At 64.4% G+C, this 57,671-nt stretch carries 45 protein-coding genes and 3 pseudogenes (2 of these 48 cut by a window edge); 13 read left to right on the plus strand and 35 right to left on the minus strand.

The genetic code is table 11. The features are described 5' to 3' along the window. From HDG33_RS18005 to HDG33_RS18015, 3 genes are all read left to right on the plus strand, one after another. Positions 1-2,082, plus strand: the 3' portion of a protein-coding gene (locus HDG33_RS18005) for a CoA-binding protein (protein WP_184031653.1). It extends 618 nt beyond the left edge of the window; 2,082 of the gene's 2,700 nt are visible here — the last part of the coding sequence; its start codon lies off the left edge, out of view; the stop codon is at positions 2,080-2,082. A 199-nt stretch (positions 2,083-2,281) separates the two neighbouring features. Next, positions 2,282-3,580, plus strand: coding sequence for an MFS transporter (locus tag HDG33_RS18010; RefSeq protein ID WP_184031875.1), 1,299 nt, complete (start codon positions 2,282-2,284; stop codon positions 3,578-3,580). Between the two features lie 53 nt (positions 3,581-3,633). After that, positions 3,634-4,416, plus strand: a complete 783-nt coding sequence (locus HDG33_RS18015; RefSeq protein WP_184031659.1) for a substrate-binding domain-containing protein — start codon at positions 3,634-3,636, stop codon at positions 4,414-4,416. Between the two features lie 40 nt (positions 4,417-4,456). On the opposite strand, the gene dctA is transcribed toward HDG33_RS18015, so the two are convergent. After that, entirely contained in the window at positions 4,457-5,764 is a 1,308-nt protein-coding gene (dctA, locus tag HDG33_RS18020; protein ID WP_184031664.1) for a C4-dicarboxylate transporter DctA, read from the minus strand. Then, positions 5,761-6,729 (minus strand): LysR family transcriptional regulator, encoded by a 969-nt coding sequence (locus HDG33_RS18025; protein ID WP_184031877.1) that lies wholly within the window; start codon positions 6,727-6,729, stop codon positions 5,761-5,763. The genes dctA and HDG33_RS18025 overlap by 4 nt, the downstream gene beginning before the upstream one ends. A 1,043-nt stretch (positions 6,730-7,772) precedes the next feature. Between HDG33_RS18025 and HDG33_RS38065 the strand changes: the two genes are divergently transcribed. Continuing rightward, positions 7,773-9,920, plus strand: coding sequence for a molybdopterin-dependent oxidoreductase (locus HDG33_RS38065; protein WP_184031673.1), 2,148 nt, complete (start codon positions 7,773-7,775; stop codon positions 9,918-9,920). Between the two features lie 166 nt (positions 9,921-10,086). Here the strand turns inward: HDG33_RS38065 and HDG33_RS18035 are convergent, their stop codons facing one another. The 3 genes and pseudogenes from HDG33_RS18035 to HDG33_RS38260 all read right to left on the minus strand — a co-directional run. Next, positions 10,087-10,980: a methyltransferase gene (locus HDG33_RS18035; protein WP_221311448.1), complete on the minus strand. Its 894-nt coding sequence runs from the start codon at positions 10,978-10,980 to the stop codon at positions 10,087-10,089. Between the two features lie 273 nt (positions 10,981-11,253). Further along, the gene (locus tag HDG33_RS18040; RefSeq protein ID WP_184031677.1) at positions 11,254-11,925 is read right to left on the minus strand and encodes a SagB/ThcOx family dehydrogenase; all 672 of its coding nucleotides are present in this window, start codon (positions 11,923-11,925) and stop codon (positions 11,254-11,256) included. 248 nt (positions 11,926-12,173) lie between these two features. Then, positions 12,174-12,316: pseudogene (locus tag HDG33_RS38260) on the minus strand (nitrate reductase); the annotation flags it as partial. Between the two features lie 181 nt (positions 12,317-12,497). Here HDG33_RS38260 and HDG33_RS18050 point away from each other — a divergent pair. From HDG33_RS18050 to HDG33_RS18065, 4 genes and pseudogenes are all read left to right on the plus strand, one after another. Next, entirely contained in the window at positions 12,498-13,331 is an 834-nt protein-coding gene (locus HDG33_RS18050; protein WP_184031684.1) for a class II glutamine amidotransferase, read from the plus strand. 9 nt (positions 13,332-13,340) lie between these two features. Continuing rightward, positions 13,341-13,913 (plus strand): annotated as a pseudogene (locus HDG33_RS18055) (divalent metal cation transporter); the annotation flags it as partial. Between the two features lie 211 nt (positions 13,914-14,124). Beyond that, entirely contained in the window at positions 14,125-15,486 is a 1,362-nt protein-coding gene (locus tag HDG33_RS18060; protein WP_184031698.1) for a metallophosphoesterase, read from the plus strand. Positions 15,487-15,836: 350 nt separating this feature from the next. Further along, entirely contained in the window at positions 15,837-18,032 is a 2,196-nt protein-coding gene (locus HDG33_RS18065) for an EAL domain-containing protein (RefSeq protein WP_311548337.1), read from the plus strand. Here HDG33_RS18065 and HDG33_RS18070 read toward each other — a convergent pair. The 7 genes from HDG33_RS18070 to HDG33_RS18100 all read right to left on the minus strand — a co-directional run bounded on the left by HDG33_RS18070 (position 18,013) and on the right by HDG33_RS18100 (position 23,332). Beyond that, positions 18,013-18,924 carry a LysR family transcriptional regulator gene (locus tag HDG33_RS18070; protein WP_184031701.1) on the minus strand — a complete coding sequence of 304 codons (912 nt, stop codon included), beginning with the start codon at positions 18,922-18,924 and terminating at the stop codon, positions 18,013-18,015. The genes HDG33_RS18065 and HDG33_RS18070 overlap by 20 nt on opposite strands. Positions 18,925-18,987: 63 nt before the next feature. Continuing rightward, positions 18,988-19,425: a type II 3-dehydroquinate dehydratase gene (gene aroQ / locus HDG33_RS18075; protein ID WP_184031703.1), complete on the minus strand. Its 438-nt coding sequence runs from the start codon at positions 19,423-19,425 to the stop codon at positions 18,988-18,990. Positions 19,426-19,474: 49 nt separating this feature from the next. Next, positions 19,475-20,308 carry a shikimate dehydrogenase gene (aroE, locus tag HDG33_RS18080; protein WP_184031705.1) on the minus strand — a complete coding sequence of 278 codons (834 nt, stop codon included), beginning with the start codon at positions 20,306-20,308 and terminating at the stop codon, positions 19,475-19,477. Beyond that, positions 20,308-21,528: a CaiB/BaiF CoA-transferase family protein gene (locus HDG33_RS18085; RefSeq protein WP_184031707.1), complete on the minus strand. Its 1,221-nt coding sequence runs from the start codon at positions 21,526-21,528 to the stop codon at positions 20,308-20,310. Before HDG33_RS18085 ends, aroE begins: the two co-directional genes overlap by 1 nt. Further along, positions 21,528-21,989 carry a MaoC family dehydratase gene (locus HDG33_RS18090; RefSeq protein WP_184031709.1) on the minus strand — a complete coding sequence of 154 codons (462 nt, stop codon included), beginning with the start codon at positions 21,987-21,989 and terminating at the stop codon, positions 21,528-21,530. The genes HDG33_RS18085 and HDG33_RS18090 overlap by 1 nt, the downstream gene beginning before the upstream one ends. A 3-nt stretch (positions 21,990-21,992) precedes the next feature. After that, on the minus strand, positions 21,993-22,385 hold the full coding sequence (locus tag HDG33_RS18095; protein ID WP_184031711.1) for a VOC family protein: 393 nt from the start codon (positions 22,383-22,385) through the stop codon (positions 21,993-21,995). Continuing rightward, positions 22,382-23,332, minus strand: a complete 951-nt coding sequence (locus HDG33_RS18100; RefSeq protein ID WP_184031713.1) for a ketopantoate reductase family protein — start codon at positions 23,330-23,332, stop codon at positions 22,382-22,384. Before HDG33_RS18100 ends, HDG33_RS18095 begins: the two co-directional genes overlap by 4 nt. Positions 23,333-23,811: 479 nt before the next feature. On the opposite strand from HDG33_RS18100, the gene HDG33_RS18105 reads away from it, so the two are divergent. Together HDG33_RS18105 and HDG33_RS37420 are read left to right on the plus strand one after the other, a co-directional pair. Next, positions 23,812-24,045 carry a hypothetical protein gene (locus HDG33_RS18105; RefSeq protein ID WP_184031715.1) on the plus strand — a complete coding sequence of 78 codons (234 nt, stop codon included), beginning with the start codon at positions 23,812-23,814 and terminating at the stop codon, positions 24,043-24,045. 143 nt (positions 24,046-24,188) lie between these two features. Then, positions 24,189-25,866 (plus strand): annotated as a pseudogene (locus HDG33_RS37420) (tannase/feruloyl esterase family alpha/beta hydrolase). Positions 25,867-25,912: 46 nt separating this feature from the next. Here the strand turns inward: HDG33_RS37420 and HDG33_RS18125 are convergent. The 22 genes from HDG33_RS18125 to tssA form a co-directional block, all read right to left on the minus strand. After that, on the minus strand, positions 25,913-27,370 hold the full coding sequence (locus HDG33_RS18125) for a serine/threonine-protein kinase (protein ID WP_184031723.1): 1,458 nt from the start codon (positions 27,368-27,370) through the stop codon (positions 25,913-25,915). A 39-nt stretch (positions 27,371-27,409) separates the two neighbouring features. Continuing rightward, positions 27,410-28,288, minus strand: coding sequence for a DUF3365 domain-containing protein (locus HDG33_RS18130; protein ID WP_184031725.1), 879 nt, complete (start codon positions 28,286-28,288; stop codon positions 27,410-27,412). A gap of 56 nt (positions 28,289-28,344) precedes the next feature. Next, the gene (locus HDG33_RS18135) at positions 28,345-29,367 is read right to left on the minus strand and encodes a hypothetical protein (RefSeq protein WP_184031727.1); all 1,023 of its coding nucleotides are present in this window, start codon (positions 29,365-29,367) and stop codon (positions 28,345-28,347) included. Positions 29,368-29,532: 165 nt separating this feature from the next. Further along, on the minus strand, positions 29,533-30,084 hold the full coding sequence (locus HDG33_RS18140) for a hypothetical protein (RefSeq protein WP_184031729.1): 552 nt from the start codon (positions 30,082-30,084) through the stop codon (positions 29,533-29,535). Positions 30,085-30,137: 53 nt separating this feature from the next. Continuing rightward, positions 30,138-31,064, minus strand: a complete 927-nt coding sequence (locus tag HDG33_RS18145) for a hypothetical protein (RefSeq protein ID WP_184031731.1) — start codon at positions 31,062-31,064, stop codon at positions 30,138-30,140. A gap of 21 nt (positions 31,065-31,085) precedes the next feature. After that, complete coding sequence (locus HDG33_RS18150; protein ID WP_184031733.1) at positions 31,086-31,691, minus strand: OmpA family protein; 606 nt, start codon at positions 31,689-31,691, stop codon at positions 31,086-31,088. A gap of 161 nt (positions 31,692-31,852) precedes the next feature. Continuing rightward, positions 31,853-32,569: a type VI secretion system-associated protein TagF gene (gene tagF / locus HDG33_RS18155; protein ID WP_184031735.1), complete on the minus strand. Its 717-nt coding sequence runs from the start codon at positions 32,567-32,569 to the stop codon at positions 31,853-31,855. Continuing rightward, positions 32,566-36,111 (minus strand): type VI secretion system membrane subunit TssM, encoded by a 3,546-nt coding sequence (tssM, locus tag HDG33_RS18160; RefSeq protein WP_184031737.1) that lies wholly within the window; start codon positions 36,109-36,111, stop codon positions 32,566-32,568. The genes tagF and tssM overlap by 4 nt, the downstream gene beginning before the upstream one ends. Positions 36,112-36,157: 46 nt before the next feature. Next, complete coding sequence (gene tssL / locus HDG33_RS18165) at positions 36,158-37,447, minus strand: type VI secretion system protein TssL, long form (protein WP_184031739.1); 1,290 nt, start codon at positions 37,445-37,447, stop codon at positions 36,158-36,160. A gap of 23 nt (positions 37,448-37,470) precedes the next feature. Then, positions 37,471-38,805, minus strand: coding sequence for a type VI secretion system baseplate subunit TssK (gene tssK, locus HDG33_RS18170; RefSeq protein ID WP_184031741.1), 1,335 nt, complete (start codon positions 38,803-38,805; stop codon positions 37,471-37,473). Positions 38,806-38,825: 20 nt separating this feature from the next. Continuing rightward, positions 38,826-40,571: a type VI secretion system-associated FHA domain protein TagH gene (tagH, locus tag HDG33_RS18175; protein WP_184031743.1), complete on the minus strand. Its 1,746-nt coding sequence runs from the start codon at positions 40,569-40,571 to the stop codon at positions 38,826-38,828. 31 nt (positions 40,572-40,602) lie between these two features. Continuing rightward, on the minus strand, positions 40,603-42,594 hold the full coding sequence (locus tag HDG33_RS18180; protein ID WP_184031745.1) for a type VI secretion system Vgr family protein: 1,992 nt from the start codon (positions 42,592-42,594) through the stop codon (positions 40,603-40,605). A 1-nt stretch (position 42,595) separates the two neighbouring features. Further along, positions 42,596-42,985 carry a DUF4280 domain-containing protein gene (locus HDG33_RS18185; RefSeq protein WP_184031747.1) on the minus strand — a complete coding sequence of 130 codons (390 nt, stop codon included), beginning with the start codon at positions 42,983-42,985 and terminating at the stop codon, positions 42,596-42,598. Positions 42,986-43,008: 23 nt separating this feature from the next. After that, on the minus strand, positions 43,009-45,786 hold the full coding sequence (tssH, locus tag HDG33_RS18190) for a type VI secretion system ATPase TssH (RefSeq protein WP_184031752.1): 2,778 nt from the start codon (positions 45,784-45,786) through the stop codon (positions 43,009-43,011). A 4-nt stretch (positions 45,787-45,790) separates the two neighbouring features. Then, positions 45,791-46,870: a type VI secretion system baseplate subunit TssG gene (gene tssG, locus HDG33_RS18195; RefSeq protein ID WP_184031766.1), complete on the minus strand. Its 1,080-nt coding sequence runs from the start codon at positions 46,868-46,870 to the stop codon at positions 45,791-45,793. Further along, entirely contained in the window at positions 46,855-48,750 is a 1,896-nt protein-coding gene (tssF, locus tag HDG33_RS18200) for a type VI secretion system baseplate subunit TssF (RefSeq protein ID WP_184031785.1), read from the minus strand. The genes tssG and tssF overlap by 16 nt, the downstream gene beginning before the upstream one ends. A gap of 4 nt (positions 48,751-48,754) precedes the next feature. Further along, positions 48,755-49,267 carry a type VI secretion system baseplate subunit TssE gene (gene tssE / locus HDG33_RS18205; RefSeq protein WP_018422993.1) on the minus strand — a complete coding sequence of 171 codons (513 nt, stop codon included), beginning with the start codon at positions 49,265-49,267 and terminating at the stop codon, positions 48,755-48,757. Next, positions 49,260-50,096, minus strand: coding sequence for a type VI secretion system accessory protein TagJ (locus tag HDG33_RS18210; protein WP_184031793.1), 837 nt, complete (start codon positions 50,094-50,096; stop codon positions 49,260-49,262). The genes tssE and HDG33_RS18210 overlap by 8 nt, the downstream gene beginning before the upstream one ends. Positions 50,097-50,191: 95 nt before the next feature. Beyond that, on the minus strand, positions 50,192-50,680 hold the full coding sequence (locus tag HDG33_RS18215; RefSeq protein WP_184031795.1) for a type VI secretion system tube protein Hcp: 489 nt from the start codon (positions 50,678-50,680) through the stop codon (positions 50,192-50,194). Between the two features lie 45 nt (positions 50,681-50,725). After that, complete coding sequence (gene tssC, locus HDG33_RS18220; protein ID WP_184031803.1) at positions 50,726-52,222, minus strand: type VI secretion system contractile sheath large subunit; 1,497 nt, start codon at positions 52,220-52,222, stop codon at positions 50,726-50,728. Positions 52,223-52,247: 25 nt separating this feature from the next. Continuing rightward, entirely contained in the window at positions 52,248-52,748 is a 501-nt protein-coding gene (tssB, locus tag HDG33_RS18225; RefSeq protein ID WP_184031811.1) for a type VI secretion system contractile sheath small subunit, read from the minus strand. A gap of 93 nt (positions 52,749-52,841) precedes the next feature. Continuing rightward, on the minus strand, positions 52,842-53,873 hold the full coding sequence (tssA, locus tag HDG33_RS18230; protein WP_184031820.1) for a type VI secretion system protein TssA: 1,032 nt from the start codon (positions 53,871-53,873) through the stop codon (positions 52,842-52,844). Positions 53,874-54,656: 783 nt separating this feature from the next. Between tssA and HDG33_RS18235 the strand changes: the two genes are divergently transcribed. The 3 genes from HDG33_RS18235 to HDG33_RS18245 are packed head-to-tail and all read left to right on the plus strand — an operon-like array spanning position 54,657 to position 57,100. After that, positions 54,657-55,433 carry a hypothetical protein gene (locus HDG33_RS18235; RefSeq protein ID WP_184031831.1) on the plus strand — a complete coding sequence of 259 codons (777 nt, stop codon included), beginning with the start codon at positions 54,657-54,659 and terminating at the stop codon, positions 55,431-55,433. Positions 55,434-55,467: 34 nt separating this feature from the next. Next, positions 55,468-56,265, plus strand: coding sequence for a protein phosphatase 2C domain-containing protein (locus HDG33_RS18240; RefSeq protein WP_184031832.1), 798 nt, complete (start codon positions 55,468-55,470; stop codon positions 56,263-56,265). Between the two features lie 34 nt (positions 56,266-56,299). After that, on the plus strand, positions 56,300-57,100 hold the full coding sequence (locus tag HDG33_RS18245; RefSeq protein WP_221311451.1) for a glycosyltransferase family A protein: 801 nt from the start codon (positions 56,300-56,302) through the stop codon (positions 57,098-57,100). On the opposite strand, the gene HDG33_RS18250 is transcribed toward HDG33_RS18245, so the two are convergent. After that, positions 57,097-57,671, minus strand: the end of a protein-coding gene (locus HDG33_RS18250; protein ID WP_184031834.1) for an S-layer family protein. The gene runs 3,985 nt beyond the window's last position; 575 of the gene's 4,560 nt are visible here — the last part of the coding sequence; its start codon lies beyond the right edge, outside the window; the stop codon is at positions 57,097-57,099. The two genes, HDG33_RS18245 and HDG33_RS18250, sit on opposite strands and share 4 nt — an antisense overlap.

Consider the following 57,671-nt stretch of genomic DNA (forward strand, 5'->3'; position numbering starts at 1 on the left):
GTATCGAGCGGCAAGGACGTCTACATCCACTATGCGGCGCCGGAGTTCGCCTTTGCCCTCGCCAACGACGCGCGCAGCAAGGCTGCCGTACTGTACTGCGAGCCGGGCGGCTACTACGAGGCCGACGCCACATTTACGAAACCCGTCATTGCCTGCGTGGTAGGCCGCTGGAAGAGTCGTCTGACGCGCGCGGTGGGGCATGCGGGCGCAATGGCGGGCGGCGCCGACGATGCTCTTGCAAAGGAGCGTTGGTTCATGGAGAAGTTCGGCGTCGAGCGTCTTTTTACGCCGGACGATCCATGCTGCTCGGTGAAGGGCGCCGTTGTGACAAACATCGCGCACATTCCCGCCGCGCTCACCGCAGTGATGCGCGCGAACGCGACGATGCCCGACTTTGAGCCGGAAGGCAGCCTCTCGCTCAAACCGTGGTTTGGCTCGGATCAGGGGATCGAACTGCCAGACGACCTCGCCCTGCCGGTCGTGGAAGCAGTCGCGCCGTACAACGAACAGATTACGCGGGCGAACAGCCAGATCGGCGCAATCCCGCCGCGCCAACCCTTGAAGGACGCTTCGGGCGCCTCACAGATGGACGCAAAAACGCAGGTGAGCAGCCTGCACGGGGTATCCATGCTCGAAGCAGCGACGCACTCGCTTGAGGAGAACATCTGCCTCGCGCTGTTGCGGGAGTTCGGCGGGGCAAACGACACAAAGCTCATCGACGTGGCTGTTGGCGCTGCAGTGAATCTGCACGGGACACCAGAACTGGCGGCCGCGCAGGCTTCGCGCGAGGCGGGCAATGCGCCCAACGCCGTGCTCGCGGCCGCGGCGGCGATCGTCGGGCCGAATCGCCAGCGTGCTGCGCGCGAGGCGGCAGCACTGATGATCGACCGCTTCGCGACAGCCAGGCTCACGGACGCGTTCGACGAGACCTTTGATGTCAATGCCGTCCACACCGCGGACACTGCAGCGCTGTTCTGCGATGAACCCGATCCAGAGGCGCAAGCCATGCTGGGCGGGCTCGCCTCGCGCAACGTAAGTTCCGCAATCATCCGATGGCTGTCGTGTGGCCCGGGACATCCGCGCCCGGAAGCAGTACTCGCGGCGATCACGACGACACTCGCCTGGGGCCCGCTCATGCGCAAGCGGATCTCCCGCCTGACCGCAGAAAGCTTACCGTGGTGGACAAAGCTCTTCGGCACCATGATCGGCGCCTCAGCGGACGCCTCGCAGCACGGCCCGGACGGATTTTGCGGCTACGCCACCGAAGAATTACTCGGCGAACGCACTCTGACGGAAATCGCCTTCGCAGCGCTGCTAAACCTGAAACCGACTGTCGACGACCTTTTCGCGTTCAAGACCCTTGTCGGTTTGCTGCTCACGAACGGACCCGGCGCCATTTCGGCGCAAGGCGCAAAGGGCGCAGTATCTGCCGATGGCCCAGAAAGTCCCGAACGGGTGCAGCTAAACAAGGCTCTGGCGGGGTTCCTCACGCACACTGGATATACGCATGGCGGCAACGGCTACGAAGGCATTGCGTTCCTCAACGAGGCGTTCCGCAGCAGCGGCCTTGAAGATCCGACCGATGCTCGTCATACCGTGGACCTCGAAGCGCTCGCCCGGCGCTCCGTCGAGCGATACGCGCAGTACAAGACGCGCCAGAAGCAGTTGGGGAGCCTCGATATTGCGAAACTTCCGGGTGTCAATCATCCGGTCTTCAAAGACAAGCCGGTGAACCACGACCCGCGGGAAATCTTCATCGCCAACCTTTATGAAGCCCGCGGCGAGTACAACGCGTTTCATGCGTTTTACCGTGTGCTGGTGCAGGCTTTGTTCGACGCAGGCGTCTCGCGCAATGTCTATTGCGTCAATGTCGATGCCGTGATTGCCGCGTTGCTGTTGAAGATGCTGTGGCAGCCGCTCAAGCGCGGGGAGTTCAGCGAGGCGGACCTTGAAACGGCCGCGTTCACGATCTTCCTCTATCCGCGCATGCTGGGCTGCGCTGCGGAAATTGACGATCATTTGAACCGCGGACGCAATATGGACACGCGTACGGCCGCTTCCCAGTGTCGTTTCGTGGCCTGACCGCTGGCCTCTGATGGTCGCCGCCACGCGCTGGCGCACAGCTAACGCGCGGCGGCGAAAAAGGGGCCGCCGATTGATAACCATTCGACTTCAATCGTTCAGAAGATTGCACTTATCGTTTTATTGGCCACGGGCCAAAATTCCCGAACAGACAAAGAGCGGGACCACCGCATATCTCGGGATTTCAGGAGACACATTGATGCACCCCTCACCCTCTACCCTTTCGCCGGGACATTCAAAGGCCGCGGCGGTTTTCCGCGTGACGGCCGGAAATTTTCTGGAGCAGTTCGACTTCTTTCTGTTTGGCTTCTATGCGACGCAGATCGCCAACGTCTTCTTTCCGGCCGGGAGCGAATTTGCCTCGTTGATGATGACGTTCGCGGTCTTCGGTGCCGGTTTTCTGATGCGCCCGCTCGGCGCGGTCGTGCTCGGCGCGTACATCGACGACGTCGGCCGCCGCAAGGGGCTCATCGTCACGCTCTCCATCATGGCGAGCGGCACCATCCTCATTGCGTTCGTGCCGGGCTACGCGACCATTGGTCTTGTGGCGCCCGCGCTTGTGCTGCTCGGGCGGCTGTTGCAGGGCTTCTCCGCGGGTGCGGAGCTGGGCGGCGTGTCGGTGTATCTCGCCGAGATGGCCACGCCCGGCCGCAAGGGCTTCTTCACGAGCTGGCAGTCCGCGAGCCAGCAGGTGGCGATCGTCGTGGCCGCGGGCCTCGGCTTCGCGCTCAACCAATCGCTGGACGCCGCTACCATCGCGGCGTGGGGATGGCGCGTGCCGTTCTTCGTCGGCTGCATGATCGTGCCGTTCGTCTTCATCCTGCGTCGTAATCTGCAGGAAACCGAGGAGTTCAAGGCTCGCCAGCATCGCCCGAGCATGAAGGAGGTATTCACGACGCTGGTCCAGAACTGGACCGTCGTGATTGCAGGCATGATGCTGGTGGCGATGACCACCGCGAGCTTCTATCTCATCACGGTCTACGCGCCGACTTTCGGCAAGACGGTCCTGCACCTCAGCACCGCCGATAGTTTGCTTGTGACGCTGTGTGTGGCCGTGTCGAACTTCGTGTGGCTGCCGATCGGCGGAGCCCTCTCCGACAGGATCGGCCGCCGGCCGCTCCTCATCGCCATGACGGTGCTCGCCATCGCGACCGCGCACCCGGCCCTGTCGCTGCTCGCTCACGCGCCCAGCTTCCTCAACATGCTGCTCGCCCTCCTTTGGCTCTCGTTCATGTACGGCATCTATAACGGCGCGATGATCGTCGCACTGACGGAAGTGATGCCGGCGCAGGTACGCGTCGCGGGCTTCTCGCTCGCCTATAGCCTCGCGACCGCCGTATTCGGCGGTTTCACACCGGCGATCTCCACGGCGCTCATTCACATGACTGGCGACAAGGCCGCACCCGGCTACTGGATGAGCTTCGCGGCAGCGTGCGCCCTGATGGCGACGTTTGCACTCTATCGCCGCCGCGCAGCGACACTGACTCCGGCGCACTGATTCGCGTCTCGCTCCGCATGCGGCTAAACACACAATCTGACACGACTCCGATCATGAGAAATCTGTTTCTGAAACTATGCGCCGCAGCACTGGTCGCAACCTCGGCTGTTGCGGCGAACGTGCAAGCCGCCGACCTGCACGTCATGAGTTCGGGTGGCTTTACCGCAGCGTACAAGGTGCTCGGCCCGAAGTTCGCATCCGGGACGGGCAACACGCTCGACACCGCGCTTGGTCCGTCGATGGGCAAATCGCCCGAAGCGATCCCCAACCGGCTCGAGCGTGGCGAGCCCGCCGACGCCGTTATCATGGTCGGATATGCGCTTGACGAACTGATCCAGAAAGGCAAGGTCATCCCCGGATCGCGGGTCGAGCTGGCCGATTCGCGCATCGGCATGGTCGTGCGCGAAGGAGCGGTGAAACCCGATATCAGTTCGGCAGAAGGCCTCCGGCAGACCCTGCTGCATGCGAAGTCGATCGCGTACTCGGACAGCGCAAGCGGTGTCTACATTGAGCGGGAGTTGTTCAGGAAGCTCGGCATCGAGGATCAGGTCAAGCCGAAGGCGAAGATGATCCCGCGGATTCCAGTAGCCTCGGTGGTGGCGAACGGCGACTACGAAATCGGCTTCCAGCAGGTGAGCGAATTGCTGCCCGTCAAGGGGGCGACCTTCGTCGGAAAGATTCCTGAGTCCCTGCAGTCGGTCACGCGTTTCGCCGCCGGCATTCCCGTCAGCGCACAGCATCCGAAGGAAGCGAAAGCCCTGCTCGATTACCTCGCTTCACCTGGCGTCCAGGCAGACGTCAAATCGACAGGGCTAGACACCGTCTCCGCTCATTGACGCAAACCTGAATGAAGGCTTGCCTCAGGCGGCCTTCCTGTCACATCCCCGAGGTATCTCTCGCGGGATCCGCACCGTCCGCGCCGCCTGGCGCTGCCGCCCCCAGCATTCGCGCAAGACGCGTACGATCGCAAGCACCCTCCCACATCGAAACGAAGATCACCGCGCAGGCGTTGCTGATCACGCTCGTCAGGGCGCGCGCCTCGGACATGAAGCGGTCGATGCCGACCAGTAGCGCCACCCCGGCGACGGGCAGATCGGGAATCACCGTCAGCGTCGCGACGAGCGCCACTAATCCGCTGCCCGACACACCCGCCGCCCCCTTGGACGTGAGCAACATAACGGCGAGCATCATCGCGATCTGCGGCGCGGAAAGCGGCACGTCGCACGCCTGCGCGATGAACATCGAGGCGAGCGTCAGATAGATCGCGGTGCCGTCGAGATTGAACGAGTAGCCTGCGGGCAGCACAAGCCCCACAACGCCCTTGTCGCAGCCGAGCGCCTCAAGCTTCGCGATCAGGCGCGGCAGTACCGGCTCCGTCGACGATGTCGCGAGAACGATGAGCAACTCCTCGCGCATGTAGCGCAAGAGCCGCCAAAGTGCGAAGCCGTGCAGCCGCGCGAGCGGAGCGAGCACCAGTGCAATGAACAGCAGGCATGCCACGTAGAAGGACACCATCAACATCCCGAGCGATCCGACCGAGCGGATGCCGTAGCGGCCCACCGTGAAAGCCATCGCGCCGAATGCCCCGAGCGGAGCGAGTCGCATGATCATCGCGAGGATGCGGAACAGGGCCTGGGCAATGCCGTCGATGAGCGCGAGCACCGGCCTGCCCGCCTCCGGACAGGAATTTAGCGAAAAGCCGAAGAGCAGCGAGAGCAGCAGCACTGGCAGCACCTCGCCCTTGTCGAAGGCGCCAAGCATCGTCTCGGGGATGACGCTCAGCGCAAATGCGACAAGGCCGCCCGGCTGCGCGTGCTTCGCATATTGCGCGAGGATGCTCGCGTCCAGATGGTTAGCGTCGATGTGCATGCCCGCGCCGGGTCGCAGCACGAAGGCCGTGACGAGTCCGAGCGCAAGCGCCACGGCTGTCAAAAAATAGAAGAGTCCCAGCGCCTGAAAAATTGTGCGCCCGATGGCCTTCCCGCTCGCAAGCGACGTGATCCCCGAGACGATCGTGCAGAAAACGATCGGCGCAATCATCATCCTCACGAGGCCGATGAACCCGTCGCTCAAGGGCTTGAGCAGCGGGCTCGCTTGCGGCAAGAAGTGACCGAGCGCCATGCCGAGCATCATGCCCAGCAAAACCTGCAGATAGAGCGACCGAAGCGGTCTTGCCAACCTCACGATGCGGTTTTCCTGCCTGGCGGCTCTTTTGGAGACGTGTTATTGCCCACGGCATCGCTGCATGCGACGCCGCCGCGCTTCATCTCGACAATCGTTCTGTGAAACTCCTGCGCAGCCGGTGTAAGTGGACGTCCGCGGCGTCTCACGATTCCCACGCGCCGCTTCACCACCGGTTCGACGAGCGGCACGCTCGTGAGGATGGGGTGATCGCGCCCGGGCATGGCCATCGACGGCACTGCGGCGACACCGAGCCCCGCTTCGATTAAACCGAGCATGGTCGTTACGTGACGCGTCTCGCAGACGCTCGGCGCACGCGGCGCCACGGCCGACAGCGCCTGATCGAGCAGCAGTCGGTTGCCGGAAGTTTTGTCCACCGAGACGTACTCGTGCTCGTAAAGCTCGTTCCAGGTCACGCGTTTTTTGCGCGCGAGCGGGTGATCACGGCGGCAGGCGGCCACGAAGCGCTCCTGCAGCAGAACCTTGAACTCGACCTCGGACTCCTGGCTGCCCAGAAAGCTCACGCCGAAATCCGCCTCTCCGCTGATAACAGCGCCCAGCACCTCATTCGCGCTCATATCCAGCATCTTGACCCTGATGCGCGGGAAGCGGCGATGATAGCTCGCGACGGCGCTCGGCAGGAAGTAGTAGGCCACCGAAGGCACGCAGGCGATGGTGACACGTCCCAGTCGGCTCGAAGAAACATCGCGGATGCCGAGCAACGCGACGTCGAGATCATCAAGCAGCTGCTCGGCGCTCGGCGCGAATACCCGGCCGACGGTGGTGAGCGTGACGCTGCGCGTGGTGCGCTCGAATAGACGCACGCCGAGTGCTTCCTCGAGCTTGTCGATCCGGCGGCTCAAGGCCGGCTGCGAAATGCTCACCGCCTCGGCGGCCTTGCGGAAGCTTCCCAGTTCCACTACTGCTCGAAACGCCTGCAAGTCGTTCAAGTCGAAGTTGATACCCACGGAGTCATCCTCCCCATCCTGGATGTGGCTATTTTGCATGAAGCAGCTCAAAGCGCCCATTGCGAACTACGCCCGTTCGCTCGGCCCTCCGGCGGTACTGCAGACGTGAGGCGCGACGGGCCGGTTTCACGGACTCAGCCGTCATTCATATGAGAGACGCGGGCATCGCCCTCTGGCCGACAGCGGGCGAAAGCACGGCGCGCCAAAGTCGTGTGAGACAGCAGCAGGGCGCTAGAAAAGCGAGGCCTCTCGATGACAGTGTCGGTCGATACGCATCAACGCGACGGAGCGCTAAGCACCAGCGCCACCGCGCAGGCAGGTGCGAACGCGGCACCAGCGCCTGACGATGACATGACGCGCGCGGAGGCCATCGCGAGAAAGTTGATCGGGAAGAGCGATAGCTTGGGCTCTCATGACGCCGGTGAGGATTGAGTTCGACAACGCAGAGGCGCGGCCAATTGTTCAATGCCCGGCTGCACTGGCTGCTGCGGCATTCACCTTGGCCGTTGTCTTCACCCGGGTCAACGGAATGATCACCCGATCCCGAGATCAGTAAGCTGGTGCGGCATGACGAGCGTCGGTCGACTGGCCGGTCAAGCTGATATGAAAGCAAATATTGTCGATCATTCTTGACGTTCAAGCATAGCGAGCCGCTTTGGAGCGCTTCCGGGCGTCTTCTGTCAATGAGTACAGCCGGCCATGAAGCGCCGCTCGCCCTTTATCGACAGGGAGCGCTGATAGAGACGCGTCGGGTCCATACACACACACGAAATAGCCCAATATAGATCTGACCGAATGGAGCAGCCGCCGGGGGATCGCAGCTCGCTTGCGGGCAGCGGCGCTCGCAACAGGTCGTCGGGCTATTTGCCAAAATATGAACGTCGTTTATAATAGCGAATGGACGGCCGCAATCTGGCGGCGATCTAACGCTAGTCGTATGCGGGTGCTCTGTCATCGCGCAGGTATCCGGCTCGGCTTTAACCTTTACGCCGAAAGTTGTGGGTGGTTACGAGGTGTGGGCCACACTACACGAGGAGCTCGCCGTGCCACGCGAAGCCGTCACCGCCTGCCGCATCTGCGCCGGCAACTGTTCACTGCGCTTGACCCTGGACGACGCCGGACGCGTCGTTGCTGCGCGCGGCGACCGCGACAATCCGCTCACGCGCGGCTACGCCTGCATCAAGGGCGCGTATCTGCATGAGGCGCATAACAGCGCGGAGCGGCTCCTGCACCCGCTGAAACGGCAGCGCGATGGCAGTTTCGTGCAGATGCCGCTTGACGTGATGCTGGCCGAGATCGCGGCGCAACTCCAGGCACTGATCGAGCGCCACGGCGCCGATGCGGTCGCAGCCTTTCGCGGCACCATGAACTACTCTAACCTCGCCGCCAATCATATGTTGCCCGCCTTCCTCGCGGCGCTGGGTTCGAATTCGTTTTTCTCTACAATGACCATCGACCAGTCGGCCAAATGGGTGGCATTTGAGCGACTGGGCGGCTGGGCTGCCGGCAAAGATCCGTATGCGCTCGCCGACGCGCTATTGTTCGTCGGCACCAATCCGCTGGTGTCGCTATCCACGTTCAACTTTGCATTGCAGAATCCGGTCAAGCAGCTCCACGAAGCGAAGGAGCGCGGCCTTAAGCTGGTGGTGATTGATCCACGAGAGACCGAGACCGCCCGCCATGCCGATGTCTTCCTGCAGGTGCTGCCGGGCGAGGACCCGACCGTCCTGGCTGGCCTGCTGCGCATCATTCTGTGTCGCGGCTGGCACGATGCTGAATTCTGCGCGCGCTACGTCAAGGACCTGCGACGACTGGCGCGCGCGGTCGAGCCGTTCACGCCCGAATACGTCGCCCAGCGCGCCGGCGTAAGCGTCGAAGGGCTCGAAGCCGCCGCTGCGGCCTTCGCGGAACCGGTCCGGGAGGCCGGTGGCCTGCGCCGCAAGCGTGGCTCGGCCGCGTCGGGAACCGGGCCCAACATGGCGCCGCACTCCAATCTGGCCGAGCATCTGGTCGAATGCCTCAACGTCGTGTGTGGCCGCTTCGCTCGCCCCGGCGACCCTGTACCGAACCCCGGCGTAGTCGCCCCACGCTACCAGCGCCGGGCCGAAGTGATTGCGCCACGCCGTTCCTGGGAATCCGGCTGGAAGAGCCGTGTCGGCGGCTATGGCATGCTGTTCGGCCAGAAGATGAGCGGCACGCTGGCCCAGGAAATCACTACGCCCGGCGCCGGCCAGATCCGCGCGCTGTTGGTCGACGGCGGCAATCCAGTCGATGCCGTGCCCGACCAGCGCCGCATCGCCGATGCGCTGCGCCAACTGCAACTGCTGGTATGCATCGAGCCTTTCATGACTAACACTGCGCGGCTCGCGCACTATGTGATTCCACCGAAGCTGATGTTCGAGCGCGCCGACCTGCATTCGCGCGACTATGAGTCCTACATCATGTTTCAGCCTTACGCACAATACTCGGCCGCCGTGGCGACGCCGCCGGAGGGATCCGAAGTCGTGGACGACTGGTTCGTATTCTGGGATCTGGCGCGGCGCCTGGGCAAGACCATCATATTCGACGACGTTCCGCTCGATATGCGCGCAGCTCCGACCACCGAAGAGCTGCTGGCGATCCTGGTTCGCCACGGCTCGATCTCATTTGACGAACTGAAGCTGTACCCACAAGGGAAGGTCTACGAGATCGAACCGATGATCGTGCAGCCCGGCGAGCCAGGGAACGCCGCGCGCTTCGACGTGATGCCGGACGACGTCGAGTGCGAACTGGCGGGCGTACTGAACGAAGCGGGGGCGCCGGCGGGGTTCACGCATCGCCTGGCGGTGCGGCGCGTGCGCGACGTGCAGAACACCATGTACCACCACCTGCCCGCGGTCCGCCGACGCATGCCGTTCAATCCGGCCTTTGTGCATCCCGATGACCTGGCTGCTCAAGGACTGACCGAAGGCCAGTGCGTGGCCATTGTTTCGCCGCACGGCCGCATTCGAGCCATCGTCAAAGGGGACGCCGCGCTGCGCCGAGGCGTCGTGTCCATCCCGCACGGCTGGGGACCGATGCCCGACGAGGAGCCCGAGACCTACGCCGGCGCCAATCCAAACCAGTTGCTCAGCACTACAGTTGGTCTTGATCCGATCAACGCCATGCCGGTAATGAGCGCGATGCCGGTACGCATCGAAGCTGTAGTCTGAATCGCAAGAGAGAACCCCGTTCGAATCGAACGATTTGTTTCCGAGCGCGACGATGCCGCTACCCGGCCGTCCTGCCGTCGATACGCTACTGCGGGTCGTGCAACAAACTGAGCGCAGCCCAACGCGTTGGCCGATTACCGCCCGCGGCTGGCGCCCGTAGAACACGCTAAGGCTTGACGAATCTTAGCGTCATGCGATCCGATTCACCGATTGCGGCGTAGCGCGAGCGGTCGACGTCACCGCCCGCGTAGCCCGGCGGCAGCGACCATACGCCATGCGGATAATCTTTCGTATCTCGCGCGTTCGCGTTGATTTCGCTGCGTTGCGCAAGCACGAAGCCGGCCGCCTGTGCCCGGTCAATCACGAAAGCTTCAGTCACATATCCGGTTTCGATCATCTGCTGTACCGTCGAGCCGGGCCGGGCGCGATGTTCTTCCACGCCAAGTTCGCCCCCGTGCTTCAGCGCGTCATGGAACGCACGCAGATTGGCATCGAGCTGCCCATCCTTGATCCAGTTGTGAATGTTGCGAAAAGTAAGCACGCGATCGAACCGCTCGTGTGCATCGAAGCCGAAAAACTGGCCCGCGTGCAATGTGCCGACCACGACGTTCCCGTAGATTGCGGGGGCGCCCGCGAGCTTACGCAAATACTCTGCATCGATTGACCGGTCTTCCGAGGCCAGGTCCTCGGACGTGCTCAGATATTGCGCTTCGTACAGGTGACCCGCGTCGTGCAGATAGGGCGCCAGAATGTCCGTGTACCACCCGCCGCCCGGCGCGATCTCCAGCACGGTTTGCGTCGGACTCAGATCGAAGAAGCGCAACGTCTGCGCAGGGTGACGATAGACGTCGCGCGCCCGGGCGGTCTGACTGCGTTGCGGATTGGCGACCGCCAGGTCGAGCGCCTTCGCCTCGGAAGCTTGCGAAGGCGTGACATGACCGCTCAGCTGTGAGGAGGAAACGCATCCGGCCATGATCGTCGCGATCACCGTCATCGCGAAACGGACAGCACGACGCTTCGAATATTCCACCAGGGTCGAGCGCACGAGAATCGGCTTCATAGGCACCACGCGGAGTTGAGATGGCACACACGATACCCGCTCCTTCGAAGTTCGTGTTTGCCGCACTGCTGGCCGGTGCATCGATGTCCGCGCATGCCGTCGCGCCGGGAAGGACCCCAGTCCTCGAACCCGCGTGTCAGGGAGCGGGCGATGCCTTGTAGGTGTCTTCTATTGCCGTCAGCGTATCGAACGCGAGGTCCAGGTTCTGTTTGAAACTATCGAGCACCTTTCGTTCGCGGGTGGGGCGCGTTCATTTCATTCTCACGCAATGACTTAGACCGGAAAACCTACCGGGACCAAATAGACGACGGTCTGGGCGTGAGGCAGGCCGAGCTTGCGCGCCGCCGGAGCTCCGTCGACGGCGCCCACGGTCACCGCGACGAGCCCAAGCGAGACGACCTGGAGCAGCATGTTCTGGGTCGCGTGCCCGACCTCGAGATCGGCATACAGATTCGCTCTCCCGCCATACCTCGCGGTCAGCCGACTGGGGTCGGCGGCCACCACGAGCAAGGCCGGGGCCGCCTCGACGGACGCCTGGTTGACCGCCAGTGCTCTCAGCTCGGGGCGCAGGTCGTGGGTCGCCCGCGTCTCGGCCCGGTGGCCATCAGGCAGATAGTGCATCACCTCCGTGGGGGTCACCACGTAAAGCTCGAGCGCGTACAAAGCGCCGGCCGCCGGAGCCGCGCGCTTGCCGTCCGAGCTGGTGATGCCCTGCCCGGCCCACAGCAGTTGGCCAATGGCCTCGACCGGCAGCGGCTTTGGCGCGAATCTGCGCACGGACCTGCGCTTCTCGATGGCTTCTTCGAGGGACATCGTGCCTTTGAGGTTGGGCTTGGGCAGATCGATCTGACCGGTGAATTTCGCCTGGCTTGCCTGCGCCAGGCCGGTAGAACCCTCCGCGAGCGCGCCTGCGGCCAGCGCAACCAACAGTTCACGGCGTTTCATCGGCACCTCCATCAGCAAAAAAGCAGGCTGGCTGGCAGAGCCTGCAGCCTGCGCGAATCTCAGTGCTGCACATTTGCCGCCTCGTCTGTTGCGGGGCGGTCCGTCGAGCGGCAATGGCGCAGTCGACCACTCGCGCGGAGCAAACACGAACACGGCTAAGCGACGGAACCCACGACCGGTGTGCGCCGCACTTCCGACAGGTAGATCAGGATCAGCGAAACCCAGACGATCCCGGTGACGACGCCCATGGAGCGAACTATCTTGTCGTGCTGCCAGCGCTGGCGGTAAGCATCCTCCCATTGCCGGTCTTCATCTGTGACAGCACCATGACCGTCCGAGAACTGGGGACGGGGGCCGTAAAGTAACGTAGCCTGTCCAGAAAGTGGCTCATGCGCGTCCTGCCTCTATCAGATCAGGCCGGTGCAAGCTCAAAGCGATGCCCGGCACGCAAGCACCTAAACGCCATCTGGCATAGTGACAGGTACGGTGTCTGCCTCAATCGGACTTTGGTCCTACAATCGCCGCCCGCGGGTGGTGTAGGGTTGTCACGCGCAACCGACAGGAGAGCAATCATGTGCCGCTGGCTCGCTTATACCGGCAATCCGCTTCAGCTCGAAACCGTGCTGTTCAACGCCCGGCATTCGCTGATCGATCAGAGCATGCATTCCCGGCTCGGCGCCACCACCACCAATGGCGACGGTTTCGGGATCGGCTGGTATGGACATCCCACTGACATTCCGTTTCGCTACCGCTGCATCCAGCCCGCGTGGAGCGACCGCAATCTACGCGAGGCCGCGCGGGCAATCCACTCGCCGCTGTTCGTCGCGCACGTGCGCGCGGCGACCGATACGCCGTCGCAGGAAACCAACTGTCATCCGTTCCGCCACGGCCGCTGGCTGTTCGCGCACAACGGCCTGGTGCGCAACTATCCGGCGGTGCGCCGCGACCTGATGGTGAAGATCGACGCCGATCTGTTCGCGTCCATCGAAGGCTCGACCGATTCCGAGGTGCTGTTTTTTCTCGCGCTGACCTTCGGGCTGGAGCTCGCGCCCGTCACCGCGCTCGAACGGATGGTCGGATTCGTCGAAGCCACCGGCCGCCGGCATGGCGTGGATGAACCGCTGAACATGACCGTGTGCGCGACCGACGGCGAGCAGATCATCGCGGTCCGCTATTCGAGCGAAGGACAGTCGCGCTCGCTGTTTCACAGCACGTCGTTCCGTCATCTGCGCGAGTTGTATCCCGACGACGAGCGCATCAAGACGGCCGGCGAGAATGCGTTCCTCGTGTTGTCCGAGCCGCTCGCGGACTTGCCGGGCTTTTGGGAGGAAATTCCCGAGAGCACGGCGGTGGTCGCGCGCGGCGGCGAGATTGGGCAGTATGCGTTCAAGCCGCGACTGGACTGAGCCGCGCTGGCGCCCGCGCAGTTGCGAAGGATCCGTTTCGATACGTGGGTTGGCATGGGGGTGTCCAACTTCGTCGCATTCTTCATCATGTTGACGGCGGCGGCTACGCTGCATCTGCATCACATCGACGTGAAGACCTCGGCCGATGCCGCGCGCGCGCTCGAGCCGTTTGCCGGGCGCTTCGCTTACGTCCTGTTTGCGCTCGGCATCATCGGAACCGGCCTGCTTGCGCTGCCGGTCCTCGCCGGCTCGGCCGCCTACGCCGCCGCGGGCAGCTTTCGCTGGCGCAGCAGTCTCGCGTTGCACCTGACACTCGCGCGTGAATTCTATGCGGTGATCGCACTGGCCATCCTGGGCGGTGTGGCCATCACCTTCATGCACTTCGACCCGATCCGCGCGCTGTGCTGGAGCGCGGTGATCAATGGCGTGACCGCGGTGCCGATCATGGTCATCATGATGCTGATGGCGCGAAGCCGGCGGGTCATGGGACAGTTCGCCGTCAAGGGCGTGTTGGCCTGGGGAGGATGGCTCGCAACGCTCGCGATGGCGCTGGCGGCTGTGGGCGTGTTCGTACCGTCGTAACAGACGCGTGCCACCGCGAACCCGGCTTTCGCACGGAACAGCGGTGCACCGCAATTCGGGCCGCACGGGTCGCGTAACGGCAGGCGAATCTGAACTTCCCCGTTTCAGGTTCGTCTGAACGGTGCATCCGCCCGCGCCAGCGCCGTCACATGCTGACGGTTTGCCGACAACAGCGTGGCCGCTCCCGTTCGACGATCAAGGAGGATTGCAAATGCCGAAAAAGCGTTCAGATGAATCGCCAGCCGCACGCGGCAACCGCAGCGACAGGATTCTCGCCGCGCCCGTTTTCTCGCAGCCACAACCCACGCCGGACCCGCAAACTTTCGTGGTCAGGCACGCATCCGATGCCGCAGCCTACAAGGTCATCGACGAACTGAACCGCGAGCACAAGCTGAAGGCGCTGCCGTTTCCGCCACCGCGCGGCGGCACCGAGCCCCGGCTGACGTTTGCGGAGGTGGTGGACAACAACCAGAAGCTCCTCGATACGATCAGCGCGAACGGACAGATCGTCTTTCACGCCACCGGCGATTGCGGCAGTACGAAAGGTCCGGCCACCCAGAATGAAGTTTCGGACAAGATGGTCAGCGACTTCGACGAAGCCGATCCCGCCGAGGTGCCGCAATTCAACTTCCTGCTGGGCGACATCGTCTACAGCTTTGGCGAAGCGCAGTACTACTACGATCAGTTCTATGATCCGTACCGCAACTATCATGCGCCGATTCTCGCCGCTGCCGGCAATCACGACGGAATGGTTTCGCCGTTGCAGCACGAGAAGAGCCTGCAGGCGTTTCTGAGGAACTTCTGCTCCGAGCGCTTCCAGGTCTCTCCCGATGCGGGCAATCTTTCACGGACGGCGCAAATTCAGCCAGGCGTTTTCTTCACGTTCGAGGCGCCGTTCGTGCGCATCATTGCGTTGTACAGCAATACGCTCGAGGACCCAGGCGTGATCGCGGACCGTCACATCGGCAACAGCCAGCTGAAGTTCCTGAAGGCGGCGCTATTGCGGGTGAAGAAAGAGAACTATCGAGGCGCCCTGCTTTTCGCGCATCACCATCCGCCCTATGTGGCGCGCGGCCGTCATGGCTGGAGCGTCGACATGCAACAGCAGATCGATACGGTTTGCAATGAGGTCGGTATCTGGCCGCATGCCGACCTCGCGGGACACGCGCACAACTATCAGCGCTTTACGCGAACCCGTTCCGATGGCACCCACATCCCTTACATCGTTTGCGGGAACGGCGGTCACGCCGTGCAGCGACTCACCACCAACGGACAGCCGCCCCTTCGCGCGCCGCAGCTGATCCAGGCTGCGTCGAAAGACACGGATGCCGTGGTCCTCGAAAGCTACGACGACCGCAACTTCGGCTATTTACGGCTCGTCGCCAACGCGAGGCAACTGCGTATCGAATACCATCCCGCCGTTGACGGACCCAACACGAAGACCCCCGACGATCAGGTGACCATCGATCTGGCCACCCGGCAGGTCGCTCACTACGTGGCTCGCGACTCGGGAATACCCGCTCTTGCGGAGCGCATTCGTCAGTTCGCGCAGGTCAAGCCCCAGCAAGGCTGATGGGTGCGCAATCCGCCCCCGATCTCACGCGAACCGCGGTTCCCGCGCGTTTCCCCGCATTAAAGATTTGTGACTTCCTACCGTAATAATGAAAGTGAGGCGGCTCGCAGCGTTCGAGCCGTCGCTCAACCCGGTAGTCGGAGAACAGCGTGAGATTCAAAGCGGCTTCGTGCCCTAAAGAAACCAGCCCGATTGAGTCCCGGGTCGATAGCGACGCGCATGCCAATGGCTGGTCAGCCCGCAACCAGCAGTTTCTTTCCTATTTCCTGTCGCGGTACGGTCAACGCAGGACCATCCCGTTGTCGAGTCTCTGCATTGCCGTCGTTGCCGGCGTTGGCATCGGTGCTCTTGTGCATCAAGCAGTCAGCGAAGCGGCGGCTACGCTGCGTGTCGCATTGTCGATGGTATCGGGCGTCGCCGGTCTCGCGATCGTTCGTCGCAAACTCGGCCTGGATTACGCGCGGCAAAGCGCCGCCACCGCACTGGCGAGCGGGCTTCTGCACGCGAATCGCGACTGCCTGAAGGTGCTCGCCACCGACGGAAAAATTCTCCGGGTGTCGGAGCATGGCGCGATGTTGATGGAAGCGGAGTCACCGGAGCAACTGTCCGGCGCGGACTGGCTCGCATTCTGGACCGGCGAGGACCGCGCGGCCGCCGAGAAGGCTTTGGCGGGCGGCGTTTCCGGCAAGAGCACATCGTTCACTGGAAGCTGCGCGACGACGAGGGGGCGTACCAGGTGGTGGAACTCCACGCTCACGCCAGTGACGGGCGACGACGGTGCGGTGAGCGCGCTGCTTTGTGCTTCCGAGGACGTCACCCAGCAATCCGAGCTGTTGAAGACACTGCGCGAACGCGATGAATTGATGCATGAGATGGAGTTGCATGTCCGCCTCGTGTTCTATTCGTACAGCTCGCATTTTGAACACTGTCATCATGTCAGCGCAGGTGTCGAAAGCGTGTTCGGCATTACGCCTCAAGAGCTTGGCAACAGGCCTTCCGCGTGGCTCGATCTCGTGGTGCCGGAGGATCTGGAGCCATTGCTCGCCGAGATGAACCGCGTCGCGTCCGAAGTGGCGGAAGGTCGCGTCGAATACCGCATCCGCCGTCCGGATGGTTGCCTGCGCTGGATCAGAAGCACGGCCTATCCCGTGTGCGACGGCTCCGCGAACGTGGTGCGCATCGTCGGTGTCAGCGAAGACATCACGCTGGAACAGGAACGCCTCGCGGCGCTCGACCATCTGGCCTACACCGATGGGCTGACGGGTTTGGCTAATCGGGGCGCGCTGATCCGCCAGATGAAGACGCTTTGCAGGCAGAACGTCGCCTTCAGTCTGATGTTCGTCGATCTCGACCGATTCAAGGTCCTGAACGATACGCTGGGCCATACGGCCGCTGACCGTCTGTTGCAGGACATCGCCAAAGTCATTCAGGGAGCGCTTGCGCCGGATGCCTGTGTAGCGCGCCTCGGCGGAGACGAGTTCGCGGTGATCGTCAGGGGCGAGAGCGACAAGGCCACGTTGGCGAGCCTGGCGCAGTCTCTTCTCAACCTGTTTTCAAGCGACGTTCGAAAAGACCACGCCGCGCCATTCGTCACGGCGTCGATCGGCATATCGATCTTTCCCGAGCACGGCCGCGATCACGAGGCGCTGCTGACGAGCGCGGATATCGCGATGTATGCGGCGAAAAAAGGCGGTCGCAACGGCTTCCGGTTCGCCGACGAAGCATCCAGCGATGTGCTCGGCGATTTCGAACTGGAGTGCAATCTGCCCACGGCGCTGGCGTCGAACCAATTCGTGCTGCATTTCCAGGGTATTCATGAGCCAGCCTCTCTGGCGGTGAAAGGCGTCGAAGCACTGGTTCGATGGAATCATCCAGCACGAGGCCTGGTGGGTCCAGGCAGCTTCATTCCGATCCTCGAAGAAAGCGGGTTCATCGTCGAAGTCGGGGCATGGGTCGTGGACGCGGCCCTCGCTCAACTGGCCGTCTGGCAGGCCGCTGGAAGGAAAGAGCTGTCCATGTCGGTGAACGTGTCCGCGCGTCAGCTCAGGGATGACTCGCTTGTCGCCATAGTCGACCAGGCGCTGCGAAAACACCGGGTGCCGCCGCGCTGCCTCCAGATCGAACTGACCGAAAGCGCGTTGATGGAAAACCCCTCGCTCGCGCAGGCAACGCTGATGGCGCTCAAGCGGCTTGGCGTGCGCATCGCCATCGACGACTTCGGCACGGGATACTCGAGCCTGCGTTATCTGGCCGATTTTTCGCCGGACATCGTCAAGATCGACCGCTCGTTTACGGCCCGGCTGGGCCGCGACGCGGCGGCCGCGTCGATCGTTCGGGGCATCATTCAGATGTCGCACGAACTCGGCATCAAGGTGACGGCCGAAGGTGTCGAAACGCATCAACAGCTGCATGCGCTGCGCGACGCAGGCTGCGACTACGTGCAAGGGTTCTTTTTGACGAAGCCGATGAATGCGGAGAATCTGGTTCAGTGCGAAAGCGCTGTGTCCTCGTCCGCAGCGGGAACGACTAGCTGCTGCTCCCGCTGAGAAACAGGTCCGCGACGACCGAGCGCAGCCAGCAATTGCCGGCTTCGTGATGGTACTTCGCGTGCCAATGCTGGCGCACCGCGAACTTGTCCACCGGGAAAGGACACGAATGTACGACGACGTCGTTCATTTGCGCCAGCGTTTCGCCAATGTGTCGGGGCAACGTAGCAATCAGATCGGTCGACTTGACGATCGATCCGAGTCCGAGGAATCCGGGCAATTCAAGCACGACGTCGCGTTCGATGTGCTCACGCAGCAACGCCTGTTCGAGCAGTTGCCCGCCCGTGCCAGCCGCAATGACGACGTGCCCCTCGCTACCGTATTGCTTCAGGCTCAGCCGCGCACGCACGCGAGGATGATTCCGGTTGGCAAGGCACACCCAGTCCTGCATATAAAGCTTTTGCTGGTACATACCGCCGCCCAGCCATGGCACGTGCCCGATCGCAAGATCCGCCTCGCCGGATTCGAGCGCCCTCTCCGTATTGCCGTCGATCCTTGCCGCTTCCAGCCGAACGCCTGGCGCCTGCGCCCGCAAGTGCGCCAACATTCTCGGCAGGAGCGTAATGTGGCTCGCGTCCGTCATGCAAATACGAAACCGTCGTTTGGCAGTGGCGGGATCGAAAGAAATCTCCCACGCAGCGAACCGACGCAGCGACTCGAGAATTTCCCTGCACGGTCCGATCAACGCGTCCGCCTGCGGAGTGGGCGTCATGCCGCCCGGCGTGCGAACGAACAGTGGATCCTGCAAATGCTCGCGCAAGCGACCCAACCAGATGCTGACCGTCGGCTGACTTTGGCCGAGTTGCTCAGCGGCGCGCGTGACACTTCTCACGTCGTAAAGCAGGTCGAAAAGCTGAAGCAGCTTGAGGTCTGGGAGGTCAGTGGTACTCATGGCCGTATTGTCGTTCGCAATATCGCCATTGTATCCATTGCGTCGGGCGCATGTCCCCGGCTCTCAGCCCGCGGCAGATACGGCCGCCCGCAGTCCGAGCACATAGCTTTCGATCCCGAACCCGCAAATCTGTCCTTTCACGATCTCCGCGAAAACCGATTTGTGCCGGAACGCTTCGCGAGCGTGGATGTTCGACATGTGAATTTCGATCACCGGCACGGTCAATATCGCCAGTGCATCGCGAATGCCGTAACTGTCGTGCGTCCATGCACCCGCGTTGATCAGCACGCCGTCGACGTCGTCAGTGAAAGCCTGGTGAATCCGCAGACACATGTCGCCTTCGCTGTTGGTCTGGTAGCTCTGCACCTCGACTCCCAGGTCTTGGGCGAGGGCCTGCAGTCGAGCGTCGATGTCTTCGAGGGTGACCGTCCCGTACTGAACGGGATCGCGTTTGCCGAACATGTTGTGGTTGATGCCGTGCAGCATCAGAAACTGTTTCATCGTGTTGATCCAGACTCATTGAAAACCGGTGGGCGCGCGCCCGCATGCGTCAGTCGAGCGGAACGGTCAACCGGTCGATGATCGTGTGCGTCTGCGGACGAACGCCGCGCCACCACTCGAACGCTTCGGCGGCCTGCTCGACGAGCATGCCGACGCCGTCGGCGATGCCCTGTACGCCAGCATTTCGAGCGAGCCGCAAGAACGGCGTGAGTCCCTTTCCATACGCGAGTTCGTATGCGGTTCCGGTTGGGCTGAACACGCCCGGCGGAACGGCAGGCAACTGACCGGTCAGGCTCGCCGAAGTCGCGTTCACGACGAGGTCGAATGGCCCCATCCCGTCGAGTTCCCGGTAGCCGCATGCGATCAATGGGCTGCTGCTCGCGACTTGCGCGACCAGCGCCTCGGCCTTCCGCACATCCCGATTCACGACGACCAGTTGCGCCGGACGCGCCGCGATGAACGGCAGCAACGCGCCACGCGCCGCTCCGCCCGCGCCCAGCACGAGCACACGCTTGCCCGCCATCGGCTGATCGAGGTTCACTTCGATATCGCGCACGAGGCCGACACCGTCGAAATTCTCGGCAATGATCCGGCCGTTTTCGAACTTCATCGCGTTCACGGCGCCGGCGAGCGCGGCCCGTTCGCTGCGCTCGTCGGCAATCGCGAACGCATGCAGCTTGAACGGCGCGGTGACGTTCATGCCTCTGCCGCCTGCCGCGATAAACGTCCTGACGGTCTCGGCGAACGCGTCGGCGGGCTCGATCGGACCTTCGATCGCCGAGTAGCTGATGTCCCGTCCGGTCTCCCGCGCAAACAGACCGTGGATCAGCGGAGATTTCGTGTGTCCGATCGGATTGCCGATCACCGCGTATCGGTCGGTCATCACGCACTCCTCTTCGAAAACAGCACGCCCTGGGTCTGCATTGCGTCGATCTGCGCGGCGTCGAATCCCAACGACTGCGCGACTTCCGCGTTGTGCTGACCGAGGTCCGGGCCGACTTCGCGGATCGACGTGTCACAGTCGGAGAAGCGGAACGGCAGGTTAGGCAGGCGCAGTTTTCCGAAGCGCGGATGGTCCTGCTCGATCACCATGCCACGCGCGACGATCTGCGGATCGGCGACCACTTCATCGATACGCTGCACTTTTGCGCAAGGCACGTCGGCACCGTCGAGCAGCGCCAACACTTCAGCGACCGGCCGGGCTTCGACCCACGACTTTACGACCGCGAGAATTGCCTCGCGATGGGTGTTGCGTCCGTTCAGCGTATGGAACCTCGCATCGGCGCCGAAGCCGGCCGGACCGCCGTGCTGTTCGACGAGGGAAGCAAACCGCTTCCACGAATCATCGACCTGCGCGGCGATCACGAGGTCGCCATCGGCCGCGCGGAACACGCCATAGAGCGTCGACGTCGGCATGTCGTGCCCCGTCTGCTCGGGTAGCACGCCTTGCATCGTGTAGCACTGCACCGCGTATTCGTGCATCGACACCAGCGTGTCGTACAACGCCATGTCGATGTGCTGGCCGCGACCGCTCTTCACGCGGCCGAGCAACGCGGCGTTGATCGCGGCGACCGCATGAATGCCCGTGTACATATCGCCGAGCGAGATGCGCATCAGCGGCGGCGGTTCGCCGGGATTGCCGATCATCTGCATGATGCCGCTCTTCGCCTCGGCGATCAGGCCGAAGCCCGCGCGATGCGCGTCGGGCCCGGTATGGCCGTACGCCGAAATCGAGCAGTACACGAGACCCGGATTGCGCTCGGACAACGCGGCGTAGCCGAGGCCCAGCTTGTCCAGCGCACCCGGTCGATAGTTTTCGATGAACACATCGGCCGAATCGCACAGGCGCCGCATGAACTCCTTGCCGCGCGGGTCTTTCATGTCGACGCTGACGCCGCGCTTGCCCATGTTGAGTTGCAGGAAGTAGGCGCTTTGCTGGTCGTCGAGGATGGTCGCGTGCTGCCGGCCGGCATCGCCGCTGCCGGGACGCTCGACCTTGATCACTTCGGCGCCGAGCGCCGCGAGGCAGCGGCCCACATAGGGACCGGCGAGAAAGTGGCTGTAGTCGACGACGCGAATACCTTCGAGGGGACGGGCTTGCATCAGTTCGCTCCCGGACGGCGCGGCACCATCAGGCGATGTTCGCCGCGCTGGACGACCTGGCCGTCCTGATTGATCAGCTCGGACGGCAGCACGACGATGCCCCAATCCGGACGGCTGTTGCTCGCGCGCATATTGCCCACGCGGAACCTGACGTGAAGCACATCGTCGACCTTGATCGGCAGCAGGAAATCCCACGTCCAGCCGAGCGACATGCCGGGCAGGAAGCGATAGTCGCTCTGCGTCTTCAGGCCGTCCGCGATCGACAAGCCAAACAGCCCGTGCGCGACGATCGAACCGAAGTGGCTCGCGTTCGCATATTCCTCGTCCACATGCACGGGCGTGTGATCGCCGGTCAGATCGGCGTAAGCGAGAATGCGTTCTTTCGTGACGATATATGTCGGGCTCACGCACTCGTCGCCTTCGTTCGCGTCGTCCCAGTACTTTTCGATGACCGTGCTCATGCTTTACGCCTCCGCGCGTGGATTGATCGCCAGCGCCTGCGCAACGCACGTGGCAGGTTTGGCCTGAATGAATTCGAGCGCAAGTCCATCCGGCAGACGCAGCCAGTTGCGCCCTTGCGGCATTTCACTGACGCCGAACCCTTGCGCCGCGGCAAGCGAGGCCTCGAGGTCCTCGCACATCACGCCGAGATGCGCAAGCCGGCCCTCGAGACCTTCGTAGCGCGGATCACTGATGAACTGCAGTCCGCCGAGCGTCCAGTACTGACGGGGCTCGTCGCGCGAGCCGTCCACCTCGCGCATGGTCATGCCGAGGACTTGTTCGAAGAAGCGGATGTGCCAGTGGATATCCTTTACCCAGATGGCGACGTGCTCCAGATAGGCTCTCGCGCCGCTCATGCCGTCGCTCCTTCTTTCTGACGGTCCGTCATCGCGCGCTCGATGCCCTTGATGCACGCGACCAGCGTCGAATTGACAGGCGTCGGCACGCCGAGGCGCTCGCCCCAACGCACGACCGCTCCGTTGATGAAGTCGATTTCCGTGGCCGAGCCTTTCTCGAGGCTCTGCAGCATCGAGGTCTTGAACGCGGACGAGAGTCCTTCGGCCGCCAGCGTCCATGCTTGCTCCGCCTTCGTCATCGAAAGATGGATGCCGGCGGCCTTCGCGGCTGCCATCGCTTCTTCGATCGCCGCCAACGCGGTGGCTTTCAGAACGGGCTCTTCGTACAGTTGCCCATACGTCAGACCGGTGATGCCTGTGATCGCGCCGGTCGCGACATTGATCAGCAACTTGTCCCACATGGTGCCGAGGATGTTGTCGCTGACCGTGGTCGTCAGACCCGAACTGTTGAACGCGTCGGCGATGGCCCGGACCCGGTCCGTCACCCGACCATCGAGTTCGCCGACGATCGTCAGCTTTCCGTGCACGCCCGACTGGATCTGTCCGGGCGCCTTCAGCACGCCGCCGACATAGGTCTTGCCCGCCAGCACGCGCTCCCGCCCGACGATTTCGCTGAGCACGTCCTCGTGGCCGAGACCGTTTTGCAGCGACAACACGAGCGTGTCGGGTCCGACGAGGTCGAGCGCCCCGCGCATCGCCGAATCGGTGTGGAAAGACTTGACCAGCACGATGGCGAGGTCCACCGGCCCGACTTCGGCGGGGTTCGTCGTCGCGCGGACTTTCACGCGGCGTGACCCGGTGGCATCGTCGACTAGCAGGCCGTCGGAGCGCATGGCCTCGACGTGCGCCGCGAAGCGGTCGACCAGCCACGTCTGATGGCCACCTTCAGTCAGCGCGGAGCCGATCGCGCAACCCAACGCGCCGGCCCCCAGGAATGCGATCTTCATAGGTGTCTCCGTGATATGGAGACGAAGATACGATTAAGACTTCATGCTGGCAATGCAATGAACGCAATATGAGCATTGCATATTGCAATGACGCAGTGCGCCACCGCAGGTGGATCAACGTTCCAGGCGCGCTGCGCCAGAGCCGCAGTGCTAGAACGAGACCACGTCCGGCAAGCTCGAGCGACCAGATTCCGAGTGCGTGATTGAGCAGATGGAGAAAGAGATAGACCAGCAACACCACGCCGGAGCCGAGTTGCATCCGGCGCAACGCGGCTTGTATCCGCAATGTCATGCGAAGGTCCCGCTGGTCTCGTGCGTCACGACCTGTTCCGATGCGCGGGCCATATCGACGATGTTCATTTGATCACCCATTTGCCGTCAGTCTTACCTGCAAGACCGCGGGGATGCGGTGGTTATTCCCGATTCGATTTACGTGGCTTCGCAGTGTCGAGCGAGTACGACACTCTGGTGTGCGCGCGATGACGATTCGGCGCGCGTTGCGTGAGTTAGCGACTATGATTGATTGGTTGATTTTGGCCGACCGGAACCACATCGACAGGCCGATGAAAGACTTCTACCAAATCGAATGCAAGTGCGGATATGCGGTGTCGGGCGGTATTGCGCGCAAGACGCGACGTGGCGTTGCGCACGCGGAGGCCGCGCCGTTGACAAAAACAACAAAGGTCAAAGGTCATGGGTACGTCATGGCATAGGGGGCTGATGCCGCGACGTCCGGTGCCGTCTCCAGGCCTCATTGGAAGGAGACACGGCGATGAACTTGAGCAGAGAGTCGTGGCGCGCGCGTGGGCGCGTGCCGTCGTGGGTGGGGGCGTGCTGTGTGCTGGCGCTGTGCGCGATGTGGAGCCACGGCGCGTACGCGGGTTCGACAGCAGGACAATGCCAGGGCGAGGCATGCAAAAGGCACGAGCCACCACCCCGATCGAAACTCAGCTGTCCGAATCTGAATGGATTGACCCTCCGCGCCCGTGAGATCGGTCTGCCGACGACAGGCGCCGTCGTCACCTCGACGACCCAGGTGGCGGCGAACGGCAGCGGCGCGACGGCTACCGGGTCGTACTGCCTCGTGGCCGGCGCGATTCATCCGGTCGATCCATCCGCGCCAGACATCCTGTTCCACGTCGCGTTGCCGGACCAGTGGAACGGCAAGATCCTGATGCTCGGCGGCGGGGGTTCGACGGCTCGATTCCCGCCATCACAGGTAACGTGCCGAGCGCGCCGGCGGCTCTGCCGGGGCCGTTGTCGCGCGGCTACGCGGTGTTCGCGAGCGATTCCGGGCACGAGGCGAGCAACGGTTCGGTGAACGGCGCGTTCTCCGTCAACGCCGAGGCCTACGACAACTTCATGGGCGAAGCGCTGAAGAAAACGCATGACGCCTCGCTCGTGATCATCGACGCGCATTACGGCACGCATCCGTCCAGGGCGTATTTCGCGGGCGGCTCAACTGGCGGGCGCGAGGCGCTGACCGTCGCGCAGCGCTGGCCGCGCGACTGGGACGGCATCATCGCGTTCTATCCCGCGTACGACTTTACGACGCTGAGCCTTCAGCAATTGCGCGTGACCGAAGGCTTCGCGGCGCCCGGCGCATATCTCGACACAGCGCAGCGCGCGCTGCTGCTCAACGCGGTCATGGAGGCTTGCGACGGACTCGACGGCGTGGTCGACGGTCTCATCAGCAACGTGCAGGCGTGCAATGCGACGTTCAACCCCGCGACGGCCAGCGTCGACGGCAAGCCTTTGCGTTGCGCCGGCGGTATCGCGCGCGGCGACACCTGCCTGTCGGACCGGCAGATCGCGGCGCTGAACACGATGAACACGCCGCTCGTGTTTGCGTACCCGCTCGAAAGCGGCGAAACGCAGTATCCCGGCTATAACGTGTATGGCGCCGATCTCGGGGTGGGCAGCAGTTCACCGCTCGAAGGCACCGTCACGACGCTCGCGCTCGGCACGACGCAGCCGTCGTATCCGCTGCAAAGCACCGCGATGTTCGACGGCCAGATCGCCGACGACTTCGTCCGCTACACGGTGATGGACAACCCGGACGCAGACTCGCTGAAGTACAACCCCGCGATTGCCGGTCGATGATCCGGCCGCGTCAGCATGCTGTCGGGGCTTGACGCGACCGATGCGAACCTGACGCCCTTGATGCGGCACGGCGGCAAGTTGCTGATGGCGCACGGCACCGTCGATCAGACCGTCAGCACGCGGGCAACCGAGATCTACTATCAGCGCATGCTGGTGACGATGGGCTTTGGCGCGGTCGGCTCGTTCGCGCGCTTCTATGAGATTCCGGGGCTGCAGCATGCGGTCGGCACCGAGTTCAATGCGTCGTGGGACTCGCTGACGACGCTGGAGAACTGGGTCGAGCACGGCACACCGCCGGCGCATCAGGTGGTCACCGATACGGAGGGGGTGTGCGGGGACGCACGCGGCCGCTCTGCCAGTATCCGGCGTGGCCCAGCTATAACGGCGCGGGCGACGTCAACAGCGCGAGCTCGTTCACCTGCGTGCAGTGAAGCCGGTCATGGAGAGGCTTGCCGGCCTCCCCATCGGCGCTGTGGGCTAACTGGATGAATCGACATCGTGCCGGAATCGACCGCGTTGCGCGGGGTCGGTGATGCAGTCCTCGAGCCGCTGGACGAACTCGTCGAAATTCGCGGCATGCCGCGCCTCGCGACTGGCGATCATCTTCGCGATCGGGCCCAGATAGACGGCCAGTTTAACGGCGACGGCATCGATGCTGGCCTGATCGACCGCACTGTCTGGTGACGTGCCCGCGGCGCTCGCGGGCGATACAGCCGATACCTTTGCGGCAGCCGTCGCGACGCGCGAGCCCGGCGATGACGAGGTCATCATCGACATATCGGGCAAGCCAGCCGTCAGCCGCGCGAAGGCCTGCTCGAATTCAAGCCGCGCCGTGTCCGGCAACGCCGCCGCCAGCTGCGCGCCGAGCGTCGGCAGGTCGTTCGCCTGGGTGGCCGCACGTCGCACCAGAAGGCTCGCGAGCGGGCCCATCTGGGTCGCGAGTTGGCGTTCGATGCGCGCGAGCATCTCAGGCGGCCAACTCGGCGGCGCCGAAGGCACGGGCATAGGTGCGGGGTCGACGCCCGTCGCATGCGCTGGCAAGGAAGCGGACGCGGACCAATGCGCGGACGGCGTCACGATAGTCCGGTCATCGTCGGCCGCCGCCAGTGAGACGGCCAACGACCTCAAGCTCGCGAGCCATTCCGCGGCCGAACCGAAGCGGTCGTCCGGCCGCCTCGCGAGTGCTCTCGCGACCATCGCGTCGAGCGGCGGCGGCAACGCGGAGACGATTTCCGATGGCCGGGCCGGCGCATCTTTGATGATCTTCTGCCTGATCGTGGCCGGCGAGCCGACGAACGGCTGGCGGCCGGTCAGCATGCGGTACAGCACGACGCCGGCCGAGAACAGGTCCGCGCGGGCATCGACCGATTCGCCCTCGAACTGCTCGGGCGACATGTAGCTCGGCGTGCCGATCATCCACCCGGACGAGGTTGCGGATGAGCCGATGCGCGCGACGCCAAAATCGGCGACCTTCAGAAGCCCTGCCGCCGTGACGAGCAGATTCGCGGGCTTGATATCGCGGTGCACGACGCCGGCCTCATGCGCATACGCGAGCGCGGCGAGCAGTTGCGTGAGCCAGTGGAAAGCGTCCGACAGCGGCAACGCGTGGCCCGGCACCAGCAATGTATCGAGGCCATGCCCGGCGACGTACTCCATCACGATATAAGCCGTATCGCCGTCTTCGCCGAAATCGTGGACCGTGACGATGTTCGGATGCGCGAGCCGACCGGCCGCGCGTGCCTCGTTGCGAAAACGCAGCAGCATGTCGCCACTCCTGTCCTCGCCGGCGAGCAGTTCGCGACGCACGGTTTTCAGCGCCACCGGTCTTTCGAGGTGCGGGTCGAACGCGAGATAGACGACGCCCATGGCGCCCGTCCCCAGCACGCGGTCGATGCGGTACTTGCCAATGCGCGTAGGCGTTGCTTCGTGGCTCATTCGGGTTCCGGTCGAGGGGCGCTGGCCGATCACGCCAGCTTACGCCCCCAGCATCCGCAGCGCTTCGACGAGACTCGTTTTCATGCGGTTGAACGAGACCGCGAGCGAGGCGATTTCGTCGCCGCCGCGCGTCGAAAACGATGCGGTGTCGAGCTTGCCGAGACTGACTTCGTCGGCCGCGCGCGACAAAGCCTTGAGCCGCTTCGTCACGAGGAAATGCACCATCAGGTTCAGCGCGATCAGCACGCATCCGAACACCGCGGCGAACGACAGCATGAACGTGCGCCAGACGCTGTGCGCCTGTCCTAGCGGCAGCGACATCGGCACGGACACGACCTGCGCGCCGATCGTTTCATGCAGGGGCCAGTTGAAGCCGTTCGCCGGCCCGTATTTGTCGATCATCGTGCGCGGCGCCGCGCTGGGCGTGCTGTGGCATTCGAGGCACGCGGCCGAGTCGATGCGGGTGGGCCGCGCGATGTACAGGCTGGGGCCCGACGGCGTCGCGCGTTCGCCAATCAGTTCGGGCAATTCGGGGTGGTCATGCAGGCGCCGGATCACATCGGTCTCCCAGTCCGTGGCGCGGTCGCGCGGGTTGGTCGGATCGAGCATCGCGCTCTTGTACGAGAAGCCCGGAAACTTCTTCTGGATCGCGAGCAGGCTCTCGACGGCGGAATACGCGGGAATCGACTGCGGGACGAACGCGTATTTGATCTGCGTGGAAAGCAGCGGCGTCACCTGATCGGACGTGTAGTTCTGCGCTGCGGTAGCGGCTTCGATCATCAGGCTCGCGTCGCGCACGGTTGTCTGCACCGCGTTTTCCTGCAACACCCGGTCGGCCACGAAACCCGTCGCGGCGAATCCCGCGGCGAACACGACGAGGAAGGCGAGATTGAATTTCAGAGTCAACGACAGGTTCATGGCTGCTCCACGCGAATGGTGTGCAAGGGCGTCAACGCCTGGTGGTGCATGGTACGTCAATGCGCGTCGTCGGCGTCGTCCGGCGTGGGTTTGTCCCGGTACAACCATGTGGCGCCGGATTCCGGACGCGCTAGCGGCGGCGCTTGCGCGGGCCTTTTGTGTGGCTCGCTCGCCGGGCGTGGTGGCGGCGGATGCAAAATCGGCCGCCATTCCGGCAAAACGTCCAGATGGGCGTCGACCTGCGCGCGAAAGGCCGCTGTTTTCAGGCGCGGCACGAAGCGTTTGACGAAGGTGCCGCGCTCGCTGACGCTGCTCGTGAGCCAGTCGGAGACGTCGGCGTAATCGACGGCGCGCAGTGGCGCGGCGAGTTCGTGCCTGCTCGCGAGCCGTCCCGCCACCCCGACCAGCGCGTCCCGAAAGCCTGGCGGCATCGTGCCGATGAACTCCGCGGATGGCCGGGCTTGCGCGCGCAGGGGCCCGTCGGCATGTCGCTCGAGGTACTGGCCCGCGTGCAGGATCTGCCTGGGCGCCTGGGCAGGGGCGCGAACGACGACGATCGCGTCATCCCCGGACTCCGCGAAGATTGCAGCGCGCTCGCCGGTGGTCATCGCGACGACCGACCACGGACCATTGCCTGAAGGTTTGATGTCGAGGCCGTGAAGCTCGATCGACAGCGGCGGTTGCGCGCCTGCGCTCACCTTGCAGCCAACCTTGAGCCAGCCGCTCAGCATCGTGATTCGCAGCGGTCCCGCCGCGGCCTTTTGCGACGTCGACGGCGTTTTGAGCAGTATTTGCGTTTGCGGCCCGAGCGCGATCAGCGTCCCCGCACCGTCTTCGAGCTGCGCGGATTTGCCGGCGTCGGTTTCGATGATGTCGTCGTCGCGCAGCCTGGCGCCCTCGCCCGTCCGATACAGCGAGGCGCCGCGAATCACCGACACGGGACTCTCGGCGAACGAGACGACGACGTCCGCGTGGACGAGCGGCACCGCCGACGCAAACAGCGCCAGCGCGCCGCCCGCGCGTGCGCGCAGGAAGGCTGACGCCAGCATGACGAGGAAACGGCGAGCGGATGGCATCATCGGGGTCCGTTACGTCGGTGTCTGCGGTACTGTTTATCGTAGACGGTCCGATTCGTCGAGGGGTTCACCGACGAAGGCCGACACACGGCGTATTTCCCCAATCGCGGCGCGGAGCTTTCAAAAAGACGCGCATAGCGTCGTTTATTGCGGACCGCCGCGCTTGCCTCAATTCCCAAACGTCGCCAGCTTGAACGTGCACGCAGTCGCCCCCGGCATCAGAAGCCCCTGCTCCACGCCAACGGGCACCTGACTATTGCCCGGCCCGTACAGCCAGTAGGTGAAGTAAAGCGCTCCCGCATGGCTGACCGCCAGTCGTTCCAACGCCTGGAACGGCCCCGAATTGATCTTGCCCAACTGCGGCACGAGGTTGATATCGGTCGAGCCGCCGAGCGTGTGCGGAATGGCGTGCCCCCGGTGATAGGTCCCGCCGTTGGCGAGCGGATGTCCGCGCATCCGCGTCGCGATTTCCTTGCGCGGCACCGTACTCTTTCCCTGACTGATTCCCCACGCTGCAATGAGGCGCTCGGTCGTCATATCGAACAGATATGAAAACTGGCCCATGGAAGTTTCGAGCAATTCGCACGATGCCACGCGCGGAACATAATCATCAGCCCACAGGGCGACCAGCAGCGGGGCCACCTCGTCGCTAAACGCAGCGGTCGCATGCGCGTGCGACAGGCGCGGCAAAATGCGGTTGAGTTCTGCGTAATCCGTCATGCCTCACCTCGACAGCGTGTGTCGCGCGATTCGCGCGGCTCGCTTCGTCCTTGCTATCCGCCCGCTCTCGCGACCGCCTCCTGCAAGCGCCGCCGCACCTTGCCGACATCGACGCCGCCAGGTCCCGGCGTGTCGATGATCGGCATATAGCGCGCAGGCGTATGCAGCAAATAGGCCTGCATCTCATCGATCGCGATCCGGTCGCTCGGGTCGTAGCCGAGATTCTCCAGTTGCCGGGTCAACTCCGCGCGTTCCTCGAAGCTCAATACCTGCCACCAGAACGCGCGGCACGCATGTGCGTATGCGCCGTCCGAAAAGTACCGCCAATGGCCCAATTCGTGACTGAGGATCGCGGCCCTGACCGTGGCGTCGATCGTCTCGCCGCCTGGCGCGCGACCCAACCCGGGAATGGTGATCAGAAAATCGTGTGCGTTCGTCGCTTTCCAGGTCCCCTGCTCCTCGCGAATCAAACGCCATCGCACGAGAATCGTCTGCAACGTGCGCTCGCCCTGGTTCAGCACCACGCCCTGCTCGCGCGCGAGTTCGAAAAAATGCGTCAACTCCTCCGTGCTGAAGTTGTTGCCCGCCGTCAGCCCGGCGGGGTCGGTGCCAAAGCGCCGCGCGTGAGCCGCGATGGCCGCCGCCGACACCACGCGGTCGCGCGGCATATCGCGGCGTTCGAGCAATGCCACCACGCGCGTGAACATCGCGCCCTGTTGCTCGAGGCTGGCCGCCTGCATCACATGGAGGCCGGGTTGGTCCGTCACGGTGAACAGTTGCAGGCGCGCGTCAGGGGCCAACGCGGCGGCGAGCCGGGCAAGCGGCAAGCGCACCGCTCCGGTGTCGTCGCCGACGGCCGCGGGTCTGTCGGCGGCGTTGTTCGAGTCCTGCGGACCGGCGGCGAGCGCGATCGTGGTGACGCACGCGAACAGCAGCGCCGCGCCCGTCGCCACGTTGCAATACACGCGATAACGTGTCATCGGCGGCAGCCTCGACAGCGCCTAATCCGTGACCGTGACGATCGTCACCCGACGGTTCTCGGGCGCCGTCGGATTGCGCTTGTTCAACGGATCGGAGGAACCCTTGCCGAGCGACGATAGCCGCTCCGCCGAGATACCGTCTTTCTGCGTCAGATATGCGACCACCGCGGCCGCACGGTCTTCGGAGAGCTTCATGTTGGCATCGGGCGACCCGCGAGGATCGGCGTGCCCTTCGACGCGAAACCGGTACGCCGCGAGTTTCTCCGACTGCAATGCACCGGCGACCTTGTCGAGCGCGGCCTTCGCGCTGTCGGTGAGCGTGGCCGAATTGGTGGCGAACGTGATCAGGATTTGCGCGGCGGGTTTTCTCGCGGGCGCGGGGCGCGGTGCGGCGGACGGCGGCTTGTTCGACAGCACGAAGCCGCGCGTCACGACGTTCTCGCCCGACTCGCTCGACTGGTCGGGTTCGAGCGCGCGCGTCACCGACTGCTCGTTGATGTCCTGCTCGTTCAGGACCGGTTCGGCTGCGCGCGAGGCCGTGCACAGCAATACGAGCAAGCACAGCGTGGCGGACAGAACGCCGCCCGGAATGCGTCGTGCGGAAGACGGATGGGTCAGGCGTGACATACGGCGATCTCCGCAGAATGGAGTTGCGGTGAGGCCGCCAGCGCCCCTTTACGGACCGTCGGCGAACACCGGCGGGAACCGGCGTATGACAGCCTCATCCTTTAAAGACGAATGATGGGAAGTCAATTTGAAACGCTTACCGCTTACCCGCGGCGGCGACGTCAGTGATGCCGTTGCTGTGCGCCCGGGTTCGAAATCACGTCGATCACCGAATCCCACTCTTGCGTGCCGACGTCGAGCAGACTCGCGAACTGCAAGCCGGTCGTCGCGCCCGCGGAAACTCTCGCCGAAGCCGGCACGGCCGGCGATCCGTCGCTCCACCAGAGCGCGTGTCCCATGGCGACGGTCTGTTCGAGCAAGGCGGCGAATCCGCCGTCGGCTGCATCAGGGCTGGCGAGCCGCCACGGCATCGATGCGCGATCCCCGTTGAACAGGCTCTCGGCTCGCAACGCCGCGTCGAAAGCATCGAGGGCGAATTCCTGCGTCAGTGTCGACAATGCGAGCGCCACCAGGCGGTCATACCATCCTTGCGCATCGGCCAGTCGCCGTGCGAGTTCGGCGCCGTCGATCGCCTCAGCGATCGTGAACGGAAAATAGCGCCCCACACGGTCCACGCCCGGCGTGAGAACGCCCGCCCACGCGCTCGGGCCATACAGACCTGCGCCCAGCGCGAAACACCACACCGGGGCATTCAGATACAGTTCCAGCCACTGCGCGCCAAAGCGCTGCCGCGCGAGCAACATGCCTTCCTGCAAGCGCTCATCCCAACGCGTGACGAACTCGACTGGCAAGCGCCGTCCCACGAAGTCGCCATGCGTGCGCACCTTGCCGAAGAAGCCGGGCCCGGATGTCGGCTCCTGCGCAAGCTCGCCGCTCATAGCCGATCCGGACAGCGAAACTGCTCGAGCATGGCACGGCGAAACGGATTCACGATGCTGCTGGCTGCCAGTTCGAACTCCGCGCGCCGGCCATCCGAGTCGAAGCTCAGGCGAAAGCGGTCGGGTTGCGCGGTGGGTTGCAGACGCGCATCGTCCATCAGATGCAGCAGTGCCCACGGTCCGTCGGCGCGCGCCGCCGGTGTGCTGCCCGCCGGCGTGAACTCGACGTGCGCCTGGCCGGTGCCCTTGCCGCTCGGCCACTGGAACACCATCGATTGCGGCGTGTCGGGTTTGACGACCATTTGCTGCCCATCGATGTCGAGCGTGAACTGGGTAATCGATGGATCGATGGTGAGCGGCTTCACCGTGAAGCGCACCGACACGTCTCGGCCGCCGGCCCGGAAGAACGCGTCGCGGATCTGCGCGGCGCGCTGGAACTGGCCGAGCACGTCGACCGGGATGCCGAGCGTATCGACGCCGCTGCGCCATTTCCACTGCGGTCCCGACATGTCGACCATCCTTGCCAGATTCTTCTGGAAGAAATCGTCGATCAGGCCGCCTGGGCTCAGCAGCCTGCCGAAATCGTCGGGCGCGACGTCGCGCGTCGAGCCGCGCACGAGAGGATAGCGACCGTCGAGCGCCTGCCGGCACAGCTGCGCCACGTTCGCCTGCCACAACGCATTCAGGCGCGCCCGCTCGCCGCCCACCATCAGCGACCCCGCCCCGCTCGCGACGCTGGTGGCCACCGTCGCAAGCGGCGGCGGCGACCCCTGGGCCACCAGCTTGAGCTTGTTCAACGCATCGCCGGGCGGCGGCGGCAAGCCCTGACGGCGCGCCGAGTCGGCGGCCTCCAGATAGGTCGCGGCGTCCTTCAGCGCGGCGAGTTGCGCGTCCAGCGGAGCCGGGCCCGGTGCGCCGAGTTTGCCGGCCAGTTCGTGCAGCGCCTGGAAATGCGCGTCGACCGGATTGAGTTCGGCCGGCGCGGGCGGTGCCGCGTCTTCCGGCTGGTTGCCGAGCGCGCTCTCGAGGCGTTTTTTGGCCGCATCGAGCTTGTTGGTCAACGCGGCAACGCCCTGCTCCGTCAGCGAACCGCCCGTTCTGGTGCTGCCCAGCGTGGTTTCCTGCGCCGCGGCCAGCATCAGCGAGCGCAGCGGCGAGTCGGGCGCCGCGAGCACATTCGCCACGCGTGCCCCCTGCTGCACGCCGTCGAACGGCACCACGTCGATATCGTTGAGCAACGCGTCCCACTGGCGGATGTACTCGTCGTAGTAAAGCCGGGTGATGCCCGCCTTCAGATCCTCGATACCGTTCGGCGTCGATACCGATTCCTGACGGCCGAGCACCCAATCGTCCTTTGCGATATCGATCACCGCCGCGTCGCGCAACTGGCCGAACTTCTGATAGCCGGCCCGCGTGTACGCGCCTGAAACACCGCGCGTCAACGGCGCGCCGCTCTTGCGCACGAGCACCAGCGCGGCATTGCGCCCGGCCGCGTTGGCGACGCTGAACTCCGGCAGTCTGCTCTGTTCGAGATCGCGTTTGACGCGGTTGAACAGACGCTGCGTCAGCGGCATTTTGGCGAGCGTCGCGCGCGCCTGCGCGATCAGATCCTTGTCGAGCGGCAGCGACGCATCGAAGCGCGCCGGCTGGAACAGCGCGGCGAGATGGCCGTCGAGATCGTTGCGCTGATCGTCGCTGGCATCGCGCAACGGCCCGCGGCGCCAATCGACATTGGCCCACAAGCGCACCGAGTCGGCGTCGAAGTGCAGCGAATCGCCCAGCATCAGATACGCGCGCAAGACTTCGTACTGGAAGTCGGGATTGTTCGCGTCACCGCGGCGCAATTCTTCTTCCATGCGGCTCACGACCAGAGGCAACAGGGTCTGCCGCAACAGCCGCCGATAACTGGTCTGCGCTTCGAGGCCGAGCTTGTCGCCCTGATAAAGGCCGAGGCGCGACAGCCACGGCACGCTCCTGTCGCGGTCCGCGTAACCGCCGGGAAGGTCGCGCGCGGCATTGAGCAGCGGCAGCAGCGCAAGCGGGTTGTCGCCCGGCTGGGTGGTCTGCGCGAGCTTCTGCAATCCGGCAACGTGCTGTCGAACATCGGCGACGTAAGCGCGATTGCGTTGATAGCTGACGAAGAACAGAACCAGCGCCAGCACCGTGACGATGCCGATCGCCGCCAGCGCGGCGCGCTGAAACCAGGCGCGGCGCCGCTCCAGCTTCTGGTTCACGCCCGCGAGTCCGGCTTCCTCGAAGATCACGCCGCGCAGCAGCCGCGTGATGAAGTAAGCGCGCCCGCTCGCCGGGTCGGGCAACACGACCTGTTGCTGGAAGCCGAGCGCCGAGGCGACCGCGCTCATCACGCGATCGATGGGCCGGCCTTCCTGGGTGCCGCTCGTGAAATACACGCCGCGCAGCAACGCGGACTCCTCGAAGCGCGAGGTACTGAAGGTTTCGTCGAGAAAGCTTTTCAGTACGGCTTGCAGACCCGCGAACTGCTGCGGAAATCCATAGACGAGCGCACGCCGGCGCACATCGGTCTCGCGCTGCATACGGTTCAGCACGCGGGCTTGCAGCTGCTTTTCCAGCGCGTCGAATTCGGCGGGAAATGCGGCCAGTGCGTCGTCCGGTGAGCCTCGCTCGGTGAACGGGAACGTCATGCCCCAGACCTGTTCGCGCTCGTCGCGGCCGAGGTCGTCGAAGAATTCCGCGAAACCCGCGAGCAGATCGCATTTGGTCACGATCACGTAGACCGGAAAACGCATGCCGAGCTTGCCGTACAGTTCCCTGAGACGCTCGCGCACGGCTTGCGCCTGCTGCGCGCGTTGCGTGTCGGACAGTTGCAGCAGGTCGCGCGTCGACAAGGCCACGATCACGCCATTCAGGGGCCGGCGTGGCCGATACTTGCGCAGCAGTTGCAGGAAGCCGGCCCACGCGGCCTGATCGGCTTCGGCGAAACTATCCTGGGTGGTGAAGCGGCCCGCGGTATCGAGCAGCACCGCATCGTCGGTGAACCACCAGTCGCAATTGCGCGTGCCGCCCACGCCGCCGATCGACTGCTTGCCGAGCCGCTCGGCGAGCGGAAACTTGAGTCCGGAGTTCAACAGCGCGGTGGTCTTGCCCGTGCCGGGCGCGCCGACGAACATGTACCACGGCAACTGGTACACGTACTGACTACCGAAGCGCCCCTTGACCCGCGCCTTGCGCAAGGTCGCCATGGCGGCTTCGAAACGCTGCTTCAACGCCGCGATGTCGGCCTCGGATTCTTTCTTGCCGGGCGCGGGCTCGGCAGGTCCCTCTGCCACCACGCGAGTGAACTGGATGTTGGCGAGACGCACCGCGATCCAGCGCACGCTCCAGTACACCGCCCACACCAGCAGCAACACGATGATCACGGCCCAGCGGCTGCTGTTGCTTTCGAGCGGCTCATGACCCGCGTACGCGACGAGCGGCCCCTCGACCCACACGATCAGCGACAGCGCGAGCACGCCGAGCAACGACAGCACGATGGCTCGTCTGAGCCAGCCAAAGATTTTCATACCCGGCTCCCCTGTGCCACCCGCGACGGACTCATCCCGAAGGCCTTCACGACGCCGCTCCCGGCGCCAGCACCGTGATATCGACGCGGCGGTTGCGCGCGCGATTCGCGGCGGTGTCGTTCGGTGCGATCGGCTCGGCGTCGCCGCGTCCTTCGGCGCTGAAGCGGGCGGGGTTGCCGGCCCGCGACGCGAGCATGTCGCGCACCGCTTCGGCGCGCGCCTGCGACAGATGCCAGTTCGACGGGAAGCGCGCGGACAAGACTCGCTGGCTGTCCGTGTGACCCGCGACCACCACGTTGCCCGGCACTTCCTTCAACGCATCGCCGATACGCTGGATGAGCGGGACGAAGCCCGCGGCCAGATCGGCGCTGCCCGAGCCGAACAGGCCGTCGCCATTTATCGTGACGACGGTCCGGTCGGGCAACTCCGAGACACGCACGAGGCCCTGGACAATTTCAGGCGCGAGGAACTGCGATAGCTTCGGCGCAAGTTTTGGCGCCGCCGCCAGCTTCGACGCGAGCACGGGAGCCGGCGCGACCCGGATCGCGTGCAGCGCTTCGAACACGCGGTCGGACACGTCGTTGAGCCTGAAGCTCAACGCCAGATTGACGATCACCAGCACGAGGCAGGCGATTGCCGCCGCCACCCACAACGGCACGAGTTGCAGCAACGGCTTGCGTTCGACCTTGACCGGCAGCCAGTGCGGCGACAGATCGCGTTCGGCCGCGCCGCGCTGGCCGCGAATCATCTGTTCGAGGCGTTCGCGGATCGTGTCGAGCTGCGTGCGGCCACCGTCGATCAGACGGTAACGTCCTTCGAAACCGAGGCCGAGAATCACGTAGATCAATTCGAGCACGTCGATATTGCCCGCGGGGTTCTGCGCGAGACGCTGCAGGATCAGGAAAAAGCGCTCGCCACCCGAGGCCTCGTTGTGGAATGTCACCAGCAAACTGCGGCTGCCCCACAAGCCCGCCCCCCACGGCGTGCTGGCGATCGCTTCGTCGAGGAACGTGCACAGGCAATAGCGCGAGGCGCCGAGCTTCTCGTCGTCGATGCCGTTGGCGCGGCCTTGCGTCTCGAAGTTGCGCACCATCTGCATCAGCTGGTTGCGCAAGTCTTCCACATTCGGATGGGTCGGCAACTGCCGCAACGGCAGCGCCAGTTCGATCAGCGGGTTGGCCGCGCGCAACAGCGGATTCAGACCGCCGCCGGCGGGCAGCATCGGCGCGGGCGTTGCCGCGGCCGCCATGAACGCCGCCCGCGCGCCGCCCGGTGTCGGAATCAGAATCGTCGCGCCGGGATCGTCGGCGGGGCCACGCGGTTCGTCTGGACTCACGATGAACTTCCTCAATCAATGCATCAGCGGCGAATTGCCCAGAACTCCATCGTCAGTCCGGGAAAGTCGCCGGCGACGTGCAACGCCATGCCCGCGGAATTCGCGAACTGTTTCCACAGTTCGTTGCCGCGATCGAGTTCGAAGTAGGTAAAGCCCGCATGGAACGGCAGTTGCCGGGGCGCCACGGGCAACGCGCGCAGGCCGACGCCCGGCAATTGCAGATTGACGAGATCGCGAATGCGTTCGATCGGGCCGATCTTCACCTGTGGCGCGAAGCCGGTCAGGATGTGCTCGGCCGGCATTTGCGCGCGCACCGCGAGCACGAAGGTGGCGCCGGCAAACAGCGTCTTGTCCGGCACGATCGCCACGCGCAAGCCGAACTTGCGCTCTTCGAGCGGGATCGCCACCGCGTGCGGGTCCATCACCATGCTCAGCGACGCGCGAATGTCGTCGATCACCGGTGCGAAGGTTTCGCGCAACCACTCATGGCGATACACCGGATACGCCGGCGGCCGCTTCGACGCCTGGCTGAAGGTCGCCAGCTCGCCGGCCAACTGCACCGCCGCCTGGTACAGCGCCTCGGGATGCAGACCGGTCATCGTCGAGAGATGCGCGGCCAGCGGCTCGTGGCGATTGATCAACTGCAGCAACAGGAAATCGGCCACTTCCGCGACACCCGTCACGCCGGGCTGTGCAAGCCGTCCGGCCAGCGCTTCACCGCGCTGATGCAGAAGGCCCACGAGGTCGTCGACGAACGCCGCGAGACGGCGCGCGACCCGATAGTCGAGACACGGCGCGCTGTAGTCGTTTTCGAGCACGACGCGGTTGTCGGGCAGACGCTCGAGCACGCGCGCGACGCCGAGCGTCGTGTAGGCATTCGCCACTTCGGTGGCGAGCGCGAGACGCACGCGCAGTTTGCCGATCTGCAGCAACGCCGCGCCGGCATTCGGATCGTTGCTGTCGCTGACGTCGAATTCGGTGACACGGTGTCGCGCGAAGTTCTCCTCGCTGGCTTCGTTGCCGGTTTCGGCGACACCCGGCCTGCGCACCGGCAATGCCAGTTGGACCAGCATGTTGCGGGTGCCTTCGGGAATCTCCAGCGGCTCGGGCAAGTCATCGTCGGCGGGCAGATCGAACGGTGTGCCATCCGGCATCACGCCGGAGCACGACAGCAGCGCGAGCTTGCCGAGCTTGAGCAGCGACTCGTCGATCTCCAGCGCGGTAAAGCCCCAACTGTACGGACGCAGGCCGGCCGCGCGCGTCTCCAGTTGCCGCTGCAGATAGCGGTCGTGCTGCTGCAAATGCTGGGGCTGCAGAAACATCCCCTCCGACCAGATGACTTTGCTGTTCCAGGACATGTTGTCTCGTTCAAACGTTTCTAGGTGGGATCGGCGGGATGCTTCGGCTGACGCTCGCGGGCCGCGCGCAGTTCGTCGATCTGGGCCTCGTATGCGTCATTGAACGCCTGACCGAAGAGCTTCTGGAAATCGTCGTCGGCTTCGCGCGCGACGGCGCCCTGCAAGGCGACGAACAGATCCCACAGTTTCGCCTTGCGGTTGGACAGCACTTTTTCGAGCGCGCCGGGGTCTTTCAGCTGCGCTTCGATCGAAGCGGGATCGAAGCGTCCGAGCACGTGCGCGAGCGCCGCGCGCATGCCGGCGAGCACCGCGAGCTCGTGCGCCTCGATATCGTCGAACGCGCGTCTGAGCGCCTCGTCGGGCGGCAGATAACCGGCCGAGCGGCCAGTCAGCATCTGCGCCAGCGCGCTGTCGACGTCCGGGAAAAACTTGAGCGGATTGTTGTCGCGCGCGACGATGATCGTCGTGTCGAGACGGGCTTCGCGTTTGGTCATCGAGCGCGCGCGCAGCACGCCCATCGTGCCGCGCAGCGCGTCGCGCAGCATCGTGCCGATCAGACGCGCGAACTCCGGTTCGGGCAGGTTCGGCGCGCGCGACGGATCGAGGCCGAGGCCTTCGAGCAGCGCCTGCAGGGTGGCCGGGTTCTGGCTCGCGGAAGTGGCGGCGGCCGCGTGGCGAACCGGGGCCGGCTGGGCGGTCGGCGCTGGCGCGGCAGGCGGCGACGTGATCGGGCCCGCGGACGGAGCCGGCTGCTGAAGCTGCTGCGCCACAGGCTCCAACGCGGGCTGCGCAGCGGACGACGGCCCCGGCGCCGCGGCAGGCACAGCCACCCGCGCGGTGGCGGCCTGCGGCGCGACCACCGGAACGACCACCGGCACCACGGGAGCCAAAGGGGCCGATGGCGCAAACTGCGTCGACGGCGTTGTCGGGATCCCGAACAGATCATCGAACGGTGTCGCCGCCGACCCTGCCGCGCCGGGATCGAGCAATCCCGGCGGCAAGCCGGTCGGGCCGCCCAAAGGCGCGGCCGCCGGCGCGGGCGCAGTGGGCCACCCCGGCAACTCGTGCGAAGGATGCGGCGCGGCCGGCGAGCCGCTGCCCGGCTGCCCGGGCGTTTCCCATTGCGCCAACGCATCCGCGAGCGGGTCGTAGTCCGCCGGAATGCCCCCCGTAGGTGTGGCAGGCCGGCCGGGGTCGGGCCGGGACGCTTGCGGCGCCGAAAACGCCTGCAACTCCGGCGACACATGATCGCTTTCCGAGCCCGCAAAGCCCGGACCCGATGAGATCCGCTGCGGTTCGCCGAAGCCCGGCTGCCCGAGCGGATCGAGCGCGCCCATCTGCAACGCGTCGCCTTGCGAATCGGCCGGCAACGGTCCACTGAGCACCTGCGCGGCACTCAGCGGATCACGCCCGCCCGTCAGACCGCGCACGCCGGCCGCCTGCTCGCCGATCGACACCTCGAGCAGATACGGACCGATCAGCAGACGGTCGCCGTCCGCGAGCCGCGCCTCGCGCGTGCCGCCCAACGCGCGCTGATTCAGCACGCTCGGATTGCTGCCCAGATCGCACAGCAGATAGTCGCCGCCGCGAAACTCGACGCGCGCGTGAACGCGCGAGATCGCGCGTTGTTGATCGGGCAGCACCAGCGTGCAGTCGTTGGCCCGGCCAATCGTGCCTCCGGCAGGGCCGAACGCGATCGCGATCGGCTCGGCCAGCGTCTCGTCGTTGAATCGCGCAACCCGCAGCGAAAGAATCGGATAGTTCACTTGGCTCCCCACGAGCGGTCAGGTGCATCACTCACGATTTGATTTTTTTGGTTCCGTCGTCGGCGTCTTTGGGCGCGCTCGGCGCGGTCGGTGACGAGCCGCTGCCGGAGCCCGCCGAGCCGCCCGAATTGAGCAGGATCGGTGTGCCCGACACCGCCACGCTGACCGGCCCGACCACCACGAAGGCGCCGCCCGCCTTCAGCGTAATGCTCGCACCCGCTTCGATCACGATGTTCATGCCGGCCTTGATGTGGATATTCATGCCGGCGTCGACCGCATAGTCCATGCCGACCTTTTCCTGCAACTTCTGCCCGACCTTCAGCGACGCGTTGCCATCGACCTGGGCGTTCTGGTCGCCCGTCACGGCGTCGTGGCGCGCGCCGGTGATCGCCACGAACTCGTTGCCGGTCACTTTCAGATGCTGGTCGTTGCCGACGTTACTCAGCATGTCGTTCTTGACCCAGGTCTCGTGGTCCTTCTCGGCGTGGAAGAACAGTTGCTCGCTGCCCTTGTCGTCGTCGAAACGCATTTCGTTGAAGCCGCTGCCGCCCTTGGTCGAATTGCTCTTCAGCGTCGAGAACATCTGATTGGCCGGCAGTTCGTACGGCGGCATCGTGTTCGCGTTGTAGACGCAACCGGTCACGAGCGGCCGGTTCGGATCGCCCTCGATGAACTCGACGACCACCTCCTGACCGATCCGCGGCAAGAAGAACGTGCCCCAGCGTTTGCCGGCCCAGCTCTGCGATACCCGCACCCAGCACCGCTTCATGCGCGCGTCGGCATCGGCCGGCGGAGCGAACTGCTCCCAATGAAACTGCACCTTGATGCGGCCATATTTATCGGTGAGGATTTCTTCGCCGTCCGGGCCGACCACCATGGCGGTCTGCGGGCCCGCCACGACCGGCTGCGGCGTCAGCCGCTCGGAGCGGAAGTGGTTTTCCTTGCGCAACGCGGTGAACGCGCAGTCGAAGAGCGGCAGCGAAGGATCGTGGCGCACCGTCGACACATAGACATCCGAATTGATCTCGTACGCGGCGCTGATCACCAGATACTCGTGGTTCTGCGCATCGCAGGCGTGATTCTCGAGCTTGAACTGACCGCCCGGCCAGATGCCGCGCGCGCTCGATCGGCCCGAAATGCTGTCGTTGCGCGCCTGACGGATCTCGATACCGACCTTCGCATAGCGGTCGCCATCGCTCGACTGCGCGTGGCCGCTCAGATGTTCCTGCATCGCGTACACCGGCGGATCGTACACTTTCGGCCGCGTCGCGCGCGACAGCAGGCCTTGCTGGTTGCTCAACGTGGGCTTTTCGAAATCGTAGTCGTTGACTTCGTACTTGCCGGTCTGCAATTCCGCGCCCGAACTCCACGCATACACGCATTCCTTCTCGTTCGAAGGCTCGTACCACGCATCGTACGAAATCGACGCATAGTGTTCGATCGGTCCGTGAACGTCGCTCGAATCGGTCAACACCAGCGTGTGCTTGCCCCCTTTGTGCTCGAAGTAGTAGTACATGCCCTCGTGCTCCATCAGGCGGCTCACGAAGGCGAAATCGGTCTCCCGGTATTGCGCGCAGTGCTGCAGCGGCGGATAGGTCGCCTGGCATTTATTGCTGACGTCGATGTTGTAGTCCTGCAGCACGCCGGTCACGATATCGAGCACGCTCTTTTCATGGAAAAAGCGGCTGTGCGACGCGCGCGTGAGCAGCCACAGCCGCGGACGCACCACCGCTTCATAGCGCGCCATGCGGTTGCGGGTGTTGTCGCCCGGTGCGACGATCCGGAACGCCGTGACGATCCCGTTGAATTGCCGCTCGCCGTCGTCTGGCAACGACAGCGCAATCGAGATGTCATGCCCGAGCAGATCGCCGGCCTGCAGATCGTTGCGCTTGCCAAGCAGATCGAGCCGCCATTCGCTCAGGCGCCCCAACTCCTCGGTGCCGCTCAGATGCAGAAACAGCAGATCCTCGCCGGCAGGCGCGCAACTGACGGTGACGTGTCGGTTCGGGTTTTGCGTGGTCATGTCACGGAATCATGGTCTTGACTGTCGCCGGATTGACGATCGTGACCACGCCGCCCCAGTTGCACATGCAGGTCGACACGTTGTCGAGCGACGGCTGGTTGCCGAGCAGCACGGTCGGCGCGCCCGGCGTCCACGGCGTCATGGTGGCCGGAATGCACGGCATCGGCGTCAGCACGCCCAACGCCGCCGCCGTCGCGGCGGCGACGGTCGGATTGGCGGGCGAGCTGCACACGCCGAACGGCATGATGTTGACGAGCGGAATGTGATCCATGATGTTGGCCGCTGGCGGCCCTTCGCCCATCACCCGGTTGACCGGCAACACCACGAGCGTCGAAGGCGCCGCGCCGAACGAACATTGCAGCGTCGCGCCCAAGCTGACTTGTTGCGGCATAAGAAGGCATCCTCCCCTTTCGATCAATCGAACGTATAGAGAAATTCACCGTCGCGCGCGCCGATCTGCACTTTCGTGACCGGGCTGCCGTTCATCATGCGCGTCAGAAACTCGGTGCTGATACGCGGCAACAGCGTGTTGGTCAGGATCGCGTCGATCATGCGTCCGCCGCTTTCGAGTTCGGTGCAGCGGCTGCCGATCAGCTTCACGACGTCGTCGTCGTAGCTGAACGGAATCTTGTGCGACACGCGGATGCGTTTCTCGATCCGGCCGAGCTGCAGCCGGATGATCGCGCCGAGCATCTCGTCGGACAGCGGAAAGTACGGAATGACCACGACGCGCCCCAGCAAGGCCGGCGGAAACACCTTCAGCAACGGCTCGCGCAGCGCTTTCGCAATACCCTCCGGCTCCGGCATCAGCTCCGGGTCCTTGCACAGGCTCGTGATCAGATCCGTGCCGACATTGGTGGTCAACAGGATCAGCGTGTTCTTGAAGTCGATCACGCGGCCCTCGCCGTCTTCCATCCAGCCCTTGTCGAACACCTGGAAGAACAGCTCGTGGACGTCGGGATGCGCCTTCTCGACCTCGTCGAGCAGCACCACGCTGTATGGACGGCGGCGCACCGCCTCGGTCAGCACGCCGCCTTCGCCGTAGCCGACGTAGCCGGGCGGCGCGCCCTTCAGCGACGACACCGTATGCGCTTCCTGATACTCGCTCATGTTGATCGTGATGACGTTCTGCTCGCCGCCATACAGCACCTCGGCGAGCGCCAGCGCGGTCTCGGTCTTGCCGACTCCGGAGGTGCCGGCTAGCATGAACACGCCGATCGGTTTGTTCGGATTGTCGAGACCCGCGCGCGAAGTCTGGATGCGCCGCGCGATCATCTCCGTCGCATGAGCCTGGCCGATGATGCGCCGGTTCAGGTTCTCCGCGAGCTTCAGGACGTTTTCGATTTCGTTGCGGACCATCCGGCCCACCGGTATGCCGGTCCAGTCCTGCACGACGGAGGCGACCGCCTGCTGGTCGACGGTCGGCAGGATCAGCGGATCTTCGCCTTGATGCTGCGCGAGCTGCGCCTGCAACTCGCGCAGTTCGGCGAGCCGCGCTTCGCGCGTCGCGGTGTCGCTGGCGGGGTTGTCAGTCGCGCCGGTGGCCGCTGTTTGGTCTACCGTTCTGTTCGCAGCTTCGTTCGCTTCGTTCGTGCGGCTGGCTTGCGCCGCGCCTTCCACCTTGCCGGTCTCGCCGCGCAGTTGCGCGCGCAGCGCGAGAATCCGCGTCACCAGTTGTTTTTCCGCCTGCCAGCGGGTGTCGAGCGTGGCGAGACGCGCCTGTTCGGCCGCGAGCTTTTCCGCCGCGGCGGCTTCACGCTCCCGCGTGTCGACGCCCACCGCGCTTTCTCGGCCGATGATCGCCAGCTCGGTTTCGAGCGCGACGATCCGCTTGCGCGAATCGTCGACCGCTGCGGGCGTCGCATGCTGGCTGACCGCCACGCGCGCGCAGGCGGTGTCGAGCAGGCTGACCGCCTTGTCGGGCAACTGCCGCGCCGGAATGTAGCGATGCGACAGACGTACCGCGGCTTCGAGCGCTTCGTCGAGCACCTGCACCTTGTGGTGCTGCTCCATCGTCGAGGTGACACCCCGCATCATCAGGATCGCGCGGGTCTCGTCCGGCTCGCTGACCTGCACGACCTGGAAGCGCCGCGTCAGTGCGGGGTCCTTCTCGATGTGCTTCTTGTATTCGGCCCACGTGGTCGCGGCCACCGTGCGCAGCGTGCCGCGCGCGAGCGCCGGCTTCAGCAGATTCGCCGCGTCGCCGGTGCCGGCCGCCCCGCCCGCGCCGACCAGCGTGTGCGCTTCGTCGATGAACAGGATGATCGGCTTTTCCGAGGCCTGCACTTCCTCGATCACCTGCCGCAAGCGGTTCTCGAACTCGCCCTTCATGCTCGCGCCCGCCTGCAACAGACCGACGTCGAGCGTGCGCAACTGCACGTCGTGCAGCGACGGCGGCACGTCGCCCGCCGCGATGCGCTGCGCGAAGCCTTCGACCACCGCGGTTTTGCCGACGCCCGCTTCGCCCGTCAGGATCGGATTGTTCTGGCGGCGGCGCATCAGGATGTCGATCACCTGGCGAATTTCCTCGTCGCGCCCGACGATCGGGTCGAGCTTGCCGTTGCGCGCCTGTTCGGTCAGATCGGTGGTGAAGCGCCGCAGCGCTTCCTGCTTGCCCAGCGCGGCGGCCGGCACCGGGCCGCCGGTGGTGTCCGCGTCGCCGCCTTCGCGCTGCGCGCCGCCTGCCTGAAAACCATCGCTCGCGCTCATCGCCGCTTCCGGCGACTCGCGCAGCAGGCCGTGAAATTCGTCGACGAGCGAATCGAGCTTGATGCGCTCGAACTGACGCGAGATGCCGTAGAGCCCGTTGCGCAGCGACGGCGTCTTCAGGAGGCCGACCACCAGATGGCCGGTGCGCACCTGCGACTCGCCGAACATCAGCGAGCCGAACACCCAGCCACGTTCCACCGCCTCCTCGACTTGCGACGAGATGTCGGTCACGGAAGCCGAACCGCGCGGCAGACGGTCGAGCGCTTCGGTCAGATCGCGCGCCAACGCGGAAGGCTCGAGCCCGTAGTGTTTGATGATGCGGTGCAGGTCGGAGTCCTGCAGTTGCAGGATCTGGTGGAACCAGTGCGACAGTTCGATATAAGGATTGCCGCGCAACTTGCAAAACACGTTCGCGCTCTCGATTGCGCGGAACCCGAGCTTGTTCAGCTTGCCGAACAACGCTGCCCGTTTGATCTCGGCCATTTTTCTATTCCCTCGATGATGTCGATGGCGCTGCCCCCGCGGACGCCTCGCGGGCCGCCGCGGCAATCCGTGAACGGCCGTCCGGACCGGTCGGCCGCAACACCAGCTGACGCTGATCGCCGCGCGCCGGGTGGCCGAGCGTCCAGGTGGTGTAACCGAGCCGCGTGTGGCGCCCGAGCTTCAGGCGTGGCACGTCCTCCTGTTTCAGCACCAGCCGGAGATCCCAATCGAGCCCGTCGCGCGCGTAATTGCGCACCCAGTCGACGAGGCGCTTCAGACTCTCGCCGCCCGGCAGGAAGCGCTCGTAATCAGCGCGGCTCAACGGTCCGATGACGATGCGGAATTTATGCTGGCAATCCCAGACGCGCGCGCCGAGCAGCGTCGACACGCCGAGCGCGGCCGAACCGTCCGGTGCGCCCAGGCGCAACAACGAATTCGCGGGCAGCGTCATCCAATGGCCGACCCACTGTTCGATGTCGACCGGCAGGTTGAAAAAACGCGCCAGCACGAGTTTCAATCCGGCGGCCGGACGGGTCGGGCCGCCCAGCAATCCGGCGAAGTGCAGTTTGGCGAAATCGGGCACCGCGTCGCGATCGCGCAGCGTCGGCTCGCCCAGCCCGAACACGCTGCCGACATACAAGGAAAAGCGATCGCGCCCCGGACGGTCGAGACTCACGGCCGGTTGCGCATTGGCCCACGCGCGATAGAACAGCGACACCATCCGGTGGTGAAAGACATCGAGAAAGCGCGCGAAGGTCGGATCGTTCGCGTTGCGGGCGCGGTCGCGAGCGTACTCGGTCAGATGGGTGGGCAACGGACCATGCGGCCCGAGCAGGCCGAAGAAGTTGACCGCGAGACGCGCGGCGTGATGCTCGCCGGCCGGCGTGAAGTCACCGAGCGTCGTCGGATGGAAAACCAGTTCGGGTTCCTGCACGAAACGGATCGCATCGTCGCGCGGCTGCATCGACTCGCCGACGCGCGGCTTGTCCGCATACGCGTTCTCCAGCAGCCGCACGACCTGGAAGAAGTCGAAGCGGCGCGCATCGTCTTCGAGCCGGCGCAACAGTGTCAGAGCGTCCGGCATTGTCCGACCCTCGCTGGCCAGCGCATGATCTCGCCGCGCGACAGCGTCTTCACGACGGTCTCGGTGAACGAGTTGATCGATACGTATTGCGCGAAATATTGCGCGAGCACGGCACCGAGCAGAAACGCGCCGGCGCCTTCGAACGCGGCTTCGTCGAGCGTCAGCGTCACTTCGAGACCGCGGCCGAATACGATCGGTCCCGCGCCCGGCAAGCGTCGCGTCACCGAGCGCGAATCGATCGAGCGCACGCCTTCGATCAGCCGCTGACTCGCGATCTCGTCGGCGGGACAGTAGAGACTCAGCAGATCGCGCAGCGCGCGGGCGCCCTCCTGTGCATCGTTATCGAGCAGCGACGAGTAGTTCAACGACAGGTGACTCAACAGCCGCCACGCCACGGCCCCGTGCGCATACGACGGCAGCGGCCGGCTCGGACCGCTCACGCAGCGCACGCTCTGCACCGGCGCTTCGACATCGAGCGTGAAATCGGCGGGGCCGACGCCGACCGGCATCGTCAGTGGCAGGTCGCGATTCGTGCACAGCACCTGCAAGCCGAGTTGCCGCAGGTCAGCGCGAAACGGCGCATTGCTCGCGTCCACCAGCGCGATGAACATCTCGCTGCCGAGGTAGCTCGTGCGCGGGCCGCGCTCATGCTGACGCGCCGACGGCAGACGTTTTTCGCGGCGCACCTGGTAGTACGCGCCGGCGCGATAGGTGGCGCCGAGATCGCGCGCGTGATAGAACGGCTCGAAGCGCTGCTCGCCGCCGGCGCCCGCGCTATAGCCGGTCGCACTCTCGATCTGATAGATCTCGAAGTCCATCGGCCGGGTGCGATCGGCCACCACGTGATATTCGAACTGTTCGTCCGATAGCGCGATGCGATCGGTACGCCGCGAAAAGAGATTGATCGCGGGCGTGCAATGCAGCGCGAAATTATTGGCATCGAGCGATTGTTCGAGCAGCGGATCACCGCGTTTGAGCAACACGATGACTTCGATTTCGGTGTCCGCGCAACGCCGCAACGCCGCGTGCAAACCGTCGATGGCGAGAAACATGAAGCGCTGCGGAAACGCGAAATACTCCTGCAACAGCCGGTAGCCCTGGAATGACTGCCGGCTGACCGGCAGCAATGCTTCATCGTCGGCAAACCCGAGCGGCCGCAGTGCGCTCGCCGGCAACTGCACATGCCAGGACGCCGGACGTTTGGCCGGCATCACGACGACGCCGCTCACCGAACCGAGCAGACGCTCGTGGATACGCGTGGCCATCCCGTCCGTGCCGCGCAGATACAGCGTCAGCCGGTCGAGTTTCAGCTGGTTGATTCTCAGACCAGCGGTGGCGCGTAGGCGCAGCCTGAGGCCGGCCTTGATAGCGGCGCCCGCCGCCATGCTCGCCGGCAGCGCGCTGTCGATGCCACCGAGCGAGCCCGCGTGCGTAAAAAACCGCGCTTCCGTGATGTCGAGCGGCCAAAGCGTCAGTTCGTGCGCGCTGCGGTATTCGCAGCGCGTCGAGCCGTTCTTGTCTAGCACGCTGCGCAGCGTACTGCCGCGTGGAACCCGCACGCCGTCCGCGAGATTGGAACTGGTCAGGTCCGGCTGGATCTGCACCACGGCCATCGACGGCGTGGGCGCGAGGTAATGCGGGTACACCAGCTCCGCGAGATGCTGGGTGAAGCGCGGAAACTCGTCGTCGATCTTCAGTTGCACGCGCGCCGCGAGGAAACTGAAGCCTTCGAGCAGACGCTCCACGTAGGGGTCCGCGCATTCGAGGTTTTCCAGTCCGAGGCGCCCGGCGATCTTCGGAAATTCGCGCGCGAACTCGCCGCCCATCTCCCGAAGATGCTGCAGTTCCTGGCTGTAGTATTTGATCAGGTCTGGATTCATGGGTTCAGCGCGGCCCGCCCTGGTCGATCACGCGGATTTCGCCGACTTCCAGGTCGAGTTCGGTCCTGAAGTAGAGCCGCTCCGGATACGGCTGCGCCCACAGATCGCCCTCCACCAGAAACGACACGGTGTTGTGGCGCCCGGTCGTCTCTTCGAGTTGCATCGAACTGACCCGCACGGTGTCGCGCAGAATGCGCGGCTCGAACGCCCAGATCGCATCGCGCACGAGCCGCTCGAGCCGCGACGGATCGATGCCTGAGGCGGTCTTGCCGGCAATGTCCGGCAGGCCGAAATTGATCACGGAGGTCGCGACATACGGATAGCCGCTCAGATCCTGCACCGACGCGAGGCCATTCGCGTTCAGCAGCCAACCGAGGTCGCGCTGCACGCTCTCGCGCAGCGCGCGCATCGACAGAACGCGCCGCTCGCGCGCTTCCTGTTTCGCCTCCGGTTCGAGATCGGTCAGCCGGTCGAGCAGCGACGGTTGCAGGCGATCACGCGCGGTCAGTTCAGCCATGATCCGGAGCGGCCGCGCCGTCCTGTTCGGGAGGTGCGTCGCCGCTCGTCAGTTCGATGGTGCGCACGTCGAAGAGCGCGTAGTCGTTCGCATCGGAGGCGAACATACGCTGTCCCACCGGCCGCGCGAGCACGGGATCGTCACCGATCCATTCGGTCAGGCGCGCGAGCCACAACGCTCGATTCGGCTCGGCGAGCGTGCCCGGATAGCGGGCGGGAATCAGACCGGCGGCCTGGCCGTCGTTGGCCCACGTGAAAACGGCCGGTATCCAGACGCGGTCGCGCAGGTCGGACGGCGGCTCGATTTCGATCCGTTTGATGCGCGAAAAAGGAATCCAGTAATAGCGGCCGTTCAGCACGGCTTCGAGTGTCGGGCCGAGCCGGTTGTCGGCGTCGGCGAGCCACCTGAACGGTTCGCCATTCAATGCGCCGGCGGTGGCGGGCGCCTCGTCGAGCGCCCGCGCGCGCGCGGCGGCCGCCGCGCCGCTATCGCCCGCGGTGTCGAGCCGCAATGCCTCGAGGAGCAACGCAAGCCAGCCGGTCGGCTCGCCGAAGATCAGCGGCGCGCGCTCGCCTTTGAAAACCGCTTCGCGCAGCGCCTCGCATTGCAACGCTTCACGATAGGTTTGCACCATCGGCAACGCGGCCGCGTCGAGTTCGCCGACGACGTTCAGTTGCGTCAATGCGCGATCCCAGGCGCCCGTCACCGCGAGCAACTGGAATAGAAAGACGCGATAGGCGGCCTTCGACGGATCCTTGCGAACCTGTTTTTGCAATTCGCGCAGACATCCGTCGAGATCGCCTTCGCGCAAGCATTCTTCTGCGTTCATGCCGGTTCGCTCCGGTCTGGCTCGAGTCGTCCCACCCGCCGCCGCACTGCGACGGCAGGACCGCCGCGGTGCAGTCGCCCTTTGCGCTCAGCCGATCAGGTAGTGGCGTTGGCGGGGATGTTCCACTTCACTTCGACCACCCCGCCTTCCTTCTCGCCCTTCGCGTTTTGCGGCTGGTACTCGACATGGAATTTTTCGAAGTTGAGCGTGACGTTCTCGGTGAAGCGTTCTTCGCCGCCCGAGCCGCCGGTCGAATACGAGCTGATCAGCACGCCATTCAACGTGATCTTGTAGTACTCGAGCGGATTGTCGCCACCGGCCTTGCGCACCGTCAGCAACGCCGTGTCGATGTGCGTGCCTTTGGTGCAGGCTGCCATGATCGGCGGACTCGCCTTGTCGCTGTATTTGGTAAATGACAGGTCCTGCACCGACACCTTGCCGGCGCCGCCGCCCGTGCCCATGTGCATCGTGCCGCTCTGGCTCATGCCCCAGCTCCACGCGAGCACTTCGATTTCTTCCTTGTGGGTCTTGTCCTGAGACTCGCCCTTGATATCGCCCAGCTTCATGAACATGTCGATGGCCATCTTCTTCTCCGCTCAAAGCAATTCGTCACTGAATGGGGATTTCCGTCATGCCGCCTTGGCGGACGGAAGCTTCGAAACCAACCGTAGCGATACGGTCAGGCCTTCCAACTGGTAGTGCGGACGCAGGAAAAACTTCGACGTGTAATAACCGGGATTGCCTTCGACTTCCTCGACGACCACCTCGGCGGCCGCGAGCGGGCGTCGTGCCTTGGACTCTTCCGTCGAGTGCGCCGGATCGCCGTCGACGTACTGAAGGATCCAGTTCTGCAGCCAGCGCTGCATGTCGTCCCTCTCCTTGAAACTGCCGATCTTGTCGCGCACGATGCACTTCAGGTAGTGAGCGAAGCGGCTGCAGGCGAACAGGTAGGGCAGACGCGCGGCCAGGTTCGCGTTCGCGGTGGCATCGGGGTCTTCGAACTCGGCGGGCTTGTGCAGCGACTGCGCGCCGATGAAGGCGGCGAAATCGGAGTTCTTCTTGTGCACGAGCGGCATGAAGCCGTTCTTCGCGAGTTCGGCTTCGCGGCGATCGCTAATGGCGATTTCGGTCGGGCACTTCATGTCGATGCCGCCGTCGTCGGTGGGGAACGCGTGCACCGGCAGGTTCTCGACGGCGCCCCCCGACTCGATGCCGCGAATCCGCGAACACCAGCCGTACATCTTGAACGAGCGGTTGATATTGGTCGCCATCGCATAGGCGGCATTGGCCCATGCGTATTTGCCGCTGTCCGCGCCGGCCGTGTCTTCCTCGAAATCGAATTCCTCGACCGGATTGGTCTTGGCGCCATACGGCGCACGCGCGAGAAAACGCGGCATCGCGAGACCGACGTAGCGCGCATCCTCGGATTCGCGCAGCGAGCGCCACGCGGCATGCTCAGGCGTCTGAAAGATTTTCGTCAGGTCGCGCGGATTGGCCAGCTCCTGCCATGAATCCATCAGCATCACCGCGGGATCGGCGCCGGCGATGAACGGCGCATGCGCGGCGGCCGAGATCCTGGATATCTGCGTCAGCAGATCGACGTCGGGTCCCCCGTTGTCGAAGTAATAATCGGCCACCAGCGCGCCATACGGCTCGCCGCCGAACTGGCCGTATTCCTCTTCGTAGAGCTTCTTGAAGATCGGGCTTTGATCCCACGCGGTGCCCTTGTACTTCTTGAGCGTCTTGTACAGATCGCCCTTCGATACGTTCATCACGCGGATCTTCAACGTCTCGTCCGTCTCGGTGTTGTTGACCAGATAGTGCAAGCCGCGCCACGCGCTCTCGACTTTCTGGAACTCTTCCGAGTGGATGATCTGATTGATCTGGGCGGTCAGCTTCTCGTCGATCTGCGCGATCAGCGATTCGATCGTCGCGAGCACATCGCCCGAAATCACGTTCGTATCGCGCAGCGCCTGTTCGGCGAGCGTGCGCACCGCCGTCTCGACGGCCTCCTTCGCCTTCTCGCTCTTCGGCTTGAATTCCTTTTGCAGCAGATTCGCGAAATCGCTCGTTTCAAGCGACGCCTCGCCGGGTTGCGCTTGCCCTTCGGTGCTAGGTTCAGCCATGGTCAGACTCCCCTGTAGATCACGCTCATTGCTGCGGCTTCGGTGCGGACGCCAACGACTGCAGTAATGCAGGATCGTTGAGCAGTTTCGCGATCAGCTCCTCGGCGCCGGTCTTGCCGTCCATATAGGTCAGCAGGTTTTGCAACTGGCCGCGCGCCTCCAGCAGCTTCGACAACGCGTCCACCTTGCGCGCGACCGCCGCGGGCGAAAAGTCGTCCATGCTCTCGAAGGTCATGTCGACCGCGAGGTTGCCCTGACCGGTCAGCATGTTCGGCACCTGCACGGCGACGCGCGGTTTCATCGACTTCAGACGCTCGTCGAAGTTGTCGACGTCGATCTCGAGAAACTTTCGATCCGCCACCGGCGCGAGCGGGTCCGCCGGCTGACCGGAGAGATCGGCCAGCACGCCCATGACGAATGGCAGATTGACCTTTTTCTCCGACCCGTAGACTTCGACGTCATATTCGATCTGAACTCGCGGCGCTCGATTGCGCGCGATGAATTTCTGGCTGCTTTCCTTGGCCACGACCATTCCCCTGGTTGACGCCGCACGGCCGCGAGCAGCGTGCCGCATGACTGGCGTTGCTAGAAGCGAAAAAGCCCATCCCCGCCTGACTGCTTACTCGTTTTCGATACCGCCGGCCTGCCTGGCCTGGCGCACGCCTTCGGGCGCGAGGTCCTGCAGAATTTCCATGAAGTTCCTGTCGACCAGCCGGCGCGCGCGCAGCAGCAGCAGCGGCAACGGGCTAGAGGGTTCGTGACGCTCGTAGTACGCGCAGATCTTGTCGATCATGCGGATCACGTCCTGACGGTCCGTGATGTCGCCGGACAGCGGCACGGGTGCCGGCGCCGCGCCGGCGCTTTCGCCCAGGGTCACGTCGCCGTTCGGCGATGCTTGCGGCGCTCCGCCCGGGATGTCGAGACGCTCGCCGAGAAAGTCGGCTGCACGGCGCAGCAGCCTCGATAGCGGCGACAGATCGATGGAGCGCGCCGCGCCGACACGCTCGGTCAATACCGTCTCGATGCGCATCGCGCTATGCGTGGCCGCGAGCAAGGCCGTGTGCGCTTCGGCGGCGTCTTGGTGGGCGTCGGCGATCACCGCGTCGATCGAGCTCAGCGACGCCGCCTCGACGCCCTTGGGCAGCGGTACTTCGCCGGTCGCATATTCGATGTCGCGCAAACTGACGCCACCGTGCGCGCGCGACGACGCGAGCAGTGCGTCGCGCACGTCCACCAGCATGCCGGACGGTTCGACGAGGGCGGCGAGCGCGTTGACGCGGGCGGTCGGATCGTTGTCGTCGTCGGGATCGAGCTGTGGATAGACATGGTCCCAGCGCTGTTCGAGCAGGCCTTCGACGAGTGCGAGGCCCTCTGCGAAGCCAGGGAAACGTCGGCGATTGAGTAGCGCGCGCGCCAGGTGCACCGCGACGCGCAAGTCGCGGCCTTTTGCGAGCAGATCGAGCGACAGCGCTTCGGCCATTTTCCAGTCAGGCGGCGTGGCGGCGACCATGGTCTCGCCGAACTGCACCTCCGGCTTGCCGTGGACGACCTGCTCGAGCGCAAGGAAGTCAGGGTCGTACTCGAGGTCGTCCCCGCATGGACTGGCAGCTGATATGTCGGCAAGCATTTCGCCCGCGAGAAGCGTGGCCATGTCTGGTATCGGTCTCGGATGAGTAGTCTCGACGCACCGTAAGTGACCGGTACGGGTTGCCCTTGCCCGCCGGGAATCAGCGTTCCCGGAAATACGTGTTAACTCTGATTAGATTGCCTTCGCCAGCTATTGCGATGTTTTTAGCGAGCGTTGTCCTTTCTCGGCGGCAATCCGATATGAGAATAGCACGCAGCCCGGAAAATCAAAGCCGGACAGCAATAGAAACGGATTTTGTTTAATTAAGCGAAACAGTATATGTAATACCATTCAACTCCATAAACACTTAAGAAGTTTTAACCTTTTCGTTCCGGCACCATTACAATCACAAGCCCGGACAGTCGTCTTACGACCTCACCAGCGCGTCCTTTCAGGACGGTCGATTGGCGGGATCGCCCAACATCTGGGTAAACGAATCAGGTGCCCGGATTTTTTAAAAAATTTGACCTTCCCGGATTGCCGGTAAGCGCTTACGTCGCGTTTAGGGTTAGTCCTGATAGCGATAGAACCCGTCGCCAGAGCGGTGAATAACATATTAAGTTTTACCTTGTAATAAATAAAACGTGCCAATAGACTAAGTCTGTTTTCCAATCACGCGCCGGTTGCACGGCGGAATTGCCGGTATTGCAAGCGTTTGGCATACACAATCTGCCCGATATGGCGGCAAAGCGAGTGCCGGATTCATTGGGGACAGAAAACCGGCGCACCACACACGCGGCGAAATGGGTAGTGTCAGCAGCCGGGCTCCGCCCTTAAGAAGCGGGGCTCACCACCTCGGGGTGAAAAGTGGCAGATATCCAAAGCGCTGCAATTGCCGACCACGCTGGAGAAAGCGCACTGCCCGACCTGTGGCAACGCCGCACCTGCCTGAGCCACGACGAAATGGCGTCGATCTATACGATCGTGCGCCGCGCGCTGACCGGCTACCATCCGTCGGAATTGCAGGCGCTGGGCGAGGACAAGGAAGAACTGATCTCGCAGTTCCTCTATCTCAAGGTGTTCCGCCTCGATACCGCGCCGACGGCATTGCCCACTTTCCCGCTGCACAGCGCGCCTTCGACCAGCCATGCCGTGTGCGCCTATTTCCGCCGCTATCTGATCGACTGTCTGCGCAGCGCGAGCCATCAGCGCAACGTGTCGCTCGACGAAGGCGACGTGATGCTCGAAATCGACCGGCAAACGGCTTTTCATCCCGATCCGATCGGCTCGGTCCTGTTGCAATACGGTCTGCACGAAGCCGAGGTACGCGACTCCGCGTCGCATTTCATCGCTTCGCTCGACGACGCCGACCGCATGCTGCTCGCCGGCAGTCTCGGCTGGCTGTCGAACGAGAAAGGCGGTCTGTCGCAGGTGGCCGCGCGTTACGGCATCGCGTCGTATCACTACCGGGCGCGCAAGCTTGGCGTCACGCTGAAAAAAGGCTCGATACCCGCCGACTTCGCCCGCACGCAAATCGGCCAATGGATCGAGCACAGCCTCGGCATCGACATCTCGCCGGGCAATCGCATCGTCATCCTGCTGGTTCTGGGCATTCTGTCCGCGCAGTCGCACGCGCAGGAATGAGCTCGACAGACCGCGAGCATATGAGAGGTCAACGGTGCAACTTGCCACCGCAAGCCTGACCGACCGGGGCGACCGCCCGCGCAACGAAGATTCGTTCGGCGACTGGTCGAGCGAACGGCTCTACTATTGCGTCGTCGCCGACGGCGCCGGCGGACACGGCGGCGGCGACACCGCCTCGCGCCTCGTCGTCGCTTCGGTGCTGGCGGATTTGCGCTACCTGACCGTTGCCGAATTGCCGCCGACGGGCGACCGGCTGATCAGCGCGCTCACGCATGCCAATGAGAACATCGTCGAAGAACAGTTGCGCGGCAAAGGCAATGAAAAAGACATGCGCTCGACGGCCGTGGTGCTCGCCATCGACCGCGAATGCGCGACGGCCGCGTGGGCCCATTGCGGCGACACCCGCCTCTACTGTTTCCGCCACGGCGAGATCTGCGCGCGCACGCGCGACCACAGCATGGTTCAGCAGATGGTCGACGCGCGGCTGCTCGCCGAGGAGGAGATGCGTCATCATCCGCGCCGCAACGTGCTGTATGCGGCGCTGGGCACGCGCGACGCACTCTCCATTGCGGGCGTCGACGGTACCTTCGCGCTGCATGACGGCGACGCTTTCCTGATCTGCACGGACGGCCTGTGGGAGTACGCCGACGACGCCGGCATCGCCGACGCGCTGGCCCATGCGGCGACACCCGGCGCCTGGCTCGACGCGCTCGCGCAACAGGTGCGCGCGAGCGCCAGCACGAATCACGACAACTTCACGGCGTTCGCGGTGTGGGTCGGCGACGAAGACGCCCAGGCGATGCAATTGATGCCCGGCCCGGCACAGGCGTAACGCAGCGGATCAGCATCGGAACGGGGCTCGCATCATGCCGATCTCGATCATCATTCCCTGTCTGCAGATGGCGGCAACGCTTGGCCGCGCACTGGAAAGCTGTCTGATTCAGCCGGAGGCGGCACAAATCATCGTCGTCGACGATGGCTCGACCGATGCTTCGATCGAAGTCGCGCAACATTACGGCCGCCTCGACGCGCGCGTGGAAGTACTGCGCATGTACGTGAATGGCGGCGTCGCCGCCGCGCGCAACTGGGCCGCGATGCACGCGACCGAGGATCTGCTCGGATTCATCGACGCCGACGACGAATATCTGCCCGGCGCGCTGGCCGCGGCGAGTGGCTATCTGCAGCGTTGTCCGGGCGAGGCATCGGTGCGGCTCGATGTCGACTATGCGGGCTTTCCGCGCGCGATCGTCGAGCATCCCGATTTCGAAAAGTACGCGGCGATCCTCAGCAACACCGTGCCGAGCAGTCTCGTGATCCGGCGGGCGGTGTATCGCGCGCTGGGCGGGTTTCCGCTCGACGCCTTCTTTCGTCGCGTCGGCGGAGAAGACGGCGCGTTTTCGTGGGCATTGAGCAGGCTGTTCGGCAACCGGCGGCTGATCGACGCGAAGCGGGTGCGCCAGCATTACCACCCGGCCATCCACGCTGAACGATTCTTCCGGATTCACCTCGGGATGGAGCAGCCCGTCCATCAGGAGGTCGTCGAAGCATGGCGGCTCTCGCAACGGTTCGTCGCGAGCGCCGAGGCCGCCATCGCGCAACTGCGCGCGCTGCATTCGCCCGCAGGCGCCGCGCCACCCGTCCCGCCCGCTTCGCCCGGCTCCCGCTAGAAGTCACCGCAGCCGTGCTGGGTGTTCGTCAGCAGGCAGCTGTTCAGGTTCGGCTGCGAACGCACCCGCTTCCATTCGACCGCGAGGATGTCCTGTTTCTCGCCAGGCGGCGTCGTGCTGAAGAGCGGCTGGTTCGAGCCGATGCAGATGTTGGTGCCTTGCAGATTGTTTTCGTAGACGAACGTCTGCTCCTGGCTACTGAAAAACGTCTGCAGACCGCTTTGCGCGACCGGATTGGGGATCGGGCCCTGCGGATTCGGGATCTTGCTCTGAAACGGAATCACCGTCAGCGTGCCCGGCACTTCGTTGACGATATAGCCCACGCTGGACGTGAAGTTGGGGTCGATCGGATAGCCGCCCGCCGGTGAAGTCAGAGTGGCCGTGGTCGTCTGCGAGCCGCTCAACGTGCCCGCTGCGGTGTCGCCGTTGATCAGACCGCTCGTCGTGTAGGAGAACGCCGGGTTCGGCGCCCCAACGTAGCGCGTCGCGCCGTCCGCGCTGACCGTGACCGTCGGCCGTGCGACATAGACGAAATGATTGCCGGTGGTGGGCACCGTGCCGCCCCAACTAC

The sequence above is a fragment of the Paraburkholderia sp. Cpub6 genome (assembly GCF_014201065.1).
GTDB classification, from domain to species: Bacteria; Pseudomonadota; Gammaproteobacteria; order Burkholderiales; family Burkholderiaceae; genus Paraburkholderia; species Paraburkholderia tuberum.

Bases quoted from the DNA above. Each gene is read 5' to 3' on its own strand.
- tssA (WP_184031820.1), bottom strand. From the start codon at position 53,873: ATGGCCACGCTTCTCGCGGGCGAAATGCTTGCCGACATATCAGCTGCC.
- tssF (WP_184031785.1), bottom strand. From the start codon at position 48,750: ATGAATCCAGACCTGATCAAATACTACAGCCAGGAACTGCAGCATCTT.
- HDG33_RS18215 (WP_184031795.1), bottom strand. From the start codon at position 50,680: ATGGCCATCGACATGTTCATGAAGCTGGGCGATATCAAGGGCGAGTCT.
- HDG33_RS18140 (WP_184031729.1), bottom strand. From the start codon at position 30,084: ATGACGGATTACGCAGAACTCAACCGCATTTTGCCGCGCCTGTCGCAC.
- tssC (WP_184031803.1), bottom strand. From the start codon at position 52,222: ATGGCTGAACCTAGCACCGAAGGGCAAGCGCAACCCGGCGAGGCGTCG.
- HDG33_RS18010 (WP_184031875.1), top strand. From the start codon at position 2,282: ATGCACCCCTCACCCTCTACCCTTTCGCCGGGACATTCAAAGGCCGCG.
- HDG33_RS18125 (WP_184031723.1), bottom strand. From the start codon at position 27,370: ATGAGCCACGAAGCAACGCCTACGCGCATTGGCAAGTACCGCATCGAC.
- HDG33_RS18145 (WP_184031731.1), bottom strand. From the start codon at position 31,064: ATGACACGTTATCGCGTGTATTGCAACGTGGCGACGGGCGCGGCGCTG.
- HDG33_RS18185 (WP_184031747.1), bottom strand. From the start codon at position 42,985: ATGCCGCAACAAGTCAGCTTGGGCGCGACGCTGCAATGTTCGTTCGGC.
- tagF (WP_184031735.1), bottom strand. From the start codon at position 32,569: ATGAGCGGCGAGCTTGCGCAGGAGCCGACATCCGGGCCCGGCTTCTTC.
- HDG33_RS18105 (WP_184031715.1), top strand. From the start codon at position 23,812: ATGACGATTCGGCGCGCGTTGCGTGAGTTAGCGACTATGATTGATTGG.
- aroQ (WP_184031703.1), bottom strand. From the start codon at position 19,425: ATGAAACAGTTTCTGATGCTGCACGGCATCAACCACAACATGTTCGGC.
- HDG33_RS18060 (WP_184031698.1), top strand. From the start codon at position 14,125: ATGCCGAAAAAGCGTTCAGATGAATCGCCAGCCGCACGCGGCAACCGC.
- HDG33_RS18070 (WP_184031701.1), bottom strand. From the start codon at position 18,924: ATGAGTACCACTGACCTCCCAGACCTCAAGCTGCTTCAGCTTTTCGAC.
- HDG33_RS18130 (WP_184031725.1), bottom strand. From the start codon at position 28,288: ATGAACCTGTCGTTGACTCTGAAATTCAATCTCGCCTTCCTCGTCGTG.
- HDG33_RS18040 (WP_184031677.1), bottom strand. From the start codon at position 11,925: ATGAAACGCCGTGAACTGTTGGTTGCGCTGGCCGCAGGCGCGCTCGCG.
- aroE (WP_184031705.1), bottom strand. From the start codon at position 20,308: ATGACCGACCGATACGCGGTGATCGGCAATCCGATCGGACACACGAAA.
- HDG33_RS18050 (WP_184031684.1), top strand. From the start codon at position 12,498: ATGTGCCGCTGGCTCGCTTATACCGGCAATCCGCTTCAGCTCGAAACC.
- tssK (WP_184031741.1), bottom strand. From the start codon at position 38,805: ATGTCCTGGAACAGCAAAGTCATCTGGTCGGAGGGGATGTTTCTGCAG.
- HDG33_RS18150 (WP_184031733.1), bottom strand. From the start codon at position 31,691: ATGTCACGCCTGACCCATCCGTCTTCCGCACGACGCATTCCGGGCGGC.
- HDG33_RS18210 (WP_184031793.1), bottom strand. From the start codon at position 50,096: ATGAACGCAGAAGAATGCTTGCGCGAAGGCGATCTCGACGGATGTCTG.
- tssG (WP_184031766.1), bottom strand. From the start codon at position 46,870: ATGCCGGACGCTCTGACACTGTTGCGCCGGCTCGAAGACGATGCGCGC.
- HDG33_RS18015 (WP_184031659.1), top strand. From the start codon at position 3,634: ATGAGAAATCTGTTTCTGAAACTATGCGCCGCAGCACTGGTCGCAACC.
- HDG33_RS18085 (WP_184031707.1), bottom strand. From the start codon at position 21,528: ATGCAAGCCCGTCCCCTCGAAGGTATTCGCGTCGTCGACTACAGCCAC.
- tssE (WP_018422993.1), bottom strand. From the start codon at position 49,267: ATGGCTGAACTGACCGCGCGTGATCGCCTGCAACCGTCGCTGCTCGAC.
- HDG33_RS18245 (WP_221311451.1), top strand. From the start codon at position 56,300: ATGCCGATCTCGATCATCATTCCCTGTCTGCAGATGGCGGCAACGCTT.
- HDG33_RS18035 (WP_221311448.1), bottom strand. From the start codon at position 10,980: ATGAAGCCGATTCTCGTGCGCTCGACCCTGGTGGAATATTCGAAGCGT.
- HDG33_RS18095 (WP_184031711.1), bottom strand. From the start codon at position 22,385: ATGAGCGGCGCGAGAGCCTATCTGGAGCACGTCGCCATCTGGGTAAAG.
- HDG33_RS18135 (WP_184031727.1), bottom strand. From the start codon at position 29,367: ATGATGCCATCCGCTCGCCGTTTCCTCGTCATGCTGGCGTCAGCCTTC.
- HDG33_RS18180 (WP_184031745.1), bottom strand. From the start codon at position 42,594: ATGACCACGCAAAACCCGAACCGACACGTCACCGTCAGTTGCGCGCCT.
- tssH (WP_184031752.1), bottom strand. From the start codon at position 45,786: ATGGCCGAGATCAAACGGGCAGCGTTGTTCGGCAAGCTGAACAAGCTC.
- tssM (WP_184031737.1), bottom strand. From the start codon at position 36,111: ATGAAAATCTTTGGCTGGCTCAGACGAGCCATCGTGCTGTCGTTGCTC.
- HDG33_RS18100 (WP_184031713.1), bottom strand. From the start codon at position 23,332: ATGAAGATCGCATTCCTGGGGGCCGGCGCGTTGGGTTGCGCGATCGGC.
- HDG33_RS18090 (WP_184031709.1), bottom strand. From the start codon at position 21,989: ATGAGCACGGTCATCGAAAAGTACTGGGACGACGCGAACGAAGGCGAC.